Below are 57,671 nucleotides of genomic sequence, written 5' to 3'. Positions count from 1 at the left end.
ACTCCTCCAACAGTATTTCCAGCACTTGCAGCCGCTCTTCGACGTTGAGCTTTTCGCTTCCCATATAGGTCTCAATTCACATAAGCACAAGAGTTCGGGAGACAGTGGCAGGTGGAAGCAGGAGGAGCCGCTGCGTGCCAACTAGACGAAGTCTGCCATGTCAGCCTTCGTTATATTCAAGTATATATTACGAAAAGATGAGCCTCCCTGAATAGGGTGGGTGAAAATGGAGCTGCACTGCTTGCTCATGGTTTGCGAGAAGCAGGCCAGCGTTTCCGGCGGAATTGATGCGATGCATTCAGCGCCCTGCCCTTGTGGTGACGGGGAGGCGATGAGCGTTGAGCGATGAAGCTCGTACTTGGGCTGCAGCACGAAGCTCAATGCCATGAGAGATTCTTTGCACTACGCCACTGCGGGCCACGCAGGATGCCGCTGCGTGCCAGTGCTTGTGCCGCCAGCCTGCCTAGCTGCTGTGGACCAAGGCGACCAGCTTGTCCAGATCGGCTTGACATGCACTTAGAGCATGTTGCTCGATACGCCTATACAGAGCAATCACCAGATGCCCCGTTTCAGTGAGCTCCGTACCACCGCCATGAGAACCTCCCGTTGATGTGATCACCGCCGGCTTATTCAGCGCATGATTGATGCCATCGACCAGCAACCAGGCCCGGCGGTAGGACATGCCCAGGGATTTGGCGGCCGCGGCAATGGATTTGGTTTCGTTAATGGTCTCCAGGAGTTCGATTTTCCCAGGGCCGATGGCAATGATGTCACCGGCCATAACACGCATGCGCAGCTTCACTTGCGGTAAAGCGCGATTGGAGCGTGAAGGTGTATTGGACATGTGGTTTGAAAGCGCAAGATGTGAAGTTACTGAAGGCTCAGCGTAACCACGTCGCCCTGGGCGGAACTATTCCGGCACAGCACGAATTATGACGATGGCTGAAGCCTCAAGTCCGAAGTATCAGCCTAGTCAACAAGCTCGGTTCATATGGTCGGAGTGCCAAAACCGCTGAACATCGAGGCTGAATGCGCGGCAATAGGCCTTCCGCTCTTTTGCGTGAGCCCTGACCGCGGACTTTGTCGTAAATCATTTGCTGTATGCGACGACCGCTCGTGACTGCGCAGCCCCCCGGAGTCGTGGCTCAGCTGAGCGCTGTGAAGCGATGACCGACAGGCCGCAACGTGACCATGAGCAGCTCCAATCGCGGCAAAGCCGTCTTCTGGCACATGACTGCATTGTGTCGATGTGCGACAGCTGCAAAACCTGCCGTTGTTGTCAATCGGCTCTGCGATCTGCCGACTCCATGGCCTCACTCCATATCGGAACCTGTGACGCCGCATACCGGAGCAAATTGCAGGTTCTGCAACCTCGAGCTTGGCAACCGCGCCCCCTGGTGCCTCTTGACTCCAGGTTGTCGAGAACCGGCAGCTACCATGAGCTGCGCACACAGACATTAGCTTTAGCATTGGCATGGCTTGTAAACCCAATCCGCCTGCAATAGGCTTTGATACCTCCTGTCAACATCTGTGAAGTGCGCATGGCGGATCATCACAGCCCAATTCAGGAGGCTCGTCCCTGATGACGCGTGCGATGTCAGCGGCGATGTGTATGGGTCGCGCGCAAGGAGACTCTGATGTCTCATTTCTCGTTCGCTCGTTCAGCCAGCCTCGTCGCGCTGGCAGTGATACCTATGGCATCCTGGGCCATCCACGGCACCGAAGGTGTCGAGTGGGGAGCACCGCCTCCGGTTCTCGCCAAAGGAGCCAAGTTCGCGGTACTCCTAGGTGATCCCAATCAACCTGGCCCCTATGTGGTGCGTCTGTCCGTGCCCGCTGGCTATCGCGTCTTGCCGCATTGGCACAGCCAAGCCGAGAACGTGACCGTCATCTCGGGCACGGTCATGATCGGAATGGGCGACAAGTGGGACTCGAAGGCACTCAAAGTCCAAAAAGCCGGCAGCTTCGGTTCGATTCCGGCCAAAACCAATCACTTCGCCATGTTCAAGGTTCCAACCGTGATCCAGATCCACGGGGAAGGCCCATTCGACCTGAACTACGTCGATCCGGCAGATGATCCGCAGAAGGCGCACAAGTGAACCCAGGTTGCACTACCAGCGTGCTCTCGGCGGAGCCGCTGGCGTGCCCCCTCGCGCAGAGCAAGCGCATCAGGAACAGCTTGGCACATGCCATCGCCCCCGGTCAGCATCGTAGATACAAGGCATTTGACATTCTCATGATGTCAGGGTTGAGACTTGACTCACAACCTTGAAAGGAGCATGCAATGACTGCTTTTCGTGTGACCGACATGACATGCGGTGGCTGCGCGGGGCGCATCAAACGATCAATTGTGGCCATGGATGACAAGGCCTGCATCGAGTTTGAGCTTAAGAAACGAACCGTGCTTATCTCGGGAACCGCATCTGACGCCGAGTTTGCAGAGGCCATCCAGGATGCGGGGTATACGCCTGAGCTAATTGAACCGACCTCCGCCCTTGCAGGCAATGCAGGCCCAAATACTGCTCGATGCAAATGCCGGGCGGCTCATCCCGGTGTTTCATGCTGCGGTGGCGATGATTCGCCCTCGTGAGCGGCTCGGGTAATGAGGAGACCGATTGAGCCAGGGGTCTCGCCAGAGCGATCGGTTCACCCTCCTGAAGTGCTGGTGCATCCACCGTGCTCGTCACTTGCCGGAACTCCCGGCGCTTCATACTGCGATTGCAACCCCGGTGATCTCCGATGGATGAAATGAAAGCGGCCTGAAAGGCCAGGCTTTCATTTTGGGAAGCCGGCGACAGCATGATCTGGGCATGGATAGGAATGCCAGGAGCAGCATTCCGACTCATTGCCCAGTTTTTTCTCAAGGTGCCAGAACCAGATCCTTGGTGGTCACACTGTTGGCGGCTGTCAGCGTCACGGCTGGCGCAGTGGTCTGAGTGGTGTAGCCGGCAGCGCTACCCAAGATGTTGTACTTGCCAGCGGCAGCGGTGTCTGCAGTGAAAACCAAAGGCCCGCTTGCGACGTACGTTGCTTTATTGGGAGCCCCCAATGGAAGAGTCAAGCTGTAGTTTGCATTGGCGGGATCAACCAAAGTCCATGCGACGTCCAGCTTCTGACCTGCACTCAGCACCTGCTGGGCATTGACCTCGGCATCTGTCAAAGGCGTATTGGATGTGTTTGTCACCTTGCCCGCAACAGTCGCCGAAGCAGATGTCGGCAGCGGAATGGGGGCTGTCGATGCGTTGAGCGTGGTGGTACCAGCAGCGATCGAGACAGGAACGCCAGTCACTGCGGCGGTGGTCAGGTTCTGGCCTGCAAGGACGACGGTGTAGTTGATGTTCTCCGGCAGGTAGGCCAGCACGAACTTGCCTGTGGTGGCATTGGGCACGGTGGCGCGCAAATTGTTGTCCGGGTCACGCGTGGACACCACGATGCTGGAGGCCTGAGCAGGATCCACATAGCCCACAATTGCTGTAGTCAACCGCTTGATGACGGCCACCACGGGTTTGAGGTTGTAGTTGCCTGAGTTACCTGCCTTGACAATGGACTTGCAGGCATCGAAGTCCAGAACCATATCGGCGACCTGGCCGCCGGTGACATTAAAGTTGGCCTTCAGCTTGAAGCCGCTTTGTTGGCCGCTGGGAGTGGTCAGAGCGATCTCGTTGGTCGAGCCCGACAGCACCAGTGCATTGGCCAGCGGATTGGCGGATGTCGGGTTGGAAGGATTGTCAGCCAGCACCAAGCGGACTTGCTGGTAGTTGCCAGCCGATAGCGGCAGCGAACCCAATTCCTGCAGCACGCCATTGGTCAAACCGAGCAGGTCAATGCGCTGGGCAGGGATCGTCAACTCGCTCCAGCCAGAATCAGTGGTACCTGCCGTGGCGCTCTGATGCACGCGGATTTTGGTGACTGTGACATAGACATGGTCATAGCCACACGCCGGAGCGTCGGTCATGGCCAGCTTGAGCGTGCCTTGCTGTGGGGTGCTATCGCCACCACCACCGCCACCACCACCGCCGCCACATGCTGCCAGGCCGGCAGCAATCAAACCCAGACCCGTCCAGCACAAGGCCTTGGCAGACCGGAATCCATGCAAGTTGCTCATACCTTACCTTTTTGAAAACAAAGACAGCGCAATGCTAGGAGTGCCCTTGGATACAGTGTTACGACTCGTAGAACCCAGTATTCGAGCCGGTCTATGTGCGGATCCAATCATGCTCTACCTTCGGTAACAAAGCCATTGAAACCTGCCTCCATATGCCACGGTCATCGCCGAAAATAAGGCATGGTCGAGGTGATTCAGGTATGGGAGCCATGAAGGCTCGGATGCCAAGCCTGCATTGCCGCCATTGAGCAATCATTGATAGAGAAGTACAGACAAAAGCCATGCTGCGCAGCAAATTGGGAACACTGCTGGTGGTCAGTGCGGCACTTTCTTGTGCAGCAGGATTTGCCCTGGATGCCCAGGGCAGCATCGCGAACCTTGAGCTCTGGATAGCTTTGGCAATCCTGCTTCTCCTCAGCGGTGCAGTCCTGATCGTCTTGGGACAGAACGACTAGCCCTTTGAGGCCGAACGACGCTGTTGCCAGCATCAATCGCGACCGCCAGTTCCAGGCCCTGAGCAAAAGAAATAGTGACGTCACCGAGATCCTCCCGATCATTCTCAGGACCTCCCTGCAGCTCACGGTGACATGCGTCAGATGGAAAGGATTTCTATGAAAAAAATGCTAGCGCTGGTCGCGACAGCTTTGCTGCTCAGCGGCTGTGTCGTGTATCCGAACGGCTACTACGACGACGGATACAGAAAACCCCACCCTCATGGGTGCCCACCTGGGCAAGCCAAGAAAGGCAGCTGCTAGCACTGAACCTCGCTGTGCTCAGCCCATAAGCACTTGCAGACATGAATCCATCCGATTGACTGTCATTGGCCCATCATGGAGCCACCGTCGACACAGGCTGACTGCCAGCACAGACCGGGATCAGGTGCTCACCAACTAAGGCAAATCTTCTAGATGGCGCAGAGCCATTAGCTGCCATATCGACAGAATGAATGTAGCCAGCATCAGCGCAATCGACATGGGCTGAATGAATGACTCGCTGCCTTGGAAGAAGAAAAACGCGTGAATGCCTACGGTCAAAAGGCCGAGACAGGCCAAGAGCTTGTAGAAAGGCAAGCCGGTTTTCATGTTGGCGACAACCCGGCTGTGCGAGTACATGACCAATCCGATGATTGGAATATTGAGGAGCAGGTTGATTTGATTGCCGCCAGGAATGAGGAACAGCTCCCATTCATGCCAATAGGCAGCGTCAATTTGATGCGTGATCAAGATGGTGGCATTTACCAGAAAGAGAAGGCGAAGGCGGTCTTGCATGGGCATTGACAGTGCGTCTGTCTATTTTGCGGACATAAAGACTACCCTGGCCGGGTTCTTCAAGCAATTCCATCGGGGATCGCCTCGCACGACCAAGAGCGACAGGTCATGAGCGTTTGCGGGCTGCTCGGGCTGGACTTGAGCAAGTGACTTGACGCAGGCTGCTCACCATGCAGTCAACGTGCCCCCCAAAACCAGCCGTTGCCCGCAAACCCGTCAGATCCGGCCACGGAAAGACTGCACAGGCCAAGCACTCACTGCAGCAACCACTCCGCAGGAATTCGATTGTCGATGCCTGCTTGGTATCCACTCTCACCAGTCAAGCATCGCCGGTCCGCTGAATGCGTCAGCTCGGCGCGAATGCAGACAGTCTGTTGCGTCGGCCAACTCCATGCAGATATTGACTCAACGCACGATCAAAACCGGCATCCGTGCCAAGCGCAAGACTTTGCAAGTCACAGACCCGAGCAGTACGGCTTCTGTTGCCGTTAGCCCGTGGGAGCCGATGCAAATACCGAAGCAGCCAAGAGATTCAGCCAAACCCACGATCGCGATTGCATCATCACCCATGACGACGTGAAGATGCCAGGGGATAAGGGTAGCTGATTCTGCGAGCGCTCGGCGCGCCCTGGCCGTGGCTGCCCAGCCGTATCAACCCAACTCTGTCTCCGCCGCCTCTTTGCTCAACCAGGGTTGCACATTCACGAGGTCAAGCATGCTGCCTTGCCCCATTGCCACCAAACGCGCACCAACGACAACAGCACGCGAAGAGCATGCAGAGCCGTCCACTGCCACCAGCCAACGTTCGCCGCTGGTGTTTGCACAACTGCATTCGCCTTTCCACGTCAAAAATCAGCCTGCCAAGGCTATCGCGCCGCTCGAGATCAGGCGCAGGCATCGCTGCATCGCTCATAGAACGCTCCTTGAAGATTTTCGGCCTGAGAGCTTCACGCTAAGCAGCACGGAAATCAGGACAATCGATCCAACAATGAGTAGCGACCAATGCACGGGCATATGAAACCAGGGCATCATCAGCATCTTGCCTCCGATATAGATCAGTACCAGAGCAAGGCCGTACTTGAGCAGGTGAAAGCGTTCGGCCATGTCGGCCAGCAGGAAGTACAGCGCCCTCAAACCCAGTATCGCGAAGATATTGGATGTAAAAACGATAAATGGGTCGGTGGTGACAGCGAAGATGGCCGGAATACTATCCACGGCAAAGACCAGGTCACTCGCTTCAATCATCAGAAGCACCAAGAACATTGGTGTTGCATGAAGCAATCCATCGATGCGTACGAAAAACGACTGGCCGTGAAAGCCTGACGCTATACGCATGTGGCAGCGCAACCAGCGTAGCAGTGGATTCTTTTCCAGATCGGGCTTTTGCTCGGCCATGATCAACATCTTGCCGCCCGTGACCACGAGCAGCAGCCCAAAAACGTAGAGCACCCACTCAAACTCGGAAACGAGCCAGATTCCGCCGAGAATCATTGCTGCCCGCATCGCGATCGCTCCAAGAACCCCATACAACAGCACGCGTCGCTGCAACTCTGGCGGGACAGCGAAGTAGGTGAAGATCATCACGAAGACGAACATGTTGTCTACCGACAATGCCTGCTCGATGAGGTAGCCGGTAAAGAATTCAAGTGCCTTGCGATTGGCAATTTCACGACCTGCGGTAGCGTCCAAATACCACCATAACAACGCGCCGAATGTGATGGCAAGAGCCATCCAGGTGGCAGTCCAGCTTGCGGCCTCCTTGGCCGATACGCGGTGAGCCTTGTTTCCTCCGAGGACAAATAGATCCAGGCCCAGCATGATGAGCACAAAGACAATGAAGCCTATCCACATCGGGCCGGTTGCCAAAGTTTCGATGTTGTGCATGAAATGGCCCCAAGCGTTTGCTTCTTTTGCCTTGAGATACTGCTTGCACCATGGGCCGCTGACATGCCCCGGCCAACCGCAGAGACAAGGCGAAACAACGGTGTAGCAAGGGCAGTGCGAGCGGCTCTCAACGTCGCTGTCGAGCTCTTAACTGGAAGCCATCCATAGAGCCACAATGCCCGCTCCAGCACCGACTCCCGCTGGAATACCAATGCGCTCCAGTTTCGAGGCAGGCTCACCCGGGATCACCTCTACAGGCACGCTGGTTCGCTCCAGCACCTGATTCGTCACTGAATTCTCGATAAGACGCACCAAGGAACTCTTGCGTGTCGTACTCATGACAATCAGGTCGCAATGGAGCCTGCGCGCCACATCCACGATGCAGTCAACCTTGTTGCCGACTTCCGAGTGGACAGCATATGGAATCCCGGCGGCGTCCAGCATTCGTCGAGTGCTCAAGAGTGCCGACTCCGTCTGCTCGTGGTGAAACTCCATCCTGTCACTCCTGCTTGAGTAATCGGTGATGAGTTTCGAGAATGGCGGCTGCACGTTCAGGAGATGAATCTCCAGATCTTCGCTCTTCCTGAACTCGTCGATCACGTGACGTATTGCAAACAACGAATTGGCTGATCCGTCTGACGGGACAAGAACTCTCAGCATGGTGCTTCTCCTTTGAGGTGAGCTGCTTGGTGCAGTGGCTCACCTGAGTGAAACCTCGTTCAAAGACCGCTTGCGCCTTCTGATTCGAAGGTTCTCTGCCGAGCACTTCTCCTGGCCCTGGACAACACCAACGATAGCGATGCAGCAATTTAATAAAAGCAGATAATTCGGAAGCAATAGCTCCGCAAAGCCGAACAATGAGCCCTGGCTTCAGTTACAGGCACCTTTACTATTTTTGGGTTGTCGCCAAAGAAGGAGGCATGGCCCGTGCTGCCGAGCGCCTGGGCATGGCTGTACAAACTGTGAGCACCCAAGTTCGTGAGCTGGAGCGGTCACTGGGCTATGCACTGCTCAAACCTGCAGGGCGAGGCGTTGTCCTGACAGACGCAGGACTTGCCGCCATGCGACAGGCAGAGCAAATCTTCCAGCTAGGGGAACAGTTGCCTGCGGTAGTGCGTGACGCAGTGGGCATGCCGACCATGCGTTTGATCGTCGGTATCGCCGACGAGTTGCCCGAGCTGGCGGTGCGAAGCCTGATGCAACCTGTGATGCAGGAACCCCATCTTCGACTTTTGTGCTTGGTTGACGAATTCGAGGATTTGCTGGGTGACCTGGCTTTGCATCGACTTGATGTCGTTCTTGCCGACCGGGCCGCTCCTCCAAACCCCAACCTCAAGGTCTATAGCCACTCTCTGGGCTCATCCCCATTGGCCTGGTACGCACCTGCATCCTTGTTTGCGGCAGCTCGGCAAGACTTTCCGCAATCTCTGGCCAAAGTTCCCGTACTTCTGCCAACGGCCCATGCGGCAGTGCGCGCAAGGCTTGATCAGTGGTTTGAACGTAAATCCATCAAACCGCATGTCATAGGCGAGTTCGAGGACAGTGCATTGCTCAAGACGTTTGGAGCAGCTGGCATGGGTGTCTTTCCAATGGCCAGCTTGGTTCACGAAGACTTGACGACCCGATATGAGGTGAAACGTTTGGGCGATTGCGAGGGTGTGGAGGAACACTTCTTCGCGATTGGTGCAAGCAGGAAGGTACTACACCCGCTGGTGCAAAAGCTATTTTCGACAAGAGGCTAGATTTCCTCGTGAAGCAAGCGTTCAGCACTATCGGCGAATCGAGGTGTGGTGAAGCTCGCCCCTGCGATCACAAACCGTCTATGGCCGAAATCCCCAAGAGCCATCAAAGCAGACTGTTGTGAAATGTGAAAAAAGCGCTGTGCTGACTTATTCAAGCACAATCTTTACAAGCTCGATATCACCAGTGCAGGTGCTTAGACAATATGAAATCAACTCATTGGTTTGCTATTGATCGTAGTCACTTCTCCAGCATCTCCTATGCAATGCTCTTCGTGGCTGGAGCAATTGCGCTCTCGATGGCGGCGATATGCGCGGCTGCTCTTTATCAAAGTCGGCTGGACACGATGAAGCACGCGGTGGAAACATCGCGTAATGTGGCTCTTCTCGCTGAAAATGATGTGGTTCGAAATCTCGAACTCTATTCGCTGTCATTGCAGGCCGTGATTGATGGATTGAACGATCCCGAAGTGATGGCGGCATCGCCACATCTGCGCGAAGTTGCCTTGTTCGACAAAGCTGCGACTGCATCCTATTTGGGATCAATTCTGATCTTGGATACCGAGGGAAACATTGCCATCGATGCACAAAAAGTCAACCCGGGCAATGTCAACTTATCTGGCCATGATTTCTTCACCGTACATCGAGAAAATTCAGCCAAGGGACTCTATGTGGGAGATCCATACGCATCACCGCTGCATGACGGCGCCCTGAGCATTCCCCTGAGCCGTCGGATTTCCCATGCAGACGGCTCTTTCGCAGGCGTAGTGCTGATCGATGTCCAGCTTGAATATTTCAGAAAACTATTTTCCGGGCTATCGCTGGGTGAGAATGGATCGCTCGCATTGATAAGAAAAGATGGTGCGATGATGATGCGCCAACCCTTTGATGCCAAGGTCATAGGGCGCAATATACGAAACGCAAGCACATTCAAGCGGTTCATTGCTGAACCTGAGGGCAGCTTTTCAGATACCTCCTACCTCGATGGCACTCATCGCCTGTACTACTTCAAGAATCTTCCGAGCTTGCCGTTCATTATCATGGTCGCGAAAGCGCACTCCGATATTTTCACGGCTTGGCGAAAACGTGCACTGATCATTGCCTGTCTGATGGGGGTGCTCACAGCGGCCTTTATCGGCTTGTCCTTTGCTTTCGTGACACAGCTCAAGCGACGAATACATGCCGAGTCGGAGCTGGCTCTGCTAGCTCGTACCGATGGGCTGACGGGCTTGAACAACCGCCGCAGACTCGACGAAATGCTGGATCAGGAATGGCACAGGGCAAGACGAAACCATAGTATTTTTTCATTGCTATTCGTCGACATTGACAGGTTCAAGGTCTACAACGACACATACGGACACCAAGCTGGGGATGACGTCATCGCAACCATAGCCCAATGCATTGGTGACAATATTCGCAGGCCGGGAGATATCGCAGCTCGTTATGGAGGCGAGGAGTTCATCGTTGTTTTGCCGGATACGTCTCTAGAGGGCGCTTCATGCCTTGCAGAAAGCATCCGCGCCGCCGTTTCACAACTCTCTGTTGAGCACTCCGGAAGCGAATTCGGCTACATCACCGTCAGCATTGGTTGTGCGGCATGGGAGCCAGAGCACGATGCAGATGTAGCCTCGGTGATCCGTTCGGCCGACGAGGCGCTGTACAAGGCCAAGACGACAGGTCGCAACAAAGTTGTTGTATTCACCAAAAGTCCGACACAGCGAGCAGCAGACTTTCGGGACACAACGAAAAGCCATAGCCAGTCCCTGATCTGAATCCGTCATGGAGGCGGCACCGGCGCTGATGTTCGATGAACACAAGAAAGAATGACGAAAGGTTGCAACGCCGCTCGACAATGTCTGCGTTGCCCTGGCAGCAGCAAAGGCTGCAACGGATCTTGCCGGGGGCCAGAAGCTGTCTGTCACAAACTTCAGCTTCTGCGCTGCTGAGCTGCATTACGATCAACGCGAAAACTGCCACTACGTTCCCAGCGAACCACTCAACCGACATCGAGTTGAGGAGCAGGCTGCATGTGCATTGGCTGCTCAGGTTCCCGGTCGCCACAGGCAATGTTGAAAGGCCATGCTCAGCCTGATTGCTGGAGCGTGATCTGCGCGCTCAAGGGGTCCAGGCTGAGAGCACTGCTGCCACCGGCCCTGCGGGCATTGTGAGTGCGGCGCCAGCTCCGCATCTAACGGTCAATTCAGCAGGAGTGAAGAGATGTCATATATCGATGGTTTCGTGATCGCTGTCCCCACTGCCAACAAGCAGAAGTTCATAGAGCACGCGCGCAAGCTCGACCCGATATTCATCGAGCTGGGCGCAATCAGGGTGATCGAGGCTTGGGGAGATGACGTCCCCGATGGCAAAGTTACCGACTTCCGCCGCTCGGTTCAGGCCACGGCCGAGGAGACAGTTGCTTTTTCATGGGTCGAATGGCCGGACAAGGCCACGCGCGACGCAGCCATGAAGAAGATGATGGAAGACCCACGCATGGACCCATCCGCCCCCGGCAACCCGCCCATGCCCTTCGACGGCAAGCGCATGATCTTTGGGGGTTTCGAGCAAGTCGTCGAAGTGAAGCCCTGAGGTCTGATATTCAGCTCATTGAGCTGTCAGGTTCAAACCCAGGCGACATCACCCTCTCACCAGTTGCTTGATGCAATGCAGCCTGGTCTCCACCTAGCTGCGCCGGTGATCCCCGCGCCAGCCATGGCTGGCCTGCGTCCAGAGCGCCTGCATGCTGCAGTCGCTCTCATCGCGATGCACAAAGACATCGCCTTTGTGCATCCGGGCATTCTCTCTCCGGCGAGTGATGGGTGTGGCGGGGCGACATGCAGGGGGCTGTGCGTCATGAGCTCCACAAGCCGTAATGGTCAACCGCTACTCATCGCCGTGGGTTGTGCCTGCAATTGCGGCGGTACCGCAGCCCCGGGAATTTGAGTCCGGTGGATTCAGCAAGCAGAAGCAGCCCGCCCTCGCTGGATTGATGCACCGCCTGCCGATACCAGCTATCGCCGCCTCCGGCACAAAGCCGGAGCTGAGCGCTGCCTTGTACTGCGTCCCGTTGGTGCTCGATAGCGGGGCTGGACTGCGGCCGCGACACTGATTGATTCAACAATGCCGCCGCAAGCATCTGCCGGTTGCGCCCTTCGATGACGATGGCACCTGGGCACACATGGACATCCATATGTGCCCAGGGTGCATGTCAATCGTGCTTATTTGGGGGAGAACAGGAAGTTCATCACATCGCCGTCCCTGACGATGTACTCCTTGCCTTCGGCGCGCATCTTGCCGGCATCCTTGGCACCCTGTTCGCCCTTGAAAGCGACGAAGTCTTCAAAGGCAATGGTCTGGGCACGAATGAAACCACGCTCGAAGTCACCGTGAATCACACCCGCGGCCTGGGGAGCCGTAGCGCCGACACGCACAGTCCAGGCACGCACTTCCTTTTCACCGGCGGTGAAATAGGTCTGCAGGCCCAGCAGCTTGAAGCCAGCACGAATCAGGCGATTCAGGCCAGGCTCTTCCAGACCCAGCTCCTGCAGGAACATATCGCGGTCTTCGTCTTCCATCTCGGCCATCTCGGCCTCGATCTTGGCGCAGATGGCGACCACCGGTGCGCCCTGAGCTTCTGCATATTCCTTGAGGCGATCCAGAAAAGGATTGTTTTCAAAGCCGTCTTCGGACACGTTGCCCACAAACATGGCGGGCTTGGCAGTGATCAGGCAGAAAGGCTTGAGCAGGGGCGCATCTTCCTTGGACACCGACACCACACGGGCGGGCTTGCCTTCATTCAGGGCGGCCTGAATGGGAGTCAGCAGTGCCACCAGCTTGGCGGCTTCCTTGTCGTTACCGGACTTGGCGGCCTTGCTGTAGCGATTCAAAGCCTTTTCCACCGTGGCCAGATCGGCCAGGCACAGCTCGGTCTGGATGACTTCGATGTCGGAAATCGGGTCCACCTTGCCCGCCACGTGAATCACGTTGGGATCTTCAAAGCAGCGCACCACGTTGACGATGGCATCGGTTTCGCGGATATGGGCCAGGAACTGGTTGCCCAGTCCTTCGCCCTTGGAAGCACCAGCCACCAGGCCGGCGATGTCCACGAATTCCACGATAGCGGGAACGATGCGCTCGGGCTTGACGACCTCGGAGAGCTGATCCAGACGCGGATCGGGCACTTCCACCACGCCGGTGTTGGGCTCGATAGTGCAGAAGGGATAGTTCTCGGCGGCGATGCCGGCCTTGGTCAGCGCGTTGAAAAGAGTGGACTTGCCCACGTTGGGCAGGCCCACGATGCCGCATTTGAGGCTCATGGAAATTCCTTATGTATCAATGCACTATCGAGCACCACACCCATGTGGCGGAAGTGCCCGATCCGCATCGTCGCGAATCCGGTTCTTTTGAAGCGTGACCCATAGGCACTCTGTTCACCCAGAGTTTCGTCCCGGTTTGGCCACGGAAAGCCCCCGATTGTAATGACCCGGCAATCTCTGCTCATCTGCGGTAGATTGCGCCGCGGTTCCGGCCAGAAAGCAAAAAAGCCTGCGCAAAGACAGGCTTGGGAGAAAAAGTCCGGGAAATGTCGGATCAATCAGCGGTCAACGCCGGCGAACTCTGTCGCATGGGGCCAAACAGTTGCTCCAGCCCGGCGGTCTCCTCCAGCCGTCGGAACTGGGATTGCGGACTGCACAGATATTTGGTCATGCAGGGAGTCCGACAGCTGCGCATCAAGGCGGGCACCTTCTGGGCAAATTCCAGCACCCAGTCTCCGGCCTCACAGCCAATATGGGCATGACCGTCCGGCAGACAGAAATCTCTGTCGGGGGCACGAAAAGTCAGGCGAGCGATCTTTCCAGCAAAAGCACTGCTGCCGGTGAGAACCACGAAATCGCCAGATTTGAATTCAGCCATGCCGCCCTCCCCTCGTTGCTGCTGCCAATGGCCTTATTGGACACTGGTTCTGCTGCATCACTGTTACAGGGATGCCCCAAGTCTTTGAGGGTCAAAGGCCTACACCCTCAATCAAAGCGCAGATTGCCCGCCAGTTGCTGGCCCACAGCCAGCTCTGCTGCAGCATCCGCAACGACCGGCAGACCCAGCACTATGGCATTCATACCAAAAGTAATAGCACCATCCACACGCGGATCCTGGCGATAACTGTAAATTGAATCTCCCACTGCCGTGCCGGATACGGCGGTGTCGGGGTCTATATCGGGAATCGGGCAGCGCGTACAGGGCTTGCAGGGCAGCAGGCTCAGACCGGGCAACTGGGGCAGATCCAGCTGTTCCACACGATCTTCATCATGGGCTTCGATATCGGCAATCACGATATTCGGACGAAAGCGCCGCGCATCGACGGCAGCCTCGCCGGCCTGCGTCAGCCGCTGATTGAGCTCGTCCACGGCCGACTGGCTGAGCAGCAGCAAAGGGTAGCCGTCGGCAAAATGCACTGGAGCGTCGCCATCGCCCACCCAGCGTTCGCTGGCCCGGCGAGGTTGCGAACTATCAAAGCGCACCAGATGGCAGTCCTGCGCCAGAGCCCGACTCAGCCAGCTGCGTGCAGGCGCGGCCCATTCGCCGAGGTCCCAGGCATCGACCGTATCCTTCCAGACCCGCGCACGGCATTTGCTGCCTTGTCCCAGCAAAGGAATCTGCAAGCTGTCCATATCCGGAAAATGCAACAGCAAATACTCATCCGTAATCTCGGGCCGGATCAGCGCCATGCGCGAATGACTGCGCTGGGTCAAGAAATCGCCATTGGCATCGACCACCATCCAGTGCCTGTCCCATTGCAGGCCATGGCGCGAGAGCGCGGCCTTCGGCACGGCAATACCGGCGCAGGATTTGACGGGGTAGATCCACAGTTCGGCAATCCGGCCCTGCACGTCATAGGCGGTGTCGGTCATCACATCTCCTTCGATTACGGATTCATCTTTCATTTTGCCCTCTAGCCCCTGCTTGACCTGCACAGCCCACTATCAACAACATAGTTGGCTGCAGTCGACGACCGCATGGCATGAGGTTTCCTCTATGGACGCAGGCCCTGTCCGCGCCTCCTACAATGCCGGACATGGCGCAAACCTTTGATGTATGTATTCGTGGAGCCGGCATTGTGGGCCGGACCTTGGCTCTTTTGCTGGCGCGTGAGCGTCTGCGTGTCGCGCTGGTGGCGCCGCCACAGCCTCGATCCCCGCAACAAAAGGATGTGCGCGCCTATGCGCTCAATGCCAGTTCCAGGGCCGTGCTGCAGTCGTTGCGCTGCTGGCCTGACGACGAGGATGCCACACCCGTGGTCGGCATGCAGGTGTTTGGCGATCTGGACGGCCAGGTCCAGTTCGATGCAGCTTCTCAGGACGTGCCGGCACTGGCCTGGATCGTCGATGTCCCCGCGCTGGAGCAGCGCCTGGCCGAGGCCGTGCGCTATCAACCCCAGGTGGAAATCGTCAAGGAGCCGGTGGAAGCCGCACTCACCGCCGTCTGCGAAGGCCGCTCCAGCAGCACGCGTACCGAATTCGGCGTGGAGTTCTCCGTCACGCCCTACTCCCAGCACGCCATTGCCACCCGGTTGAGCTGTGAGCTGCCGCATGGCGGCATTGCACGTCAGTGGTTCACGCCGGAAGGGATCCTGGCCTTTCTACCCATGGGCGGTCCCGACGGTCACGAAGTGGCCGTTGTCTGGTCGCTGGAGCAATCGCTGGTGCCTGACTGGCTGGAAAGCGACGAAGAAAGTTTTACCACTCGCCTGCAGTCCATCAGCCAGGATGCGCTGGGCCAGTTGGAGCTGGTGGCCGAGCGCGCCACCTGGCCTCTGCAACAGGCCGTGGCCGACCGCTGGTGCGGACCGCTGGACAGGAACAGTCAACAAAGCTGGGTGCTGGCGGGTGACGCCGCCCACAACGTCCACCCGCTGGCCGGCCAGGGTCTGAACCTGGGCCTGGGCGATGTGCAGACTTTGGCACGCATCCTTCAGGAGCGCGACTACTGGCGCAGCCCCGCCGATCTGAAGCTGCTGCGCCAGTACGAGCGTGAGCGCAAGGCATCTCTGGCCCCCATGGGCCTGGCCATGGACGGGCTGCAGCAGCTGTTTGCCCGTCCCGAAGTGCCTGTGCAGATGCTGCGCAACTGGGGCATGAAAGGCTTTGAGCGCAGCGGCCTGCTCAAGTCCTGGATGGCCAAGCAGGCCATGGGTCTGCTCTGAGAAGACGGCTCAGGGAACCCTTGACTCAGTCCGTACTCCAAGCAACAGCCCTGCCGTCCATGCATAGTGGATGGCAGCCGACCTCATTCTTTCCACGCTGCAGCGCGCTGCAGCCCACGACATCTTCCATGAAACTTGTTGCCTGCCTGCTGGCCACCGCCAGCCTGACCTTCGGCCTGAGCGTGCATGCCCAGGATGCCAACCTCAAGAAGACGCTGACCGAGCGCATTCCCCAGCTCGAGAAAATCGACGAGGTGCGCTCCACCCCCATGAGCGGCCTGTACGAAGTACGCGTGGGCACGGACATCTTCTACACCGATGCCAAGGGCAACTATCTGATTCAAGGCGAGCTCATCGACACCAAGGCGCGCCGCAATCTGACCGAAGACCGCATGACCCAGCTCACGGCCGTGGACTTCAAACAGTTGCCCATCAAGGACGCCATCACCATCGTGCATGGCAAGGGCGAGCGCAAGATGGCCGTGTTTGAAGACCCGAACTGCGGCTACTGCAAGCGCTTCGAAAAAGACCTGCAAAGCGTGGACAACGTCACCATCTACCTCTTCCTCTACCCCATCCTGAGCCCGGACTCGGCCGAGAAGTCGCGCAATATCTGGTGCGCCAAGGATCAGGCCAAGGCCTGGCATGAGCAGATGCTGAACAGCAAGAACGCACCAGCCGCCCAGTGCGACCCCGCCGCCATCCAGCGCAATCTGGCTTTCGGCCGCAAGTACAAGATCACCGGCACGCCCACCGTGATTTTTTCCAACAATGTGCGTGTGCCCGGCGCCATCTCGGCTGCCGAGGTCGAAAAGCACCTCGCCGCCGCCAAGTAATCCCTGTCTTATTGCCGGAGCAGCGTGCATCTGATGAAGTTTCAGGCACGCTGCGATAGGTTCGCATGCTCCGGCCCGCATTTCTGGAGCTGCCATGATCTCTGCCCCCAATGCCTCCGGCATTCGCCCCGACATCCACTTTGCCGTGCAGGCCAGCGCGGTGGAAGCCCATCTTTTCGATGTGGAGCTGCATATCGCCCAGCCTGCGGCACAGCAGTTGCTGTCGCTGCCGGTGTGGATTCCGGGCAGCTATCTGGTGCGCGAGTTCTCCAAGAATCTGCAGGGCTTGAAGGCCACGCAGAACGGTGAGCCCGTGACCGTGCAACAGCTCAGCAAGAATCAATGGAAAATCGCCTGTAACGCTGATTCAGCATGCGTTATCAGCTATCAGGTTTGCGCTTATGACACCTCGGTGCGCACCGCCTGGCTGGATCGCCGGCGTGGCTTCTTCAACGGTACCAGCCTGTGCCTGCGCGTGCATGGTCAGGAAGAGCGCCCCCATGCACTGGAGCTGCTCGGCAGCCCCGCCACGCAGGACTGGCAGGTGGCCACCGGCCTGACGCCCGCGCAAATCGATGCCAACGGCTTCGGCCTCTACACGGCAGCCCATTACGACGAGCTGGTGGACTGCCCCGTGGAGATGGGCCGGTTCTGGCGCGGCAGCTTTGTGGCCGGAGGCGTGCCCCACGAGTTCGTGGTGGCCGGTGCTGCGCCCAGCTTTGATGGCGAGCGCCTGCTCGCCGATACGAAAAAGATCTGCGAGGCCGAGATCGCCTTCTGGCACGCCGACGGCAGCCAGCCGCCCATGGATCGCTATGTCTTCATGCTCAATGTGGTGGATGACAACTATGGCGGCCTCGAGCACCGCAACAGCACGGCACTGATCTGCGGCCGCCGCGATCTGCCGCGCAAGGGTGAGGCCAAGGCCGGCGAGGGCTATAACACCTTGCTGGGCCTGATCAGCCACGAGTACTTCCACACCTGGAACGTCAAGCGCCTGCGCCCGGCCGAACTGGCCAGCTACGACTACGAGCAGGAGAACTACACCGAGCTGCTGTGGTTCTTTGAAGGCTTCACCAGCTACTACGACGATCTGTTCCTGCGCCGTGCCGGACTGCTGGACAACAGCCAGTACCTCAAGCTCGCCACGCGCACCATCAACCAGGTGCTGCAGACGCCGGGCCGCCTGGTGCAGTCCGTGGCCGAGGCCAGCTTCGACGCCTGGGTCAAGTACTACCGCCAGGACGAGAACACCGCCAATCACACGGTCAGCTACTACACCAAGGGCTCGCTGGTCGCTCTGTGCCTCGATCTGGCCCTGCGCGCCAACGGCAAGAGCAGCCTGGACGATGTGATGCGCGGCCTGTGGCGCAGCAGTGAAGGTGGCCCCATCAGCGAAGCCGATGTACTGGCCGTGGTCAGCGAAGTGGGTAACCCTGAGATTGCCGGACAGCTGCAAGCCTGGGTTCATTCCACCGAGGACCTGCCGCTGCGCGAGCTGCTGGCCCGGCATGGCATCAAGAGCAGGGCCGAGCCCGCACAGTTGGCGCAGAAACTGGGTCTGCGCGTCCAGGAAAACCATAGCGTGCAGATCAAGACCGTGCTGCGCGGCGGCGCTGCCGAGCAGGCCGGCATGATGGCTGGAGACGAGTGGCTGGCCGTCGAGGCCGATGGTCAGCGCTGGCGCATCAGCAAACTGGACGATGTGCAGCTGTACGCGGCCGGCTCCAATCAGCTCACGGCCTGGGTAGCACGCGACCAGCAGATCCTGCAGCTGACGCTGAACCCGGGCGGCCTGCTCGCCAAAGCCGCCAGCGAGGATGCAGATAGCGCCAGCCCCATCAGCAATCTGGGGCTGGAAATCAGCGACAAGGCCGCCGCAGAGCGCTGGCTGACGGGCATTGCGGCCTGAGCCCGGCCCCAAAGTGGCGCTGCAGCGCGACAGCTGGCAGCCAGACTCAGCGGTTATTCTTGACAGCAGCCATTCATTCTTTAGCAGGAGACAAACTTGGCCTACGAAACTATCGAAGTCCGCGTGGAAGCGGACAAAGTCGGCGTCATCACGCTGAACCGTCCCAAGCAGCTCAATGCCCTGAACGACCAGCTCATGGACGAACTGGGCGATGCGCTCAGGAAGTTCGATGCCGACAAAAGCATTGGCTGCATGATCATCACCGGCAGCGAACGCGCCTTTGCCGCCGGTGCCGACATCGGTGCCATGGCCAAGTACAGCTTTGCCGACGCCTATGGCGGCGACTACATCACGCGCAACTGGGAAACCATTCGCAGCATCCGCAAGCCCGTGATTGCCGCCGTCAGCGGCTTTGCCCTGGGCGGCGGCTGCGAGCTGGCGATGATGTGCGACTTCATCATCGCTGCCGATAACGCCAAGTTCGGCCAGCCCGAGATCAAGCTGGGCGTGATTCCTGGTGCCGGCGGTACGCAGCGCCTGCCGCGTGCCGTGGGCAAATCCAAGGCCATGGACATGGCTCTGACCGCCCGCATGATGGATGCCATCGAGGCCGAGCGCGCCGGCCTGGTCAGCCGCGTCGTGCCTTTTGACAAGCTGATGGAAGAAGCTCTGGGTGCGGCCATCATCATCAGCGGCTTCTCCCAGCTGGCCGTGATGGCTGCCAAGGAATCCGTGAACCGTGCATTCGAGAGCGGCCTGTCCGATGGCGTGATGTTCGAGCGCCGCCTGTTCCATGCCCTGTTTGCCACCCAGGACCAGAAGGAAGGCATGGACGCGTTTGTGAACAAGCGCCCCGCCAACTTCACCCATCAGTAAGCACCAGATTTTTCGCAAGAAATTTCAGCGAACCACTTGAAGCAGCCATTTTTTGCATATAATCGCTGTCTTCGGTCGTATAGCTCAGTTGGTTAGAGCGCAGCATTCATAATGCTGATGTCGTAGGTTCAAGTCCCACTACGACCACCAAACAGAAAACCGCAGTGCTTGCAAAAGCACTGCGGTTTTTTCTTTCTCCCTGCGACCGCAGCAGGCTGCACACAAAAAATCCCAACTTGGCTGCCAAGGCCATTTCTTCCTATACAATTGCGGGCTGTCGGTCGTATAGCTCAGTTGGTTAGAGCGCAGCATTCATAATGCTGATGTCGCAGGTTCGAGTCCCGCTACGACCACCAAATCCAGGCCCCAGTTGCTCACGCAGCTGGGGCTTTTCGCTTTTTACAGAGGCGACATGGCGCCGCACTGCCCTTTCTGCCCTGCAGAAATCAACGCAGTCCGCGCCGCCATGCTCCAGCCGCTCAAACCTCCCCTTCAAGGACTTTTCGTGCCCGTTGCACCTCAAGGATGCTGCACGCACGCTGCGTGCCCGCGCGCTGGTCTTGCGCCCAGCGAGGGCCTGCTTTTTTCTGCAAAAGCCGGCCTGCAGGCACCCCAAGTCCGTCTTCGCTCAAGGACTCTCCCGTGACCACACAAACCACAGGCGCCGTGGCAGGCATAGCCGCGCCCGCCGCTCCAACAGAAGTCAACGGATACAGCTGGAAAGCACTCATGGGCTCGGCCGTCGGCTACGCCATGGACGGCTTTGACCTGCTGATTCTGGGCTTCATGCTCTCGGCCATCTCCAAGGACCTGAACCTCACACCCGGCCAGGCCGGCTCTCTCGTGACCTGGACCTTGATCGGCGCCGTCTTCGGCGGCATCGTCTTCGGCATGCTCAGCGACAAATACGGCCGCATCCGCGTGCTGACCTGGACGATCGTGCTGTTTGCCGTCTTTACCGGCCTGTGCGCTTTTGCACAAGGCTATTGGGACTTGCTGATCTATCGCACCATCGCCGGCATCGGCCTGGGCGGCGAGTTCGGCATCGGCATGGCACTGGCCGCCGAGGCCTGGCCCGCACGCCATCGCGCACGCGTCTCGTCCTATGTGGCTCTGGGTTGGCAACTGGGCGTGCTGGGCGCAGCCATGCTGACCCCGCTGCTGCTGCCCTCCATCGGCTGGCGCGGCATGTTTCTGGTCGGCGTGATTCCTGCTGTCGTGGCCTGGGTCATCCGCAACAAGCTGCATGAGCCCGAAGTGTTCGTGGCACGCAGCAAGAAGGAGCAGCCCTCGGCCATTCAATGCCTGAAGCTGCTGATGAAGGACAAGGCCACGCGCAAGATCAGCCTGGGCGTGATCGTGCTGACCTCGGTACAGAACTTCGGCTACTACGGCATCATGATCTGGATGCCCAGCTTTCTGTCCAAGCAGATGGGCTTCAGCCTGACCAAGTCGTCCATGTGGACGGCCGTCACCATCATCGGCATGTCGCTGGGTATCTGGGTCTTCGGCCAGCTGGCCGACCGCATCGGCCGCAAGCCCACTTTCCTGATCTTCCAGCTCGGCTCCGTGATCTCGGTGCTGGCCTATTCCCAGCTCACCGATGCCACGGCCATGCTGTGGGTGGGAGCCATCATGGGTCTGTGCGTCAACGGCATGATGGGCGGCTATGGCGCCGTCATCAGCGAAGCCTATCCCACCGAGGCCCGCGCCACGGCACAGAACGTGCTGTTCAACATCGGCCGCGCCGTCGGCGGCCTGGGCCCGGTCGTCATCGGTGCGCTGGCCATGGCCTACTCTTTCCAGGTGGCCATTGCGCTGCTGGCCGCCATCTATGTGCTGGACATGCTGGCCACGGTCTTTCTGATTCCCGAGCTCAAGGGCAAGGAACTTCATTAAAGATAGCTGCCATCGCAGACCCATCAAGCGCCAGAGCCTTATAGCCTGGCGCTTTTTTATTGCCGCTGAGTCATCCCAAGGCAACAAGCCTCCGCTGGGGCGCCCGACGCAGGGGCAGCGGCCACACGAAGCGGGCATGTGTGGGGGCCGAGCACCTTATCTGCGCTGCCCGAACACTTCGCTGACCAATTCCCGCAGCCACTGGTTCGCGGGCTCCTGCGCAAAGCGCCAGCTCCAGTGCAAAGAGACATCGAAAGCACTCTCTGGCAGATCGGCCTGCAGCACCACATATCCGCCCTGTGCTTCAAAGGTCTCGGCAATCTCGGCGGGCATGATGACGGCCAGATCCGTCTGATGCACGATGGAAGGCACGGCCATGAAGTGGGCCGCCGACAGCCGCACCTGATCCTGCAACTCGAGCTTGCGCAGAATGCGCAGCGTCTCGGAATGCGAGCGCACGGCCACATAGTCGAGCCCGCGCAAATGTTCAGCGCTCAGCCTCTCGGCCTTCAAATCCTTGAGCACCGGATGCCCCTGACGCAGCAACAGGGCGTAGTGATCGGACAGCAGCACCTTCTGCTGCGTGCCCGTCACACCAGGCAGAAAGCCGATGGCGATATCCAGCGAGCCGCGATCCAGGGCATCGGCAATCTCGCCCATGGGCATGGGCAGGGTTTCCAGCTGCACATGGGGCGCCCTGCCTCTCAAGGCCTGCATCAGCGGTGGCAGGAAACGCGCCTCGCCAATATCGCTGAGGTGAATGCGAAAGCACTGATTCGCCTGCAAGGGATCAAAACTGTGTGCCTCTGCCAAGGCCACCTCCAGCGTTGCCAGCGCAGTTCTTACCGCCTGAGCCAGCCGCTCGGCACGCGGCGTGGGGCGTACGCCCCCGTGCATGCGCTCGAACAGCGGATCACCCAGCAAATGGCGCAGCCGCGTCACCGCCTGACTGGCTGCGGGCTGGGAAAGACCCAGCTCCTGCGAAGCGCGGCTGACGCTGCCGTGGCGGAACACCGCATCGAAAACACGCAAGAGATTGAGATCCAGACCTGATATATCCATTAAACGAATATCTCTTAGATGATTTATTCAATTGCTGGAAATTATCTCCAAAGGCAGGATTGATGCCAACAGTGCCAAGGCCTGATGCCAGCCCGATCCAAGGAGAATTTTTTGCCCGCCAACACCGCCCCCAATGCCCAGGCCGCCGAGGTCTTCACCGTGCGCCACGCCGTCATCAACATGCTGCGCGAGCTGGGCATGACGCGCATCTTCGGCAACCCGGGCTCCACCGAGCTGCCCTTGTTTCGCGACTATCCCGAAGACTTCTCATACATCCTCGGCCTGCAGGAAACCGTGGTCGTGGGCATGGCAGACGGCTATGCCCAGGCCACGCGCAATGCCAGCTTCGTGAACCTGCATTCGGCCGCCGGCGTGGGCCACGCCATGGCCAATATCTTCACGGCCTTCAAGAACCGCACGCCCATGGTCATCACGGCCGGCCAGCAGACGCGCTCGCTGCTGCAGTTCGACCCCTTCCTGCATTCCAACCAGGCCGCCGAGCTGCCCAAGCCCTATGTGAAGTGGAGCTGCGAGCCCGCGCGTGCCGAGGACGTGCCCCAGGCCCTGGCGCGGGCCTACTACATTGCCATGCAGGAGCCGCGCGGCCCGGTCTTCGTCTCCATTCCCGCCGATGACTGGGATGTGCCCTGCGAGCCCATCACGCTGCGCAAAGTCGGCTTCGAGACCCGACCCGACCCACGCCTGCTGGACAGCATAGGCCAGGCGCTGGAGAGTGCGCGCACACCGGCCTTCGTGGTCGGAGCGGCCGTGGACCGCAGCCAGGCCTTCGAGGCCGTCCAGGCCCTGGCCGAACGCCACCAGGCGCGCGTCTATGTGGCGCCCATGAGCGGACGCTGCGGCTTCCCCGAGGACCATGCGCTGTTCGGAGGCTTCCTGCCCGCCATGCGCGAGCGCATCGTGGACAGGCTTTCGGGCCATGACGTGGTCTTCGTCATCGGCGCACCTGCCTTCACCTACCACGTCGAAGGCCACGGCCCCTTCATCGCCGAAGGCACGCAACTCTTCCAGCTCATCGAGGACCCCGCCATCGCCGCCTGGGCCCCTGTTGGCGACGCGGCCGTGGGCAATATCCGCATGGGCGTGCAGGAGCTGCTGGCCCGCCCCCTGACGCATCCGCGCCCCGCGCTCCAGCCCCGGCCCGCCATACCGGCGCCGGCGGCACCCGAGCCAGGCGAGCTGATGAGCGATGCCTTCCTCATGCACACACTGGCCCAGGTGCGATCGCGCGACAGCATCATCGTCGAGGAGGCGCCTGGCTCGCGCTCCATCATCCAGGCCCATCTGCCCATCTACGCTGCCGAGACCTTCTTCACCATGTGCAGCGGCGGGCTGGGCCACAGCCTGCCTGCTTCCGTAGGCATCGCGCTGGCCAAGCCCGACAAGAAAGTCATAGGCGTCATCGGCGACGGCTCGGCCATGTACGCCATCCAGGCCCTGTGGAGCGCAGCCCATCTGAAGCTGCCGGTCACCTACATCATTGTCAAGAACCGCCGCTACGCTGCCCTGCAGGATTTCTCCAGGGTGTTCGGCTACCGCGAGGGCGAGAAGGTCGAGGGAACGGACCTGCCCGACATCGACTTCGTGGCCTTGGCCAAGGGCCAGGGCTGCGACGGCGTGCGCGTCACCGAAGCCGCCCAACTGCCCCAGGTTCTGCGGGACGCCCTGCGCAGCCCGCGCGCCACTCTGGTCGAAGTCGAGGTCGCCTGACCCGGCCCCGAGCTCTCGGAGACAAGACATGCACAACACACAAGAGTCGCGAGCGGCCACCGTCGGCATCCTGGGAGCGGGGGCCATGGGCACCCTGTTCGGCACCCGGCTGGCCCGGGCCGGCATCCCCGTCACGCTGGTGGATGTCAACGCGCAGCTGCTCCAGGCCATACGCGAGCACGGCGTGCACTGCGAGACCGACCAAGGTCCGCTGCACGCCGGCGTTCAGGCCCTGCAGGCCCATGAGCTGACGCAACCGCCCGCGCGCTGGCTGATCTTCACCAAGGCCGCCCATACCCAGGCCGCGCTGCAAAGCATTGCCCACCTGATAGGGCCCGGGACCCTGCTGCTCAGCCTGCAAAACGGCATAGGACATATCGAGACCCTGCACGGATTTGCCGATTCCCAGCAGATCGCCGTGGGTGTGACGACATGGCCGGCCCGGTTGCTGGCTCCCGGAAAAGTGAGTTCGCTGGGCAGCGGCAAGATCCGCTTCATGCCGCGCACCGGGCAGGTGGACGCCAGGTTCCAGGACTTCTGTGACGACCTCAACTGCGCCGGACTGCATTGCGAGATCGATCCCGAGGTCGAGACCGCCATCTGGGAGAAGCTGGCCTTCAATGCAGCCTTCAACGGCCTGTGCGGCATCACTCGCCAGACTGTTGACGGACTGGCCAGCCCTCTGGGCCGCAGCCTGATCCACGAAGTCCTGGACGAGGTCGTTGCCGTAGCTGCGGCCAATGGCATCGCCGTGGACGCCCTGCGCATCCGGGCCACGGTGGAGGACGCCCTGAACCATCATGTGGGACACCAGCCATCGCTGCTGCAGGACCTGCTGGCGGGGCGCCCCACCGAGACCGACTCCATCCACGGCGCGGTGGTGCGCGCGGGCGAGCGGCATGGCATTGCCACGCCCATGACACGCACCCTGCACCGGCTCATCAGCATGGCACAGCAGCGCACGCCATAGGCCCCGGACTCGGCGAAAACGCATCGAAGGCTCGGGAAAGACAGCCAAACAAAGAGAAAGACAGCATGGCCCGGGCCCACGGATTCAACAACAAGGAGACAACATGCGCAGAACCTTTCTCAAAGCCGGAGCTGCTTGCGGTGTACAGCTCATGCTGGGTGCGGCCCACGCCCAGCAGGCATCAGCCAGGCCCGTGGAGTGGGTGGTCGGCTTTGCCGCAGGCGGCGGCTCGGATGCTGTGGCTCGCGGCGTAGCCGAGGCCTGGGCCAAGCCCCTCCATCGCAACATCGTGGTGATCAACAAGCCGGGGGCCGGCACCAACATCGCCGCAGAATATGCGGCGCGCTCGCGCGACTATGGCAACCTGGTCTTCACCGCCGACTTCGCCACCCTGGCCGCCAACCCGCATCTGTTCCCCAAGCTAGCCTACAACGCCGAACAGGACTTCGTCCCCATCAGCCTGCTGGCGCGCTTTCCGCTGCTGCTGGTCGTCAACAACGAATTGCCGGTGCGCAGCTTCCAGGAGTTCGCAGCCTGGGCCAAGGCCAACCCCGACAAGCTCAGCTATGGATCTCCCGGGCTGGGCACCCCGCATCACCTGGCCACCGAACTGCTGGCCCAGAAGATGGGCGTGAAGATGACCCACGCGCCCTACCGCGGCGCCGGCCCGGCCATGCTGGATGTGATCGGCGGCCAGATTCCCTTCATGCTGGTGGACAGCGCCGCAGGCCTGCCCCACATCAACACGGGCAAGGTCCGCGCCATCGGCGTGGCCAGCGCGCAGCGGCTCAAAAGCCTGCCTCGCACGCCCACGCTCATCGAGCAGGGCGTGGCCGGCTTCGAGGCATTCGCCTGGCAGGGCCTGGTCGCCCCCAGGGGCACGGATGACGCCACCATACAGATGTGGTCCAGGACGCTACAGGAAACCCTGAAGACGCCGGCCGTGCAGGCCCGCTTCGAATCACTGGCCCTGGAGCCCCTGCCCAGCACTCCCGAGCAGATGCGCGAGTTCTGGCTCTCCGAGAAGAAGCGCTGGGGAGAGGTCATCAAGACCGCAGGCATCAAGCTGGACTGATCGATATCAATGACAAGCAGGAAAACGCATATGGAGACTCCCATCACTCAACGCCCTTCTGCGCACAGGCAGTTGCGCGCCCTGATCACCAAGGGCTGGGCCAGCCTGGGCATGGCGCTTTGCCTGGCACCGGCGGCCCAGGCACAGACATGGCCGGATCGCCCCATCCGCCTGATCGTGAACTTCGCCCCTGGCGGCGCCGCCGATGTGATGGGGCGCGCGATCTCTCCCACCATGAGCCAGGTGCTGGGCCAGTCCGTGGTGGTGGACAACAAGCCCGGAGCCAACGGCAATATCGGCATCAGCGAAACCGTGCGCTCTGCCAAGGACGGCTATACGCTGCTGCTGAGCAGCGGCGGCGGCATCAGCATCAATCCGCTGATCTACAGCAAGCTGCCGTTCAACCCTGAAAAGGACTTGATCCCCGTGGCGGCCGTGGCACGCGTGCATGTGTTTCTGGAAACCAACCCCAGCCTTCCCGTGAGCAATGTGCAGGACTTCATCAAGCACCTGCAGGCCAATCCGGGCAAGCTGTCCTACGGCTCGCCAGGCCCGGGCAGCTCGCCTCATCTGGCCGGTGAGATGTTCAAGCGCGCGGCCAAGGTCGATGCCAGCCATATTCCCTACAAGGGTGCCGGTCCGGCCTTGACCGATGTGCTCAGCGGTCAGCTGCAATACTGGTTCGATCCGGGCCCGGGACTCAAGCAGGTCGAGGCCGGCAAGCTCAAGCTGCTGGCCATAGGCAGCCCGCACCGCTCGCCTCTGTACCCCAAGGTACCCACGCTGGCCGAAAGCGGCCTGCCGGGCTTCGATGCCGACACACTGTTCGGCGTCTACGCGCCGGCCGGCACGCCCGCACCCGTGGTGGATGCCGTGCGCGCCAGCGTGATCAAGGCACTGGAGCAAAAAAGCGTGGTCGATGTGATCCAGGGTCTGGGCGCCACGCCCGAGCCGCGCATGAGCCGCCAGGACTTCGTGGACCACCATGCCAAGGAACGCGCCCGCTTTGCACCGCTGATCAAGGAAATCGGCTTGAAAGTGGACTAAGAAATTTCAGTTCAACGTGGGAGTCCGGTTGCCCGAAAACTCCCTTTTGACCGCCCGTCTGAAAGGACCGGCGGTCTTTTTTTGGTTTGTGCAAACAAGAATGCTCAACAGGCGTACCTACCGACAAAACACCGAGTCAGATCCGAATTTGCGCAAGTCGTGCTTCAGTGGGAGGCCACCGCCACCACTACCGCAGACTCGGCCACCTCCAGCCAGACATTGTCATTGGCCACCAGCCCGCTCATGGCCGGCGCAAAGCCCACGATCTGAGCACCCCAGCTCAAGCGACAGATGGCTTCGTCGGAAGCCAGGCTCTCTTCCGTCACCGTGGCCGCGCCATAGGTCGCGCGCTGCACCACGGCAGGCCAGATATTGATGGGCTGCGTGGACCCTACAGGCCGCTCCTGCCCCAGCCAGACCTTGACGGCCGTGGCCTTGCACAGTGCCAGCACCTGCACGCCGGGTGCCAGACCCAGCAGCTCATAGCTTTCGGGCGTGATACGCGCGGCAATCGTCCAGTCCGAGCCTGCATCGCTTGCGGCACGCAGCCAGACACGGATCTGCCCTCCTATGGACTCGACCTTGAGCACACTGCAGGGCCACTGATTGCGCATGCTGGTCATCAGGCCCAGATTGGGTTGCCCGCCACCCGGCGTGCCGGCCTGCATGCGCTGCAGCAACTCGCTGCGCAAGCGCATCATGGCCTCGGCCGCATGCAGCAATTCCTCGCCCGCCGGCGTGATCTGTGCACCACCGCCCCCGGCGCCGCCCACGCTGCGCTCAACCAGCGGCACGCCAGCCAGATTGGTCAGGGTATCGATGGCCTGCCAGGCCGCCTTGTAGCTCACGCCCACATCGCGTGCGGCCTGAGAGATGGAGCCGCTTTGCGCAATCCCGCGCAGGATGGCAATGCGACGGTCGGCCATGTCATAGCCCAGCGCCTGGGAAACCGAGTCGGACGACAGTGCGCCACCCGGCACTACCTCGTCGCCGGCCATATCCAATTGTTCTTGTTCGAAATTTTCTGTGTCTGACATAGACCGCCATCATGCCCTGACAGCCAATTTCCTCGCTCGACCTCAGTTGTTCATTCACGTTACACTCGCTATTCCATTAATGAATAGCGAAATTTCAATGACTCAGATCACTGCCCGCTCCACCGGTTTTTCCTTTCAACTGGCTCGCTCTGCGGCCGTGATCGGCACAGTCGTGCTGGGCCTGTGGTCTGCGCAGGCGCAGGCCGCTGAAGTGGCGGTCGCCGTGGCAGCCAACTTCACCGCGCCCATGAAGAAGATTGCGGCCGAGTTCGAGAAGGATACCGGCCACAAGGCCGAGCTGTCGTTTGGCGCCACCGGCAAGTTCTACGCCCAGATCAACAACGGCGCACCCTTCGGCATTCTGCTGGCCGCCGACGACACCACACCCGAGAAGCTGGCCAAGGAAGGCAAGGGCGTGACCGATTCGCGCTTCACCTACGCCATCGGTACGCTGGTGCTGTGGAGCCCCAAGGCCGGCTATGTGGACGACAAGGGCGATGTGCTCAAGAGCGGCGACTACAAGCACATCGCGATTGCCAATCCCAAGCTGGCCCCTTACGGAACAGCTGCCATGGAAGTGCTGAACAAGCTGGGCCTGAGCGCACAGGTACAGCCCAAGGTGGTGATGGGCGAGAACATCGCCCAGACCTACCAGTTCGCGGCCACCGGCAATGCGCAGCTGGGTTTTGTGGCGCTGTCCCAGGTCATGGAGAACGGCAAGATCCGCGAGGGTTCGGCCTGGCAGGTGCCCGGCAACATGCATGAACCCATTCGCCAGGACGCCATTGTGCTCAACAGCGCCAAGGACAACGAAGCCGCTGCGGCTTTGATGAAGTACCTGCGCAGCCCCAAGGCACATGACATCATCCGCTCCTATGGTTATAGCTTCTGACGCTTGACCGGCAAATCCTGGAGCTCAGACCAATCCGCTCTACCCTTGGCGCTGCTCGGCTAAGCTGGGCGCTCCAAGGGTCTTTTTTTACGACTTGCGCAAATTCGGATCGGACATGGTGCTTTGCCGATAGAGATGTTCGTTGTGCATGCTTGTTTGCGCAAGTCCTGTTTTTGATTCCATGCAACTGAATGCCGAAGACTACGCAGCCATCTGGCTCACGCTCAAGCTCGCAGGCGTGACTACCGTGCTGCTCATGCTGTTGTGCACACCGCTGGCCTGGTGGCTGGCCCATACCCGTTCGCGCTGGCGTGGCCCGATCGGTGCCGTGGTGGCGCTGCCGCTGGTACTGCCGCCCACCGTCATCGGCTTTTATCTGCTGGTCACCATGGGCCCCAATGGACCCATAGGCAAGCTCACGCAGGCCATGGGCCTGGGCAATCTGCCGTTCACCTTTGCCGGCCTCGTGGTCGGCTCGCTGATCTACTCCATGCCATTCACCGTGCAGCCGCTGCAGCGTGCCTTCGAGGCATTGGGCCCGCGCCCCATGGAGGCAGCCGCCAGCCTGGGCGCCAGTCCGCTGGACCGCTTCCTGACCGTGGCCCTGCCGCTGGCGCGTCCCGGATTCATCACCGCCGCCGTGCTGACCTTTGCCCACACCGTGGGCGAATTCGGCGTGGTGCTGATGCTGGGCGGCAACATCCCCGGCGTCACGCGCGTGGTCTCGGTACAGATTTACGATCATGTGGAAGCCATGGAGTACGGCCACGCCCATATGCTGGCGGCCGGCATGGTGGTGTTCTCCTTCATCGTGCTGCTGGCTTTGAACTGGCTGCAACCCAAAGCGGAGCGCCGCGCATGACAGCCACCAATTTCATCACCGCACAGCTCAGGCTGAGCCGGCCGGACTTTGAACTCGATGTGGATCTGCAACTGCCCGGCCAGGGGGTCACGGCCCTGTTCGGGCCTTCGGGCTGCGGCAAGACCAGCTGTCTGCGCAGCCTCGCCGGGCTGGAGCGGGCGCAAGGTCGCGTAACCGTCAACCAGACCGTATGGCAGGACGACGCCAGCCGGCAATGGCTGCCAACGCACCAGCGCGCACTCGGTTATGTATTTCAGGAAGCCAGCCTGTTTCCGCATCTGTCGGTGCAGCGCAATATCGATTACGGTCTCAAGCGCACGCCGCAGGAGCGCCGCAAGGTCTCCAAGGAGCGGGCCGTGGAGCTGCTGGGCATCAGCCATCTGATGGATCGCATGCCCGCCACGCTTTCGGGCGGCGAACGCCAGCGCGTGGCGATTGCAAGAGCGCTGGCCACCAGCCCCGAAGTGCTGCTCATGGACGAGCCCCTGGCCGCGCTCGACGCCCAGCGCAAGGCCGAGGTTCTGCCCTATCTGGAGCAGTTGCAGCGGCATCTGCGGATTCCCGTGATCTATGTGAGCCACTCCATGGACGAGGTTGCGCGCCTGGCCCAGCATATGGTGCTGCTCGGCGCGGGCAAGGTGCTGGCGCAGGGCTCCGTCACCGAACTGCTCTCCAGCCTTGATCTGCCGCTGGCCCATGGCGACGTGGCCTCCAGCGTGGTCCATGCCACGGTGCAGGCCCATGACGCTGCCGACCATCTGAGCACGCTGATCTTCGACGGCGGACAACTGCAGCTCGTCATGGCCAGACCGCGCGAGCCGGGCAGCACGGTGCCGCTGCGCGTGCAGGCACGCGATGTCAGCCTGAGTCTGCTCAGGCCCGAGGGCAGCAGCATTCTCAACATCCTTCCGGTGCAGGTGCTGGGCCTGCGCGAGGACGGGCCGGGGCAGGTCATGGTCTCGCTGCAGGCGGGTGGCACCCGGCTGCTGGCCAGAATCACCCGGCACTCGGCCAAGGCCTTGCAACTGCAGGCCGGCATGCCGGTGTATGCACAGATCAAAGGGATGGCACTGCTGGACTAAATACTTGATGCATATCAAGAATTTTCCAGCTCATACCCGAGGTCTGCGCTAGCCTTTGCTGGACAAACATTCGCTTACTGAATAGATTCGCCATCCTTTGACTTTTATCTAAAAGTCATATGACAAAAAGCTTGAGGGCTTTTGTCGCGTTTCCTCGCTTTGCGAGCCTGGCTGTGCGAGCCGGCTCAATTGCTTGCCATTGGCATCCCTCAACATTCGACGTGGCCCGTGAGGTCCGGCAATGCGTGAGCAATCGTCAAGGTCGAGGCCCCGAGTCCGGGCTGTTCCCCCGGCTCACGGGTAGCTGCATCTGCGCATGCGGCCACCTGCAAACCTAACGCCCTCCATGGTCATGGGAGCGCGGTTGAAGAAAACAACACATGATGAATCACGGCAGAAGACGTTTCTTCAAGCTGTGCGGTGCCGGTGTCACCGGCGCCACTGCTGCATCCCTGGGCTTTGCCCCCTCCGTGGCCATGGCCACATTGCCCCGCCAGTACAAGCTGCTGCGCGCCAAGGAAACCCGCAACAACTGTACCTACTGCTCGGTGGGCTGCGGCATGCTGATGTACAGCCTGGGTGACGGCGCCAAGAACGCCAAGTCCCGGATCTTCCACATCGAGGGCGACCCAGACCACCCCGTCAGCCGCGGCTCGCTGTGCCCCAAGGGGGCCGGTGCCCTGGACTACATCCACTCCGACCAGCGCCTGAAATACCCCGAGGTGCGTGAGGCCGGCAGCAACGAGTGGAAGCGCATCAGCTGGGACGAAGCCAACGAACGCATCGCGCGCCTGCTCAAGGACGATCGCGACGCCAACTTCATCGAAAAAAACGACCAGGGCCAGCGCGTCAACCGCTGGCTCAGCACCGGCATGCTGGCCTCGTCGGCCGCCTCCAACGAAACCGGCATCCTGGACTTCCGCTTCGGCCGCGCGCTGGGCATGGTGGGCTTCGACTGCCAGGCCCGTCTGTGCCACGGCCCCACGGTGTCGGCCCTGGCGCCCTCCTTCGGTCGCGGCGCGATGACCAACCACTGGGTGGACATCAAGAACGCCAACGTGATCCTGGTCATGGGCGGCAACCCCGCCGAAGCCCACCCCGTGGGCTTCAAGTGGGCCATCGAAGCCAAGATCCACAACAAGGCCCACCTCATGGTGGTGGACCCGCGCTTCAACCGCACGGCCTCGGTAGCCGACTTCTACGCCCCCATCCGGGCAGGCTCGGACGCCGCCTTTCTCATGGGCGTGGTCAACTATCTGCTGCAGCACGACAAGATCCAGCACGAATACGTCAAGGCCTATACCAATGCCAGCCTGATCGTGCGCGAGGACTATGGCTTCGACGAAGGCCTGTTCAGCGGCTACGACGCCGACAAAAAAGCCTACGACAAATCCAGCTGGACCTATGAGCGCAACGACCAAGGCCATGCGCTGACCGACGAAAGCCTGCAGCACCCGCGCTGCGTGCTGAACCTGCTGAAAAAGCATGTGGAGCGCTACACGCCCGAGATGGTGCAGACCATCACCGGCACCCAGGTCGCCGACTTTCTGCATGTCTGCGAGCAACTGGCCAGCACCTGCGTGCCGGACCGCACAGCCACCTTCCTCTATGCCCTGGGCTGGACCCACCACACGGCCGGCGCGCAAATCATCCGCGGCGCGGCCATGATCCAGCTGCTGCTGGGCAATATCGGCATGGCCGGCGGCGGCGTTAACGCGCTGCGCGGCCACTCCAACATCCAGGGCTATACCGACCTGGGCCTGCTCTCGACGCGCCTGCCCGGCTACCTGAACCTGCCCGAGGACAGGCAGCAGACCATAGAGCAGTACCTGGCGGACGCCACGCCCAAGGCCGACCTGCCCGGCCAGGTCAACTACTGGAAGAACACGCCCAAGTTCTTCGTCAGCCTGATGAAGGATCTGTACGGCGAGCACGCCACGCGCGAGAACAGCTGGGGCTACGACTGGCTGCCCAAGTGGGACCACAGCTACGACATGCTGGCCTATTTCGATCTGATGTATCGCGGCAAGGTCAACGGCTACATCGCCCAGGGCTTCAACCCCGTGGCCGCCATGCCCGACTCGGGCAAGATCCGCGACGCCCTGTCCAAGCTGAAGTTCCTCGTCATCATCGATCCGCTGCAGACCGAGACCTCCACCTTCTGGAAGAACCACGGCGAGTTCAACGATGTGGACCCCGCAAAGATCCAGACCACGGTGTTCCGCCTGCCCTCGTCCTGCTTTGCCGAGGAAAACGGCGCCATCGTCAACTCTGGCCGCTGGCTGCAATGGCACTGGGCCGCGCAGGAGCCGCCCTTCGAGGCGCGCCACGACGGTCGCATCCTGGGCGGCATCTTCATGAAGCTGCGCGAGCTGTACGCCAAGGAAGGCGGCACCTGCCCCGAGCCCTTGATGAATATGCGCTGGGACTACCACGACCCTCACGACCCCCATCCCGAGGAAGTGGCCAAGGAAGCCAACGGCTACGCACTGGCCGACCTGTTCGACGACAGCGGCAAGCTGATCGCCAAAAAGGGCGAGCTGCTCTCCGACTTCGGCATGCTGCGCGACGACGGCACGACCTCCAGCTACTGCTGGATCTTTGCCGGCTCGTGGACCGAGGCCGGCAACCAGATGGCCCGCCGCGACAACACCGACACCGGCCTGGGCAACACGCCGGGCTGGGCCTGGGCCTGGCCGGCCAACCGCCGCCTGCTCTACAACCGCGCCTCGGCCGATCCGGCCGGCAGGCCCTGGGACCCCAAGCGCCAGATCCTGCACTGGGATGGCAGGAAATGGGGCGGCTCCGACGTGCCCGACTATCCGCTGACCGCCGCACCCAACAGCGGTGTGAGCCCCTTCATCATGCAGCCCGAGGGCCTGGGACGCCTGTTCTCCGCCAAGGGCATGAACGATGGCCCCTTCCCCGAGCACTACGAGCCCACCGAAAGCCCGATTGCAGCCAATCCGCTGCACCCCAAGGTCAGCAAGAGCCCCGTGGCGCGCGTGTTCGCCGACGACGCGGCGCGCATGGGCTCGCGCGAGCAGTTCCCTTATGTGGCCACGACCTACTCCATCACCGAGATGTTCCGCCACTGGACCAAGCACTCGCGCCTGAACGCCATCGTGCAACCCGAGCAGTTCATCGAGCTGTCCGAGAAGCTGGCCGACAAGAAAGGCATCAAGGCCGGCGACATGATCCGGGTCTCCAGCAAGCGCGGACACATCAAGGGCAAGGCCGTGGTGACCAAGCGCGTGATGACGCTGCAGGTCGATGGCCAGGAGATCGAGCAGATCGGCATCCCCTGCCACTGGGGCTACGAAGGCACGACGCGCAAGGGCTATCTGGCCAATACGCTGAGCCCCGGCATCGGCGATGCCAATGCCCAGACCCCCGAGTTCAAGGCCTTTCTGGTCAACATCGAAAAGGCATAAGGCGAGCACCCATGACCATGCAATCCCAAGATATCGTGCGGCGCTCGGCCACCAGCGAGCTCACGCCCGCCGCCCACGCCCGCGACCACAAGGCCGAGGTCGCCAAACTCATCGACGTCAGCATCTGCATTGGCTGCAAGGCCTGCCAGGTGGCCTGCAGCGAGTGGAACGATCTGCGCGACGATGTGGGCGAGAACTTCGGCGTCTACGACAACCCGCGCGATCTCTCGCCCGAGAGCTGGACGCTGATGCGCTTTGACGAGTACGTCAACGAGCAGGGCAAGCTGGAGTGGCTGATCCGCAAGGACGGCTGCATGCACTGCGAAGACCCCGGCTGCCTCAAGGCCTGCCCCCAACCCGGTGCCATCGTGCAGTACGCCAACGGCATCGTGGACTTCCAGTCGGAGCAATGCATAGGCTGCGGCTACTGCGTGGCCGGCTGCCCCTTCAACATCCCGCGCATCAGCAAAAAGGACAATAAGGCCTACAAGTGCACGCTGTGTTCGGACCGCGTGGCCGTGGGCCAGGAGCCGGCCTGCGTCAAGACCTGCCCCACGGGCGCCATCGCGTTCGGCAGCAAGGACGACATGCTGGTCAAGGCCGAAGGCCGCGTGCAGGAAATGAAGACCCGCGGCTTTGACCAGGCCGGCATCTACGACCCGCAAGGCGTGGACGGCACCCATGTGATGTATGTGCTGCACCATGCCGACCAGCCCGAGCTCTATCACAAGCTGCCCAGGGACCCCAAGATCAGCGCCGTGGTCGAGGGCTGGAAGGGCTGGTTCAAGCCGCTGGCGGCCCTGGGCTTCGTGGCCACGCTGGCCGGTGCCGCGGCCCACTATATGGCCGCCGGCCCCAACGAGATCGACGAAGACGATGCGGGCGAGGACCGCGCCAAGAAAGGAGAAACGGCATGAACAAAGACCGCATGATCTTGCGCACCCCGCTGCCCGATCGCCTCTGCCACTGGGCCATGGTGGTGTGTTTCTTCCTGGTCGCCATGTCGGGCCTATCCTGGGTGTTTCCCAGCCTGAACTGGCTCAACAGCGTCTTCGGCACACCGCAGCTAGCGCGGCTGCTGCACCCCTTCTTCGGCATCGTGGTGTTTGTGGCACTGGTCTATCTGTTCGTTCGCTTTGTGAAATACAACCTGTTCGTCAAGGAAGACCGCATCTGGGTGGAGAACGTGAAGTCAGTGGTCGCGGGAGACCACAGCCGGCGGCTGCGCATCGGCAAGTACAACGCCGGCCAGAAGCTGCTGTTCTGGGGCATCATGAGCCTGATCTGCGTGCTGCTGCTCACGGGCCTGGTGATCTGGCGCGCCTACTTCGCCCATCTGTTCCCGATTCCCGTGCTGCGCGTCGCGCTGGCGCTGCACGCTCTGGCGGGCGTGGGCCTGATCTTGCTGATCCTTGGCCATATCTATCTGGCCTTCTGGGTCAAGGGATCGATACGCGGCATGGTCACCGGCTATGTCAGCCATGCCTGGGCCCGCGCCCATCATGACCGCTGGCATGAGGAGATCAGCGCCAAACCTGCGACAGCAGGCAAGGCCAAGACAGGGAGCACACGATGAGCATCCATCTGGTTCCCGAATCCGAACGCTCGCCCGGTGTGGGCCATATCGCCCCCCTGCGGCTGCCCGCCGCCAGACTGCCCTATGCCGCTCGCGCCAGCCGCCTGCAGCATCTGGCCCAGGGCCATGCCATGGCCGAGTATCTGCTGTGGGCCGCCGAACTGGCCGGTGCCCAGCAGGCCACGGCCGAGGCCCTGCCCCTGCCCGAGCAGGAAGCAGCCGGCCTGGGCACGGCCCTGCAACAGCGCCCGCAAGCACCTCTGCATTCGGCCCTGTGGCCGCGTTCGGCCCACTGGCTGGCCCTGCTCGACGAGCTGCTGAACCGCATGGCGCAGCAACCCCGCATGCAGACTGCCGCCATCGGCCAGGCCTTGGCGCGCTTGCAGCAGGCCGATGCAGCCCGGCGCCAAGCCTGGGCCGACGCCCTGCTGACGGCGCTGCGCAGCGAAGCCCTGGCCGAGGACGCGGTCCTGCCCGAAGCCGGCGTGGCCCAGCTGCTGTGGAGCGCGCTGTCGCTGTACTGGCGCCAGCTGGCCAGCCAGCTGCCCGCTGCCGGCCGGGCCGAACCGGGCGAGCCGCGCCATCTCTGCCCCGTCTGCGGCCATGTGCCCACGGGCAGCCTGGTGCTCGGCGGCGCCCAGGCCGGCGTGCGCTATCTGCAATGCAGCCTGTGCGAATGCCAGTGGCATGTGGTGCGCAGCAAGTGCAGCAACTGCGACAGCACGCATGCACTGGACTACTGGTGCCTGGAAGACGAAAAAGCGCCCATCAAGGCCGAGGGCTGCAACGAATGCCAGACCTATCTCAAGGCCTTCTACCAGCAAGCGGACCACCAGCTGGAACTGGTGGCCGACGACCTGGCCAGTCTGGCCCTGGATGCCGAGATGGAGGAAAAAGAGCTTGCGCGCAGCGGCATCAACCCGCTGATGCTGCCGCTGCTGGCCTAGGTCCGCTGTGCAAAGCCCCGAGCCGGAGTCCGCCCCTTGCCGGCAAGGGATGCGCCTGCTGACTATCATCAGCCCATGACCGAGTCCGCCTGCCCCATCCCTGCCCAGCCGATAGCACCGCTGCACACCCATGCCGTGAGCTTCTTCAACGCCGGGCAGCAGGAGCGGCAGGAGCGCGTGCTGGCGGCCGAGGTGCCGATCGCGCTGGTCTTCAACGGCATCTCGCATGCGGTGATGATGGGCTCGCCCACCGATGTGGAGGACTTTGCGCTGGGCTTTGCGCTGACCGAGGGCATCATCGACAGCGCCGCTGACTGCTACGGCATCGAAGCCCGCCCTGTGTCTGCCGCTGCGGCCGGCCTGCCCGAAGGCATGGACGGCATGGAAGTGCAGCTCGACATCGCCTCGCGCTGCTTTGCCCGGCTCAAGGACAAACGCCGCAGCATGACGGGCCGCACGGGTTGCGGCGTCTGCGGAGTCGAGAGCTTTGCGGCGCTGGATCTGTCGTTTGATGCCCTGCCGCCCCAGGACTGGCTGGAGCAGGTCGACGCAGCCACCGTGCTCAAGGCGATTGACGCCCTGCCGCCACACCAGATTCTCAATGCCGAGGCCGGCGCCATCCATGCCGCAGGCTGGGCCACGCTGGCCGGCGACATCACGGATGTGCTCGAAGACGTGGGCCGCCACAATGCGCTGGACAAGCTGGTCGGCCGGCTGGCCCGCACAGGCCGCCTCGGCGAGCCCGGCTTTGTGCTGCTGTCCAGCCGCGGCAGCCATGAACTGGTGCGCAAATGCGCCAAGGTCGGCATCGCGGCGCTGGCCACGATTTCCGCGCCCACCTCCATGGGCGTGCGCATGGCCGAGCTGACGGGCCTGCGCTTCTGGGGGCTGTGCCGTCCGCCCAAGGCCGTGCTCTATGCTGCGGGCGGCAAAGCCTGAGCAAGCCCTGCTGCCAAGCGCCAGCCTCTAGAATCACGGCATTGCGGCCATGACTCCAGCTCTGACCGCCCCACGATCAGCCCCTGGATATACACCATGAACCGCTGCACCACCGACCTCATCAGCCGCCGCTTCGTGGCCTGCGCCCTGCTGGCCGCTGCCGCCAGCGCCGGCCTGCCGGCCCTGGCCCAGGGCCTGCCCTCGGACGACACGCGCAACTTTCCGCCCACGGCGCAGTTCGGCGAACTGACGGTCACCAACTTCCCCGAAGTGGCCATCAACGGCACGACCATTCGCACCACGCCAGGCTTTCGCCTGTTCAGCCGCGAACGCAGCCTGGTCTTTGCCAGCAACTATGCAGGCCAGAAGCTGCTGGTGGGCTATGTGATCGAGCCGCAGACGCAGGGTCTGCACACGGCCTGGATTCTGACCCCGGCCGAAATCGAGAAATACAAGCCGATCCAGCCGCGCACCCTGCTGCAGCGCGTGTTCGGCAGCTGAGTCCGGCCCGCGCCGGCCGCTATTAATTGACGAGCTGCTTGCGCTTTTTCAGCAAGCTTTTCGAACTGTTTCCATATCCAAATCGAGTGATGGCAAGCGCTAGCCGCTATCACTTTGTGCTTGCAGACTCTGCAAGCCCACCTGACAAGAGCGCCCCATGAGCAAGAAAGTCTTTATCAAAACCTTTGGCTGCCAGATGAACGAGTACGACTCGGACAAGATGGCCGATGTGCTGGGTGCGGCCCAGGGTTACGAGCCCACACAGAACGTGGACGAGGCCGATCTGATTCTGTTCAACACCTGCTCGGTGCGCGAGAAGGCCCAGGAAAAAGTATTCAGCGATCTGGGCCGCATCCGCCATCTCAAGGAAAAAGGCGTGCTGATCGGCGTGGGCGGCTGCGTGGCCAGCCAGGAAGGCGCCGAGATCATCAAACGCGCTCCGTTCGTGGACGTGGTCTTCGGCCCCCAGACCCTGCATCGCCTGCCCGAGCTGCTCAATCAGCGCGCGGCCAAGGCCAAGCCCCAGGTCGATATCTCCTTCCCCGAAATCGAGAAGTTCGACCACCTGCCGCCGGCGCGCGTGGAAGGCGCTTCGGCCTTTGTCTCCATCATGGAAGGCTGCTCCAAATATTGCAGCTACTGCGTCGTGCCCTATACGCGCGGCGAAGAAGTCAGCCGCCCCTTCGAGGACGTGCTGGTGGAAGTCGCGGGCCTGGCCGAGCAAGGCGTGAAGGAAATCACGCTGCTGGGCCAGAACGTCAACGCCTACCTGGGCAAGATGGGCGACAGCAGCGAGATGGCCGACTTCGCGCTGCTGCTGGAATATGTGGCCGAGATTCCCGGCATCGAACGCATCCGCTACACCACCAGCCATCCCAACGAGTTCACGCCGCGCCTGATCGAGGCCTACGCCAAGATTCCGCAACTGGTCAGCCATCTGCATCTGCCCGTGCAGCATGGCAGCGACAAGATCCTCATGGCCATGAAGCGCGGCTACACGGCCATGGAATACAAGAGCACCATCCGCAAGCTGCGTGCCATCCGCCCCGATCTGGCCATGAGCAGCGACTTCATCGTGGGCTTCCCCGGCGAGACCGAGGAGGACTTCCAGAAGATGATGAAGCTCATCCACGATGTGCGCTTCGACAACTCGTTCAGCTTCATCTTCAGCCCCCGCCCCGGCACGCCTGCTGCCAATCTGCACGACGACACGCCGCACGAAGTCAAGCTGCGCCGCCTGCAGGAGCTGCAGGCCGTGATCAACACCAACATCAAGGAGATCAGCGAAGAGCGTGTCGGCACGGTGCAACGCCTGCTGGTCGAAGGCGTGAGCAAGCGCGACGGCAGCGAGCTGATGGGCCGCACCTATTGCAACCGCGTGGTCAACTTCCCCGGCAACGAGCGTTTGATCGGACAGATGGTGGATGTGAAGATTACCGAAGCCAAGGCTTACACCTTGCGCGGCGAAGTCCTGGTCAAGGATTGACAGCCCGACAGTCCCCGGCCTCATCCACACAAAGCCTGCCGGCAATGCCAAGGCAGGCTTTTTTCATGACTGGTTATAAATTCTGTAACAAATGGTGATGCCTTGCCGGATGGCACACACCTCTTCAATCCGCCGCTAGGATGGTGGCCTATTGGGGCCAAGCTGCCTCGGATTGAACTCTGGACACCATGAACCAAACTGCCGCACTGCAGGGCGATGCCATCTACGCCCTGCTGGATCAAGCCCATGAGCTACTGAACGACTACAACGACGACAAGCCCGGCAGCATCAGCCGTCAGGAGCGCATCGCCGCTGCGGTGGAATTGATGGGGCAGCAGAACTTTGCCCCTGCCACCGTGCAGGAGCTCGAGCGCGTTCACGACTTCTGGCTCTACCTCGATCAGCCCGAAGCGGCTAACAAGCTGCTGCAGCAGCATCGCGGCACTGCCCTGGCCGCTGCCGACGAACTGAGTCCCGCAGAAGCCGCGCTGCGCCTGAGCCTCAGCGACATCCAGAGCCGCATGGGCTTTGACCAGCCCTCCGCGCAAGCCTTGCTGGGTTCGACGGCACAGGCCATTGCCCGGCTGCCCGAGGATGTGGACAGCGACAACTACTGGCATGGCTGGCACTGGATGGCCTCTCAGCTCCAGGCCTGGGAAGCTGCGGCCACGGGCCTTGAGCTGCAACGCACCCAGGAGCGTCGCAACCCCGACCTGGCCGAAGATGCGGCCTATCTCGATGCCATCCTCTGCGTTCGCAAGGCGGAAATGGCCCACAAAAGCGGCCACACCAGCGAGTCAGCCAGCCTCGTGCAGAACGCCATCAATATATTGCGCGATGCCGCGCCCGATCAGCAGGTGGACTTTGACCGCTGGATGACGCTGGCCGACCATGTGCTGCCGCTGGCCCCGCAAAGCCTGCCAGCCCTGCTCATGGCCTGTGAGCAACAGCTCGCCCGTCTGGAGAACCCGCCACCATCGCAAGCCGTCAAGGCGCATCGCCAGGTCAAGATCGTGCGGCTGCAGGCCCAGGCCTGCGCTCAGGCCGGTCAGCTGGAGGCAGCTCTGCAGCTGGCCCCTCAGGGACACTTCGGACTGACGGATGACTCGGGCGATCCCTTCACCGCCTCCTGGCTGGGCTGGCTGGAGCAGACCGGGCGCCTGAAGCAAGCCGCCGATCTGGCGCTTCAGAGCGTGCTCCACGCTCGTCCCGTCTCGGCCGTGGCCGCCTTCGAGCTCGCCAAGAAGCAGTTCAGCAACGACCCGGAAAACGCCATCACCTGGGCCCTGGTTCTGGCCATTGGCCAGACCGACGAGGACATGCGCCAGCTGCTCGCGCAAGAAGAGAGGCCGCTGCATCCGGCGGATTTCTATCTGAACATGGTGCGCGCAGCCCAGCCGGCGCATCCGGTGCTGGCTCTGCTCGACGGCCTGCGTCTGGCACGCAAGCGCCAGATGGAGCAGGCTCTGCCGCTGCTGGAAATTGGCGTGGGCCAGCACCCCGAGATGGCCGACAGCGACAAGCTGCCCGCGCTCTGGGCTGCCCGCTTTGCCGCGCTGCCGCTGGAAGAAGCGCTGGCTCGGCCTTTTCCCCAGGGCCATGGCGCGCACTGGTGCTACGCCGCCGGCGTGGTCCTTGACGATGCAGACGATCTGGCACCGCTGATGGGTGGCAAGAAGAAAGTGCCTGCGCAGGAGGTGCGCGAGCCTCTGGTCGTCCGCTACTACGAGGAGGGTCTCGCCCGCTTCGAGCATTTCTGGGCGACTGGCCAGGGCCGCTTCAAGGATGGCGACCTGCATGTGTACTCCATGCTCTGCAACAACCTGGCCATCAAGTACCGCTTCATGGACCGCTACGACGAGGCCGCCGAGCTGCACCACAAGGGACTGGGCAGCAGCCCGTTTGCCGAGCATCACAACGGCCTGCTGTGGTGTGCCGTGGGCAAGGATGACGACGCGCAGACCGTGGTCGAGGCCGAGCGCCTGTGGCATTTCGCCCAGGAGCATGGCTACAGCCGCCATGAACCCACGCGTTACTTCTCCACCGTCGCCCTGTCGCTCTACAAGCTCAACCGCGATGACGAGATCAGCATCTGGATGGAGCGTCTGGACCAATGGTTCCACGACCTGGATGAAGACGAGCAGCGCGACGTGCGCCGCAACTACCTGGCGTCCCTGATGTCCATGCTGGACTTTTTCTCCAGCACACGCCCCGAGCTGGTGCTGCCGCGCCTGCGCGCGCATCAGCAAGAAGTCATTGCGCTGCAGGACTGCTATCCGCTGCGCCGCCTGGCCTGTGCGCTGGAAGCCTACCCCGAGCTGCTGGAGGAATCCGTGGCACTGCACAAGCAGGCCAACAGCTATCTGGACAAGGACGACGACGAGGACGAGCGGCGCATGTCGCAGTCCGGCATAGAGCGTGCCGAGCGCAAGCTGACCGAGCGCGACGCCCAGGCCGGCGCTGCGGCATCGGGTCGCAAACCATGGTGGAAATTCTGGTGAATCAGGTCGTCGAAAAAGCCGCTGCCGCCAGTGCCTACAAGGCGCGCGATGTCGTCAACGCCCCGGCCATCAAGCAGCGCATCAAGGAGCGCAGCGCAGAGCGCGGCGACGCAGCCGATGTCGCGGTCTGGCTGGGCAACCACTTCTACCGCCATGTGGTGGGCAATCTGCAGGCCGACGAGCCTGCCGTGCTGCGCATTGCCGACGTCCGGCAGTTGCAGGAGCTGGCCGGCCGTCAGCAGCCGCCGGCCTGGGCGCTGGAGCGGCTGGAGCGCAGGCAGGCCGGCTTCGAGCTGCCCGAGCTCTGGTGGGTGCAGCCCGACAGCGCGGCCCTGCTGGCACTGGAGACACGGCTGGTGGAATTTCTCTCCACCCGCAAGGGCACCTCTCTCGAAGGCAAGCTGCAGCGCGTGAACTGCCCACAGGCGCTGGCGCGCTGGACGCTGGAGCATCTGGCTTTCGAGAAAAAACAGAACAGCGGCCGGGTCGAGCACAGCCAGAGCGCCGTGCACGGGCTGCTGCGTGGCCAGCACGGTACCTTTGTGGAGTTTGACGGCACAAGTGCGCAGATGCGCCAGGAAATGGCCTATGAAAGCCAGATGATGGGCCACTGCGTGGGCCAGTTTGCCAACCGCAAGTCCTTCACCGGCGGCTATGGAGAACATTACGCCGAGGGTCTCGAGTCGGGGCGCATGCGGCTGTTCAGCTACCGCACGGGCACTGCACAGCCCCGCATCACCGTCAATGCCTATGTGCAAAAGGACGGCAAGCTTCAGATCGAGCAGATCAAGGGCAAGCAGAACCGACCGCCGATTGCGCGCTATATGCCCGATGTGGTGACTCTGCTCAACCATCTGCCGCTCAATGACGAGGTGCCCGAGGACGCGCTGTCCATGGGCATTGTGCGCCGCCCGCCCGAGCTGCTGAAGTCCCATCCAGGGCTGGCGCCCTGGTGCTCGGTGCAGGAGCTGCAGACCGACGACGAGCAACTGTGGCTGATGCAGCAGCACCCCGCCCTGCTGCCCCGGCTCAATCTGCAGTCACCACTGATGCAGTGGATGGTGGCGGCACGCAAGGACTCGCTGGACAGCGAAGTCATTGAACGCATGCCCAAATCCGCCGCACTGAAACAGAGCTTGCTGATGGCCAAAAAGCGTCCCGGTCGCCCAGGAGTTCGCACATGAGCGGATGGACGATCTTTTTTCTCATCGTGGCCCTGATCTACTGGGTGCTGCGCGGCGGCTTCAAGCGCCTCAAGGAGGCCAAGCAGCGCGGCGACATCATCAGCTACCAGGCGGGCAGCCAGGAGCGCAACTGGGCCCTGGCCCTGGCCCACCCCATGGCCTACCACGCCATGCAAGGCGGCTTTGCCAGCGATCTGCATGGCGCTGACGATGCGCTGGCCAGACAGCTGCGCCCCATGATCCTGCACCATCTTGGCCTGCGCACCGACCTCAGCGACGAACAGGTGCGCCAGCAACTGCCCGACGCACTGCGCCAGCGCTGGTTCATGCTGGATCTGCAGCGCCTGCAGCGCAGCGACGACGTGCGCGCCGCAATGGCGTTTGCCTGCGCGCGCGTGACCTTTTTTGTGCGCAGCGCCAGGCTGCTGGAATGGACGGACGAAGCCCTGCATTGGGATATCCTTCAGCTCAACGCCCAGCGCGCCCAGCAATGCTTCGACAGCTGGCTTGCTTTCGGCCAGGCCTATGCCCAGGGCCGCGCTCAATGGCTGGCACAAGGCCGCAGCGATGTGCTGGGCAAGGCTTTCACGACCGAGGAAGTGGCGCAATGGGTGACGCAGGAGCAGCACCCCTGGCATGCGATGAGCTGGAATCTGCCGCTGACCGGCGATGAGGCAAAGCCCGCCTCCGAGCCTGCGGCATAAGTGCAGGCCCCCCGCAAAAACCGAGGGACTGCCAGGCAGTCCCTTTTTACATCCGCAGCGCAGGCGTTCAGGCAAAGATGCTTCGGGCTTCCGTGAATCGCTTGGCGAAGTACACATTGTCCATGCGTACCCGCTGCACCGTTCCGCCGCTGGACGGCGCGTGCACAAACTGTCCGTTGCCCACAAAAATTCCCATATGGGAATAGCGCCCGCCCAGAGTGTTGAAGAACACAAAGTCGCCGCGCATCAGATCGCGTCCGTCCACCGGGTTGCTGGCCTGCGCCCATTGCGATGTGGTGCGGGGCAGGCGCATTTCCGTGATGCCCCCCACGGCCCACTGAATCAGGCCGCTGCAGTCAAAACCGCCTTCAGGCGAGTTGCCGCCATAGGTGTAAGGCGTGTTGACCACCAGCATGGTGCGCGCCAGCAGCGACTCGCGCAGCTCTGCATCCAGACTCAGGGCATTGGCCGGGCGCACGGAAGATCCGCCTTGCGCAGCAGGCCGGGGCTTGTCTTTGGTGGTGGAACACCCTGCCAGCACCGCAAGCAGCGAACCCGCCAGCATCAGCGCGCCGCGGCGCTCCAGACATTGAGGCAGAGGTTGCCGCTGACCCGCCTCCACGAAAGTCCTGTCTTGTAGCTTCATGGAAAGGCATGTTCTCAGAAAGCCGCCCATACAGCCACCTTCTACCCGCAATTACTGCGCTTCTTTACAAAAAAGTGAGCTGCTCTCGCTCGTCATTCCTTTGATTTAGATGCATTTTTCATCCAAACCCATGAACAACAAGCGCAAGCAGCTCACTTTATATAGATCGCTGATCTCAAACCAAGCACACCCCAACTCAGGGACAGCGAGGCTGTTGTCCCCCTTGGGGACGCCCGGCCAGGGGAAGCCGCGCAGCGGCTCAGGGGGATCAAATATCAGAACGGCAGCTTGGGCATGCCGCCGCCGCCCATCATGCCCTTCATGGCCTTCATGCCGCCCATCTTCTTCATCATCTTCATCAGACCCCCGCCCTTGAACTTCTTCATCATGGTCTGCATCTGCTCGAACTCCTTGAGCAGGCGGTTGACTTCCTGCACCTGCACGCCGGCGCCGTCGGCAATACGCTTTTTGCGCGTGGCCTTGATCAGGGCGGGGTTCTTGCGCTCCTTGAAGGTCATGGAGCAGATGATGCCTTCCTTGCGCTTGATCTCGCGCTCGGCCTTGTCCATATCGACCTGACCGGCCTTGCCGGCCAGCTCGGCGGGCAGCTTGTCCATCAGGGTCGAGAGACCGCCCATCTGCTTCATCTGCTGCAGCTGGGCCAGAAAGTCGTTGAGGTCGAAGCCGTCACCGCTCTTGAGCTTCTCGGCCATCTTCTGCGCGGCTTCCATGTCCACGCCCTTGGTGACCTGCTCGACCAGGGCCACGATGTCGCCCATGCCCAGCACGCGCTGTGCGTGGCGGTCGGCATCGAAGACTTCCAGGCCGTCGATCTTTTCCGAGACACCGGCGAACTTGATGGGCGCGCCCGTGATCTGGCGCACCGACAGCGCAGCACCGCCGCGCGAATCGCCATCGAGCTTGGTCAGCACGATACCGGTCAGCGGCAGCGCTTCCTTGAAGGCCTTGGCCGTGTTGACCGCATCCTGGCCCTGCATGGCATCGACCACGAACAGGGTTTCGACGGGCTTGAGCGTGGCGTGCAAATCCTTGATTTCGGCCATCAGCAGCTCGTCAATGGCCAGACGGCCGGCCGTATCCACCAGCAGCACATCGAAGAAATGCTTTTTGGCGTAGTCGATCGCGGCCACGGCGATATCGTGAGGCTTCTGGTCCGGCGTGGAGGGAAACCACTCGGCGCCAGCCTGGGCCGTCACGGTCTTGAGCTGCTCGATGGCCGCAGGGCGATACACGTCACCCGAGACCGTGAGCACCTTTTTCTTGCGCTTTTCGATCAGATGCTTGGCCAGCTTGGCCGTGGTGGTGGTCTTGCCGGCCCCTTGCAGACCCGCCATCAGAATGACGGCGGGAGGCTGGGCATTGAGGTTGATGTCGGCCACGCCTTCGCCCATGGTCGCCGCCAACTCCTTGTTGACGATGGACACCAACACCTGGCCGGGCTGCAGCGAGCTGATGACTTCCTGGCCCAGCGCCTTTTCCTTGACGCGGGCAATGAAGTCGCGCACCACGGGCAGGGCCACGTCGGCCTCCAGCAAGGCCATGCGCACTTCGCGCAGCATGTCCTGCACATTGGACTCGGTGATGCGGGCCTGGCCGCGCATCTCTTTGACAAGGCGCGAGAGTTTATCGGTGAGTGCGGAGGCCATAAGCAAAAAGCATTCGAAAGTTATGGATGGACGGGAGTCGTGCGCGAGCGCGCAGCACGACTCTCCGGGCAGCTTGCGAACCCAGCTCAGGCGAGGCGAAGCTGCATGAACAGGCATTTTACCCGCTGCCCTTGATTGACGATGCCCCGCAGGCTTGTCCGTGATCTGCCTCAGGCGTGCAAGGTCGCTGCGCCCTGCCCCACAGCTCCCTCGAAAAAGAGACCAGGCCGGTCCTGAATAGACCTGAATGGACCTGAATGGACCTGAATCGAGCTCTGCTGCAAGTCCTTGCTCGTGGCGCAGGACTGGCCGGCTGGGCGGGAAGACTGGAGGCATCGCCCGGCTGGAGAAAATCCTTGAAGAACGGGCTCGAAAGTCGACGATCTGCTCGCAAGCGCTCAAACCCACGCTCATGACCGGGTTCAGGCAGTGCTTTATGCACAAAATTGCCGGACGGCAGCGGCCTGCAAAAGATGAGTGCGGGCCAGCGGCACTATCATAGAAAGCATGCTCTCCCAACCGCTCACCGCAGCTGGCCCCATTGGCTGGATCCTGGCCATGGCCGCAGCCATTGCCTACGCCATTCCTGCACTTGCCACCCAGCACCTGCAAGAAGCCGGTGCCCGTCGCTGCCTGCGCCTGGCCTGGGCACTGCATGCCCTGCTGCTGGGCTGGGGTCTGCTTGGCGAGCTGCCGCACTTCGGCTTTGCTCCTGCACTCTCTATCACTGCCTGGCTGGTGCTGACCGTCTATGTGGTGGAGCAGCAGCTCTATCCGCAGCTGCGCTCGCGCTGGCCTCTGTCCATGCTGGGCAGCGTGGCCGTGCTTCTGGCCGTGGTGTTCCCCGGCACACCGCTGCACGTCAACGCTTCGCCCTGGCTGCCGCTGCATCTGGCTCTGGGTATTGCTTCCTACGGCCTGTTTGCCGCAGCCGTCGTTCATGGTGCGCTGATGAGCCATGCCGAGCGGCAGATGCGCCAGGGCGGCGACCATGACAGCGGACTGCCGCTGCTGACGCTGGAGCGGCTGACCTTCCGTTTTGTCGGAGCAGGCTTTGTGCTGCTGACCGCCACACTGGCCGCAGGCTGGCTGTTTGGCGAGCAGCTCTACGGCAAGGCATGGGTGTGGAATCACAAATCCATTTTCTCCCTGCTGTCCTGGCTGGCATTTGCCGTGCTGCTGTTCGGCCGCAAGCGATTCGGCTGGCGCGGCCAGAGCGCCGTACGTGTTCTTTATATCGGCGCCATCTTTTTGCTGCTGGCCTATGCCGGCTCGCGGTTTGTGATTGAAGTCCTGCTGGAGCGCGCAGCATGAAGTATTTGCTGGTCCTGCTGGTCGTGGTGGTGGCTGTCGGAATCTGGCGCAGCAAACGCCGCGCAGAAGTGGCCGAGCAGACCAGGCCTGCCAGCACCCCCAAGCAGGCACAGACCATGGTAGCTTGCGCTCACTGCGGCCTTCACCTGCCGCAAGCAGATGCCGTGAGCGACGCCTCGGGCAAGATCTTCTGCAGCGCAGAACACCGCCGCCTGGCCCAGCAAGACACTGCCCGCCACTGACCGCATGGTGAACTCCGCCTCGCCCTGGCAGCACACCGCCATCCCGCTCGATGAAGCCATCAGCCGGCGCGCGGACGCCAGTCTCAATGCCCCGTTCGTGCGCCTGTGGCAGGCCTTCCTCAGCGGCCGCGTGCTTCTGGCGCTGGCCCTGGTGCTGCTGCAGACGCTGAATCTGCAGCTGCAGAACATCAGCTCTCCCCTGGCCTGGCTGATCTGCGTCACCTATCTGACGCTGACCGTCGTGCTGCGCCTGGCTGCCGGACGTCATTTGCCTGCGCCTCGCGCAGCCCTGCAATGGCTGCCCGTGATCGGCGTCGACATTGCGGCGATCTTTCTGCTGCAGATCTTTCAGGTCGGCTCGCTCAACTACACCGCGCTGCTGGCCATTCCCGTCCTTATCTCCTCGGCACTGGGCGGACTGATGCTGGCCTTTGGCACCACGGCCAGCATCACGCTGCTGACGCTGGCCTACACCTTCTGGCAATACCATGGCGGGCTCAACGACGGCGCCCAGTCTTACTACCAGACGGCTTTTTCCTGCGCCGGCTATTTCTGCGTGGCCTATCTCACGCACGAGCTGGCCAAGCGTGTCCGGCGCGAGCGTTCCCAGGCCCTGTTCAACCGCTTGCGCACCCAGACCCAGGAGCAGGTCAACAGTCTGGTGATCAACCACTTCTCCGACGGCGTGCTGGTGGTCGACTCGAGCTTGCTGGTTCTGCAGGCCAACCCAGCTGCCTTGCAGCTGCTGGGCCTGCCCATAGATCACCCCCAGCCTTTTTCCCTGCAGGCCCACAGCTGGTGGGAGCCGCTGGCGCATTCAACACAAGCCAGCTTTGCCCATGCCCGCCCGCTGTCCGCCACGATTCACCTGCAGGCTCATGAACGACACGGCGCCACGGGCATGCATGTGCGCACACGCATCACCGAAGTTTCGGCACCCTATCTGGACGAGGGTCCGCAGGCGCAAGCCAGCCACTCGCTTTGCGTCATGTTTCTTCACGACCTGCGCGAAATGGAAGCGCAGCTGCGCACCGAAAAGCTGGCTTCCATGGGCCGTATGTCGGCTGCCGTGGCCCACGAAATACGCAACCCGCTGGCCGCCATCACCCAGGCCAATGCGCTGCTGGCCGAAGACCTGGCGAGCCAGCCCGGTCCCCAACAGCTATGCCGGATCGTGGGGCAGAACGCCGACCGACTGGCCCGCATCGCCGAAGAAATCCTCAACCTGGCGCGCGTGCAACAGGGCGCAGAAACCCATCAGGGCCAGTCGCTGCCGCTGGACACCCTGCTGGCCCAGATCAGCCATGAATGGCGCATACAGGCCGCTCCGCCGCGCCAGCTTCTGCTGCGGCTCAATGCAACGGCCCGCCATATCCTGTTCGATGAAGAGCATCTGCGCCGCGTGCTGATCAACTTGCTGGACAATGCCCAGCGCCACCGCAGCCATGCCGGCAATGAAGCGGGCCTGCAGTTGATCAGCGGCCACGGGCCCTTGAACGGTCAGATCCAGGGTCTCGCACCGCAGGACGACACCTGCTGGTTCATGGTCTGGAGTGATGGAGCGCCGCTGGAGTCCAGCGTCGAGCGCCATCTGTTCGAGCCGTTCTTCTCCTCTCAAAGCCGCTCCAGCGGCCTCGGACTCTATATATGCCGCGAGCTGTGCCAGCGCTACGATGCCTCCATCAGCTATCAACGCCTGGCTCGCAGCACACCGCAAGGCGAGGTGAACGGCAATGCCTTTATCGTGACTCTGCGCAGCGGCCCTTCATCCCTCGCGAGCCACTCCCTGTTTGACTCGATCATGGTGTAAGCCCAGTGACATCATCGCCTCACTCATCCGCAGCGGCCAGCATTCTCGTGGTCGATGATGAACCGGATCTGCGCACGCTCTACGAGCTGACCTTGTTGCGGGAAGGCTACCGCGTGGAAACCGCGGGCTCGGTCCAGGAAGGCATGACTCAGTTGCAAGGCCGCAATTTCGATGTCTTGATTACCGATATGCGCCTGCCCGACGGGATCGGCATGGAGCTGCTGCTGCAGCTGCGCGATCAGTCGCGCAGCGAGCGCTGCATCGTCATGACGGCCTACGGCTCTGCCGAAAACGCCGTCGAGGCCCTGCGCGCGGGCGCGTTCGACTATCTGACCAAGCCCGTGGACCTGCGCCAGTTCCGTCAGGTCGTGGCTTCGGCCGTGCAAGGCATTGGCGCAGTGCCCAAGCCCGGCAACCCGCAGGCCAGCGACAGCTCGGCCGCCAGTGGCACTGGTGCGGGAACGCCAGCTGGCGCCCTGGAGGCTCTGGTTGGCAAATCTCAGGCCATGCAACTGGTCAAGCAGCGCATTGCCAAGGTCGCCAAAGGCATGGCTCCCGTGCTGATCCACGGTGAATCCGGCACGGGCAAGGAACTGGTGGCACGCGCCCTGCACGGCTGCAGCCAGCGGGCCGGCGGCCCCATGGTCGCAGTCAACTGCGGCGCCATTCCGGAAAGCCTGCTCGAAGCCGAGTTCTTCGGTGCCCGCAAGGGCTCCTACACCGGTGCCACGCAGGACAGGCCCGGCTACTTCCAGGCCGCGCAGGGCGGCACCTTGTTTCTCGATGAAATCGGCGACCTGCCCCTGGCCATGCAGGCCAAGCTGCTGCGCGCCATTCAGGAGCGCAAGATTCGTCCGCTGGGCAGCACCCAGGAAGAAGCCGTCGATGTGCGCATCGTCAGCGCCACCCACCGCGACCTGGTAGCGGAAGTGCAGGCAGGCAATTTCCGCCAGGACCTGTTCTATCGCCTCAATGTCATCGAAATCGAGCTGCCCGCGCTGCGCGAGCGCCGTGAAGACCTGGGCCAGCTATGCCAGGCCCTGCTGCAAAAGCTGGCCCGCGAGTCCGGACTGGCTACGCCGGAGCTGGACGACATCAGCCTGAGCCAGATAGCCCGGCTCCCGCTGCCTGGCAATGTGCGCGAGCTGGAGAACGTGCTGCACCGCGCCATTGCACTGGGCGAGGAAGGCCCGCTGCGTCTGCCCGAATCCGGCGTGCCGGCCGAGTGCGCTGGTGTGGTGGCAGCGGCTTCCTCGGGCGCTTGGGCATCGAGCGCACCGCCGCCGCACGCTCAGCACGCAGGCAGTCCGGCCACGCTGCCGGAGGATCTGCAAGGCTGGCTTGATGAGCAGGAGCGCAGCATCCTGGTCAGAGCCCTGCAGGACAACGGCTTCAACCGCACAGCCACGGCGGCCAGACTGGGCATCAGCCTGCGCCAGATTCGCTACCGCATCGACCGTCTGGGCATAGACCTGCCGGCCGAAGGCAGCAAACACCAGAGCGACAATGTCTGATTCCACGCCTCTTTCCTCCCCCCTGGCCCTGCCCTGGCAGGCCGGCTGGTATGGTGCGGCGCGTCAGCTGAGATCTCCCAATTTCGGCCCTCGCCCCGCGGATGCGCAGATCGACCTCGTCGTCATCCACTCCATCAGCCTGCCTCCTGGCCAGTACGGCACAGGCGCGGTGCAGCAACTGTTCACCAATCAGCTGGACTGGGACGCCCACCCCTATTACCAGGGCATTCGCGGCCTCGAAGTCTCGTCGCATTTCTTTATCACGCGCCAGGGCGAGATCTGGCAGTTCGTCAGTTGCGACGACCGCGCATGGCATGCCGGCGTGAGCCAGTGGCGCGGGCGCGAGCGCTGCAACGACGACTCCATCGGCATCGAACTCGAAGGCCTGGAAGGCCTGAGCTTTGAAGCTCCGCAGTACCAGGCCCTGCAGCAGCTTTGCATGGCCATCGCGGCGCACTATCCGGTGCGCTACATCGCCGGGCACGAGCACATCGCACCCGGACGCAAGCAGGACCCCGGACCCGGTTTCGACTGGCAGCGGCTGCAGCAGCAACTGGCCAGCGCAGACAGCACCCGAAGCTGGGAATTCCCTCCCGGTGCTGCAGCCTCAGGCGCGGCCTGAAATCTTCATAGCACCTACCGCCTTTCAGTACTCGATTTCATGCATATTTGCAGCTGAAATCCTGTGCTAGCAATCGCTATGCGCTCCTCATTTTGAGAATCCCAAGCATCCATCGTTGCGGGGCTTCGAAACGGCATGTCAATGGCGCGCGCGCAACAACTGTCGCCTGCATCAAACACGCAAATTTTTTACATATTTCCGGCCCGATCTGCCGCCGCGCGCAACCGCGCCGCAGGCCTTTATTCATGCGGGATGAAGTCATTTTTGCGGCTGTCAAGCGGCGCTCGAAATGCCAGATTCAGTAGTTTCATCAGGTCGCTCGGATTTAAGCGCGATACACTACCGGTAGTGTTTTGAAGAGCCTCAGACCCCATATCTAGTGTTTACAAGTTGTGCACACCCTGTGCAAACCATGTGTAAACCGAGGCGCCGAATCGTGTTTTTGATGGCCTGCCCACAGTGCAGGCCTTTGTCTGCCTATCCACATACTGACTCAGAGGAACTTATGCAAGAAGCGTTGAACTCACTGCCTTCTGCCGCACCTGCCGGTGCAGCCAATTCTTCCTCCCCCAATGACAGCTATCAGATCATCCGCCGCAGCGGCGATGTGGTGGCTTTCGCGCCCCAGAAGATTGCCGTGGCCCTGACCAAGGCCTTCCTGGCTGTGCGCGGCGCACAGGGCGCGGCATCTGCCAGCGTGCGCGACACCGTCAACGAACTGACCGAAGGCGTGGTGCGCGCACTGGTGCGCTCGCGCCCCGATGGCGGCACCTTCCATATCGAAGATGTGCAGGACCAGGTCGAGCTGGGCCTGATGCGCGCCGGTCACCAGGACGTGGCCCGTGCCTATGTGCTGTACCGCGAGCGCCGCAACCAGGAACGTGCCGAGCAGAAGAAGGCCGCCGAAGTGGCCGCCGCTGCCGCCGCCAAGCCCGTGCTGCATGTGACCGACAACGGCCAGCGCGTGCCCCTGGACCAGGAGCGCCTGGAGGCTCTGATCGTCGCTTCCTGCCGCAATCTGAATGCCGACATCCAGTCCGCGCCCATCGTGGCCGAGACCCTGCGCAATCTGTACGACGGCGTGCCTCTGGCCGAGGTCTACAAGGCGTCCATCCTGGCCGCCCGTACGCTGATCGAAAAAGACCCCGACTACACCTACGTCACCGCCCGCCTGCTGCTGCACACCATCGTGCGCGAAGTCATGGGCCGCGACGTGCAGCCCGCAGAAATGCAGGCGGCCTATGCCGACTACTTCCCGGGCTTTGTGCAAAAGGGCGTGGACAACGAGCTGCTCAACCCCGAGCTGCTGAACTACGACCTGCCCCGTCTGGCCAAGGCTCTGAAAGCCGAGCGCGACGAACAGTTCGACTACCTGGGCCTGCAGACCCTGTACGACCGCTACTTCCTGCACGTGCGCAAGACCCGCATCGAGCTGCCCCAGTCCTTCTTCATGCGCGTGGCCATGGGCCTGGCGCTGAACGAGCCCGACCGCAACGCCCGTGCCATCGAGTTCTACGAGCTGCTGTCGTCCTTCGACTTCATGTCGTCCACCCCGACGCTGTTCAACAGCGGCACGCTGCGCTCGCAGCTGTCGTCCTGCTACCTGACCACCGTGCCCGACGACCTGGACGGCATCTACGAATCCATCAAGGAAAACGCCCTGCTGTCCAAGTTTGCCGGCGGCCTGGGCAATGACTGGACCCGTGTGCGTGCCCTGGGCTCGCGCATCAAGGGCACCAACGGCGAATCGCAAGGCGTGGTTCCCTTCCTCAAGGTGGTCAACGACACGGCCGTGGCCGTGAACCAGGGCGGCAAGCGCAAGGGCGCGGTCTGCACCTATCTGGAATCCTGGCACCTGGACATCGAAGAATTCCTGGAGCTGCGCAAGAACACCGGCGACGACCGCCGCCGCACCCACGACATGAACACGGCGAACTGGATTCCCGACCTGTTCATGAAGCGCGTGATGGAAAAAGGCCAGTGGACCCTGTTCTCGCCCGCTGACGCTCCCGATCTGCACGACCTGTACGGCGAAGCCTTCGAGAAGGCCTACACCGCCTATGAAGCCAAGACCGACAGCGGCGAGCTCAAGCTGTTCAAGCGCGTGCCTGCCGTGGATCTGTGGCGCAAGATGCTCTCGATGCTGTTCGAGACCGGCCATCCCTGGATCACCTTCAAGGACCCCTGCAACATCCGCTCGCCCCAGCAGCACGTGGGTGTGGTGCACTCGTCCAATCTGTGCACCGAGATCACGCTCAACACCAGCGACACCGAAACTGCGGTCTGCAACCTGGGTTCCGTGAACCTGGTCCAGCACATCAAGGACGGCAAGATCGACCACGACAAGCTGCGCAAGACCGTGAACACGGCCATGCGCATGCTGGACAACGTGATCGACATCAACTACTACGCCGTGCAAAAGGCCAAGGACTCCAATCTGCGCCACCGCCCCGTGGGCATGGGCCTGATGGGTTTCCAGGACGCGCTGTATGAAATGCGCACCGCCTACGCCAGCCAGGGCGCCGTCGAGTTCGCCGACGAAGCCATGGAAGCCATCTGCTACTACGCTTACTGGGCGTCGACCGAGCTGTCCAAGGAACGCGGCACCTACTCCACCTTCAAGGGCTCGCTGTGGGATCAGGGCATCCTGCCCCCCGACACCCTGAAGCTGCTGGAAAAGGCCCGCGGCGGCTATGTGGAAGTGGATCGCTCCGCCAAGCTGGACTGGGATGCACTGCGCGCCAAGATCGCCCAGGACGGCATGCGCAACTCCAACTGCGTGGCCATTGCGCCCACAGCCACCATCTCCAACATCGTGGGTGTGGATGCCTCGATCGAGCCTTCGTTCGGCAACCTGTCCGTGAAGTCCAATCTGTCTGGCGAATTCACCGTCATCAACCAGTACCTGGTGCGCGACCTCAAGCGCCTGGGCCTGTGGGACGACGTGATGGTCATGGACCTCAAGCATTTCGACGGCTCGCTGCGCGCCATCGACCGCGTGCCGCAAGAGATCAAGAACCTCTACGCCACCGCGTTCGAAGTCTCGCCCGAATGGCTGGTGGAAGCCGCCTCGCGCCGCCAGAAGTGGATTGACCAGGCCCAGAGCCTGAACATCTACATGGCCGGTGCATCGGGCAAGAAGCTGCACGACACCTACATGCTGGCCTGGCTGCGCGGTCTGAAGACCACCTACTATCTGCGCACCACCAGCGCGACCAATATCGAGAAGTCCACCGTGCAAAGCCGTGTGCTGAACGCAGTGTCCTCCGGTGCTCCTGCCGCTTCGGCTGCACCTGCGGCCAAGCCTGCGGTGAGCGCACTGGAAGCTGCTGCTGCTGCTGCCCGTGCCCAGGCACCCGCCACGGACATCAAGTTCTGCGCGATCGACGACCCAGGCTGCGAGGCCTGCCAGTAATTGACTGGCTCCCCCTGAGGCGCTTGGCCTAGGCGGCCCCCGCGCCTTCCCCCTCTCTGGCGCTGAGCGCCGGAGGGGGACGACACCCTCGGTGCGCGGCGGCGCTTCCTCGGTGTCTCTCGCTTTAGAGTGCACCAGTATTTGAGTGGTGCCACTCCATCAATAAATGACTGAAAAGCTGGATGTCGATTGCATTGCACCCAGCCTTTTCCCCCTCAAGGAATAAATATGCTGAGCTTTGACGACGACACCTTTGCCTCTTCCGCCACCAGCGCAGAAGCCGGCGCGTCCACCAGCACCCACAAGCGTGTGAATGCCGCCGACAAGCGCATCATCAACGCCAAGACCGACGTGAACCAGCTGGTCCCCTTCAAATACAAGTGGGCCTGGGAAAAGTATCTGGCCACCTGCGCCAACCACTGGATGCCGCAGGAAGTGAACATGACGCGCGACATCGCTCTGTGGAAGGACCCCAACGGCCTGACCGAAGACGAGCGCCGCATCGTCAAGCGCAATCTGGGCTTCTTTGTGACGGCCGACTCGCTGGCCGCCAACAACATCGTGCTGGGCACCTACCGCCACATCACGGCGCCCGAGTGCCGCCAGTTCCTGCTGCGCCAGGCTTTCGAGGAAGCCATCCACACCCATGCCTACCAGTACATCGTGGAATCGCTGGGCCTGGATGAATCGGAAATCTTCAACGCCTACAACGAAGTCCAATCCATCCGCGACAAGGACGAGTTCCTGATCCCCTTCATCGAAGCGATCATGGACCCCAACTTCCACACCGGCACGCCCGAGACCGACCAGACTCTGCTGAAGTCGCTGATCGTTTTTGCCTGCCTGATGGAAGGTCTGTTCTTCTACGTGGGCTTCACGCAGATCCTGGCCCTGGGCCGCCAGAACAAGATGACGGGCGCCGCCGAGCAGTACCAGTACATCCTGCGCGACGAGTCCATGCACTGCAACTTCGGCATCGATCTGATCAACCAGCTCAAGCTCGAGAATCCCCATCTGTGGACGGCCGAGTTCAAGCAGGAAATCACGGAGCTGTTCCAGAAGGCCGTGGAGCTCGAATATCGCTACGCCGAAGACACCATGCCACGCGGCGTGCTGGGCATGAATGCATCCATGTTCAAGGGCTATCTGCGCTACATCGCCAACCGTCGCGCCACGCAGATCGGTCTGGAGGAACTGTTCCCCGGTGAAGAAAATCCCTTCCCCTGGATGAGCGAAATGATCGATTTGAAGAAAGAACGTAACTTCTTTGAGACACGAGTGATCGAGTATCAGACCGGAGGCGCACTTTCTTGGGATTAATTGCTTCTAAGCAGGCACAATGCGAGTCATGACTTGCTTCACTTCATTGCTACAAAAAACTGAGATTTTTGGCGTGAAGCAAATTTGTGTTCCTAGCGATGCGTAACTCCACATCGCTTTGAATCGTCCGGCACCGCGAGGAACCGGACGTCTTATGCAAATCAACGAAGGAGAAAATGATGGCAACTGCGAAGAAGACGGCCGCCAAGGCCACAACCGAGAAAAAGACACCTGCCAAGAAGGCGGCCGCGCCCAAGGCTGAAGCTGTGAAGAAGGCAGCTGCAACCAAGACCGCAGCCCCCAAGGCCGCTGCTCCTGCAAAGGCTGCACCCAAGAAGGCTGCAACCGCTGCCAAGGCTGCTGCTCCTGCAAAGGCT

The 57,671-nt window shown here is 61.6% G+C and carries 50 protein-coding genes and 2 tRNA genes; 38 read left to right on the top strand and 14 right to left on the bottom strand.

Annotated features, from left to right (window positions below):
* Nucleotides 1–141: 141 nt before the first annotated feature.
* The gene (locus JAO85_RS14850) at nucleotides 142–387 is read right to left on the bottom strand and encodes a hypothetical protein (RefSeq protein WP_177340921.1); all 246 of its coding nucleotides are present in this window, start codon (nucleotides 385–387) and stop codon (nucleotides 142–144) included.
* 76 nt (nucleotides 388–463) lie between these two features.
* Nucleotides 464–781 (bottom strand): winged helix-turn-helix domain-containing protein, encoded by a 318-nt coding sequence (locus JAO85_RS14845; RefSeq protein ID WP_202788463.1) that lies wholly within the window; start codon nucleotides 779–781, stop codon nucleotides 464–466.
* Nucleotides 782–1,637: 856 nt separating this feature from the next.
* Between JAO85_RS14845 and JAO85_RS14840 the strand changes: the two genes are divergently transcribed.
* Together JAO85_RS14840 and JAO85_RS14835 are read left to right on the top strand one after the other, a co-directional pair.
* Nucleotides 1,638–2,099 carry a cupin domain-containing protein gene (locus JAO85_RS14840; RefSeq protein WP_039049792.1) on the top strand — a complete coding sequence of 154 codons (462 nt, stop codon included), beginning with the start codon at nucleotides 1,638–1,640 and terminating at the stop codon, nucleotides 2,097–2,099.
* A 185-nt stretch (nucleotides 2,100–2,284) separates the two neighbouring features.
* Nucleotides 2,285–2,590 (top strand): heavy-metal-associated domain-containing protein, encoded by a 306-nt coding sequence (locus JAO85_RS14835; protein WP_080771273.1) that lies wholly within the window; start codon nucleotides 2,285–2,287, stop codon nucleotides 2,588–2,590.
* A gap of 270 nt (nucleotides 2,591–2,860) precedes the next feature.
* Here JAO85_RS14835 and JAO85_RS14830 read toward each other — a convergent pair whose 3' ends face one another.
* Nucleotides 2,861–4,105 carry a DUF4382 domain-containing protein gene (locus tag JAO85_RS14830; RefSeq protein ID WP_202788407.1) on the bottom strand — a complete coding sequence of 415 codons (1,245 nt, stop codon included), beginning with the start codon at nucleotides 4,103–4,105 and terminating at the stop codon, nucleotides 2,861–2,863.
* Nucleotides 4,106–4,386: 281 nt separating this feature from the next.
* On the opposite strand from JAO85_RS14830, the gene JAO85_RS14825 reads away from it, so the two are divergent.
* Complete coding sequence (locus tag JAO85_RS14825) at nucleotides 4,387–4,560, top strand: hypothetical protein (RefSeq protein WP_012839764.1); 174 nt, start codon at nucleotides 4,387–4,389, stop codon at nucleotides 4,558–4,560.
* A gap of 435 nt (nucleotides 4,561–4,995) precedes the next feature.
* Here JAO85_RS14825 and JAO85_RS14820 read toward each other — a convergent pair whose 3' ends face one another.
* The 4 genes from JAO85_RS14820 to JAO85_RS14805 form a co-directional block, all read right to left on the bottom strand.
* Entirely contained in the window at nucleotides 4,996–5,379 is a 384-nt protein-coding gene (locus JAO85_RS14820) for a DUF6713 family protein (protein WP_202788406.1), read from the bottom strand.
* A 399-nt stretch (nucleotides 5,380–5,778) separates the two neighbouring features.
* The gene (locus JAO85_RS25635; protein ID WP_237734853.1) at nucleotides 5,779–5,943 is read right to left on the bottom strand and encodes a universal stress protein; all 165 of its coding nucleotides are present in this window, start codon (nucleotides 5,941–5,943) and stop codon (nucleotides 5,779–5,781) included.
* A gap of 339 nt (nucleotides 5,944–6,282) precedes the next feature.
* A complete protein-coding gene (locus JAO85_RS14810; RefSeq protein WP_039049794.1) occupies nucleotides 6,283–7,257 on the bottom strand; it encodes a TerC family protein in 975 nt (324 codons plus the stop codon).
* Between the two features lie 147 nt (nucleotides 7,258–7,404).
* Nucleotides 7,405–7,917: a universal stress protein gene (locus JAO85_RS14805; RefSeq protein ID WP_202788405.1), complete on the bottom strand. Its 513-nt coding sequence runs from the start codon at nucleotides 7,915–7,917 to the stop codon at nucleotides 7,405–7,407.
* 197 nt (nucleotides 7,918–8,114) lie between these two features.
* On the opposite strand from JAO85_RS14805, the gene JAO85_RS14800 reads away from it, so the two are divergent.
* From JAO85_RS14800 to JAO85_RS14790, 3 genes are all read left to right on the top strand, one after another.
* Nucleotides 8,115–8,999, top strand: a complete 885-nt coding sequence (locus JAO85_RS14800; RefSeq protein ID WP_202788404.1) for a LysR family transcriptional regulator — start codon at nucleotides 8,115–8,117, stop codon at nucleotides 8,997–8,999.
* 203 nt (nucleotides 9,000–9,202) lie between these two features.
* Nucleotides 9,203–10,768, top strand: a complete 1,566-nt coding sequence (locus JAO85_RS14795) for a GGDEF domain-containing protein (RefSeq protein WP_202788403.1) — start codon at nucleotides 9,203–9,205, stop codon at nucleotides 10,766–10,768.
* Nucleotides 10,769–11,213: 445 nt separating this feature from the next.
* Nucleotides 11,214–11,582, top strand: coding sequence for a DUF1428 domain-containing protein (locus tag JAO85_RS14790; protein WP_003071059.1), 369 nt, complete (start codon nucleotides 11,214–11,216; stop codon nucleotides 11,580–11,582).
* A gap of 629 nt (nucleotides 11,583–12,211) precedes the next feature.
* Here JAO85_RS14790 and ychF read toward each other — a convergent pair.
* The 3 genes from ychF to JAO85_RS14775 form a co-directional block, all read right to left on the bottom strand.
* Complete coding sequence (gene ychF / locus JAO85_RS14785; protein ID WP_003071057.1) at nucleotides 12,212–13,309, bottom strand: redox-regulated ATPase YchF; 1,098 nt, start codon at nucleotides 13,307–13,309, stop codon at nucleotides 12,212–12,214.
* Nucleotides 13,310–13,583: 274 nt separating this feature from the next.
* Nucleotides 13,584–13,907, bottom strand: coding sequence for a hypothetical protein (locus JAO85_RS14780; protein WP_039049797.1), 324 nt, complete (start codon nucleotides 13,905–13,907; stop codon nucleotides 13,584–13,586).
* Nucleotides 13,908–14,014: 107 nt separating this feature from the next.
* A complete protein-coding gene (locus JAO85_RS14775) occupies nucleotides 14,015–14,902 on the bottom strand; it encodes an MOSC domain-containing protein (RefSeq protein WP_202788462.1) in 888 nt (295 codons plus the stop codon).
* A gap of 164 nt (nucleotides 14,903–15,066) precedes the next feature.
* On the opposite strand from JAO85_RS14775, the gene JAO85_RS14770 reads away from it, so the two are divergent.
* The 7 genes from JAO85_RS14770 to JAO85_RS14740 all read left to right on the top strand — a co-directional run bounded on the left by JAO85_RS14770 (nucleotide 15,067) and on the right by JAO85_RS14740 (nucleotide 21,717).
* Entirely contained in the window at nucleotides 15,067–16,194 is a 1,128-nt protein-coding gene (locus JAO85_RS14770; RefSeq protein WP_202788401.1) for an FAD-dependent monooxygenase, read from the top strand.
* 128 nt (nucleotides 16,195–16,322) lie between these two features.
* The gene (locus tag JAO85_RS14765) at nucleotides 16,323–17,030 is read left to right on the top strand and encodes a DsbC family protein (RefSeq protein WP_003071046.1); all 708 of its coding nucleotides are present in this window, start codon (nucleotides 16,323–16,325) and stop codon (nucleotides 17,028–17,030) included.
* A gap of 94 nt (nucleotides 17,031–17,124) precedes the next feature.
* Complete coding sequence (locus tag JAO85_RS14760) at nucleotides 17,125–18,942, top strand: M61 family metallopeptidase (RefSeq protein ID WP_202788400.1); 1,818 nt, start codon at nucleotides 17,125–17,127, stop codon at nucleotides 18,940–18,942.
* A 96-nt stretch (nucleotides 18,943–19,038) separates the two neighbouring features.
* A complete protein-coding gene (locus JAO85_RS14755; protein ID WP_034357777.1) occupies nucleotides 19,039–19,818 on the top strand; it encodes an enoyl-CoA hydratase in 780 nt (259 codons plus the stop codon).
* Between the two features lie 73 nt (nucleotides 19,819–19,891).
* Nucleotides 19,892–19,968, top strand: a tRNA-Met gene (locus JAO85_RS14750).
* A 129-nt stretch (nucleotides 19,969–20,097) separates the two neighbouring features.
* Nucleotides 20,098–20,174: transfer RNA gene (locus JAO85_RS14745), tRNA-Met, on the top strand.
* A gap of 373 nt (nucleotides 20,175–20,547) precedes the next feature.
* Nucleotides 20,548–21,717, top strand: coding sequence for an MFS transporter (locus JAO85_RS14740; RefSeq protein ID WP_237734864.1), 1,170 nt, complete (start codon nucleotides 20,548–20,550; stop codon nucleotides 21,715–21,717).
* 156 nt (nucleotides 21,718–21,873) lie between these two features.
* Here JAO85_RS14740 and JAO85_RS14735 read toward each other — a convergent pair whose 3' ends face one another.
* Nucleotides 21,874–22,779 (bottom strand): LysR family transcriptional regulator, encoded by a 906-nt coding sequence (locus JAO85_RS14735; protein WP_202788398.1) that lies wholly within the window; start codon nucleotides 22,777–22,779, stop codon nucleotides 21,874–21,876.
* Nucleotides 22,780–22,890: 111 nt separating this feature from the next.
* Between JAO85_RS14735 and mdlC the strand changes: the two genes are divergently transcribed.
* From mdlC to JAO85_RS14715, 4 genes are all read left to right on the top strand, one after another.
* Entirely contained in the window at nucleotides 22,891–24,507 is a 1,617-nt protein-coding gene (gene mdlC, locus JAO85_RS14730) for a benzoylformate decarboxylase (RefSeq protein ID WP_039049828.1), read from the top strand.
* A gap of 28 nt (nucleotides 24,508–24,535) precedes the next feature.
* Entirely contained in the window at nucleotides 24,536–25,477 is a 942-nt protein-coding gene (locus JAO85_RS14725) for a ketopantoate reductase family protein (RefSeq protein ID WP_041744332.1), read from the top strand.
* A gap of 103 nt (nucleotides 25,478–25,580) precedes the next feature.
* Entirely contained in the window at nucleotides 25,581–26,552 is a 972-nt protein-coding gene (locus JAO85_RS14720) for a tripartite tricarboxylate transporter substrate binding protein (protein ID WP_202788397.1), read from the top strand.
* A gap of 30 nt (nucleotides 26,553–26,582) precedes the next feature.
* Nucleotides 26,583–27,599, top strand: a complete 1,017-nt coding sequence (locus tag JAO85_RS14715) for a tripartite tricarboxylate transporter substrate binding protein (RefSeq protein WP_012839795.1) — start codon at nucleotides 26,583–26,585, stop codon at nucleotides 27,597–27,599.
* Nucleotides 27,600–27,763: 164 nt separating this feature from the next.
* Here JAO85_RS14715 and JAO85_RS14710 read toward each other — a convergent pair whose 3' ends face one another.
* Nucleotides 27,764–28,636 (bottom strand): TOBE domain-containing protein, encoded by an 873-nt coding sequence (locus JAO85_RS14710; RefSeq protein WP_237734852.1) that lies wholly within the window; start codon nucleotides 28,634–28,636, stop codon nucleotides 27,764–27,766.
* A gap of 97 nt (nucleotides 28,637–28,733) precedes the next feature.
* Between JAO85_RS14710 and modA the strand changes: the two genes are divergently transcribed.
* The 13 genes from modA to JAO85_RS14645 all read left to right on the top strand — a co-directional run bounded on the left by modA (nucleotide 28,734) and on the right by JAO85_RS14645 (nucleotide 44,744).
* The gene (modA, locus tag JAO85_RS14705; protein WP_003075262.1) at nucleotides 28,734–29,528 is read left to right on the top strand and encodes a molybdate ABC transporter substrate-binding protein; all 795 of its coding nucleotides are present in this window, start codon (nucleotides 28,734–28,736) and stop codon (nucleotides 29,526–29,528) included.
* 181 nt (nucleotides 29,529–29,709) lie between these two features.
* On the top strand, nucleotides 29,710–30,390 hold the full coding sequence (gene modB, locus JAO85_RS14700) for a molybdate ABC transporter permease subunit (protein WP_003075261.1): 681 nt from the start codon (nucleotides 29,710–29,712) through the stop codon (nucleotides 30,388–30,390).
* A complete protein-coding gene (modC, locus tag JAO85_RS14695; protein WP_039049807.1) occupies nucleotides 30,387–31,472 on the top strand; it encodes a molybdenum ABC transporter ATP-binding protein in 1,086 nt (361 codons plus the stop codon). Before modB ends, modC begins: the two co-directional genes overlap by 4 nt.
* Nucleotides 31,473–31,855: 383 nt before the next feature.
* Nucleotides 31,856–34,906 carry a formate dehydrogenase-N subunit alpha gene (fdnG, locus tag JAO85_RS14690; protein ID WP_255539024.1) on the top strand — a complete coding sequence of 1,017 codons (3,051 nt, stop codon included), beginning with the start codon at nucleotides 31,856–31,858 and terminating at the stop codon, nucleotides 34,904–34,906.
* 11 nt (nucleotides 34,907–34,917) lie between these two features.
* Nucleotides 34,918–35,823, top strand: a complete 906-nt coding sequence (gene fdxH, locus JAO85_RS14685; RefSeq protein WP_202788395.1) for a formate dehydrogenase subunit beta — start codon at nucleotides 34,918–34,920, stop codon at nucleotides 35,821–35,823.
* Entirely contained in the window at nucleotides 35,820–36,482 is a 663-nt protein-coding gene (locus JAO85_RS14680; RefSeq protein WP_054075733.1) for a formate dehydrogenase subunit gamma, read from the top strand. Before fdxH ends, JAO85_RS14680 begins: the two co-directional genes overlap by 4 nt.
* Entirely contained in the window at nucleotides 36,479–37,429 is a 951-nt protein-coding gene (fdhE, locus tag JAO85_RS14675) for a formate dehydrogenase accessory protein FdhE (protein ID WP_054075732.1), read from the top strand. Before JAO85_RS14680 ends, fdhE begins: the two co-directional genes overlap by 4 nt.
* Before the next feature lie 75 nt (nucleotides 37,430–37,504).
* A complete protein-coding gene (fdhD, locus tag JAO85_RS14670) occupies nucleotides 37,505–38,368 on the top strand; it encodes a formate dehydrogenase accessory sulfurtransferase FdhD (RefSeq protein WP_202788393.1) in 864 nt (287 codons plus the stop codon).
* A gap of 96 nt (nucleotides 38,369–38,464) precedes the next feature.
* The gene (locus JAO85_RS14665) at nucleotides 38,465–38,869 is read left to right on the top strand and encodes a hypothetical protein (RefSeq protein ID WP_054075730.1); all 405 of its coding nucleotides are present in this window, start codon (nucleotides 38,465–38,467) and stop codon (nucleotides 38,867–38,869) included.
* Between the two features lie 157 nt (nucleotides 38,870–39,026).
* A complete protein-coding gene (gene miaB / locus JAO85_RS14660) occupies nucleotides 39,027–40,355 on the top strand; it encodes a tRNA (N6-isopentenyl adenosine(37)-C2)-methylthiotransferase MiaB (protein WP_003071003.1) in 1,329 nt (442 codons plus the stop codon).
* 188 nt (nucleotides 40,356–40,543) lie between these two features.
* The gene (locus JAO85_RS14655; protein ID WP_202788392.1) at nucleotides 40,544–42,856 is read left to right on the top strand and encodes a hypothetical protein; all 2,313 of its coding nucleotides are present in this window, start codon (nucleotides 40,544–40,546) and stop codon (nucleotides 42,854–42,856) included.
* Entirely contained in the window at nucleotides 42,838–44,040 is a 1,203-nt protein-coding gene (locus tag JAO85_RS14650; protein WP_202788391.1) for a hypothetical protein, read from the top strand. The genes JAO85_RS14655 and JAO85_RS14650 overlap by 19 nt, the downstream gene beginning before the upstream one ends.
* Nucleotides 44,037–44,744 carry a DUF1266 domain-containing protein gene (locus JAO85_RS14645; RefSeq protein WP_202788390.1) on the top strand — a complete coding sequence of 236 codons (708 nt, stop codon included), beginning with the start codon at nucleotides 44,037–44,039 and terminating at the stop codon, nucleotides 44,742–44,744. The genes JAO85_RS14650 and JAO85_RS14645 overlap by 4 nt, the downstream gene beginning before the upstream one ends.
* Nucleotides 44,745–44,811: 67 nt before the next feature.
* Here JAO85_RS14645 and JAO85_RS14640 read toward each other — a convergent pair whose 3' ends face one another.
* Nucleotides 44,812–45,390: a C40 family peptidase gene (locus JAO85_RS14640; protein WP_034357801.1), complete on the bottom strand. Its 579-nt coding sequence runs from the start codon at nucleotides 45,388–45,390 to the stop codon at nucleotides 44,812–44,814.
* Nucleotides 45,391–45,665: 275 nt separating this feature from the next.
* The gene (gene ffh / locus JAO85_RS14635) at nucleotides 45,666–47,057 is read right to left on the bottom strand and encodes a signal recognition particle protein (protein ID WP_003070990.1); all 1,392 of its coding nucleotides are present in this window, start codon (nucleotides 47,055–47,057) and stop codon (nucleotides 45,666–45,668) included.
* Between the two features lie 507 nt (nucleotides 47,058–47,564).
* Between ffh and JAO85_RS14630 the strand changes: the two genes are divergently transcribed.
* From JAO85_RS14630 to JAO85_RS14595, 8 genes are all read left to right on the top strand, one after another.
* Nucleotides 47,565–48,371 (top strand): inner membrane protein YpjD, encoded by an 807-nt coding sequence (locus JAO85_RS14630; RefSeq protein WP_034357803.1) that lies wholly within the window; start codon nucleotides 47,565–47,567, stop codon nucleotides 48,369–48,371.
* Nucleotides 48,368–48,613, top strand: a complete 246-nt coding sequence (locus JAO85_RS14625) for a PP0621 family protein (protein WP_057093520.1) — start codon at nucleotides 48,368–48,370, stop codon at nucleotides 48,611–48,613. The genes JAO85_RS14630 and JAO85_RS14625 overlap by 4 nt, the downstream gene beginning before the upstream one ends.
* 4 nt (nucleotides 48,614–48,617) lie before the next feature.
* Nucleotides 48,618–50,423 (top strand): PAS domain-containing sensor histidine kinase, encoded by a 1,806-nt coding sequence (locus tag JAO85_RS14620; protein WP_012839806.1) that lies wholly within the window; start codon nucleotides 48,618–48,620, stop codon nucleotides 50,421–50,423.
* 47 nt (nucleotides 50,424–50,470) lie between these two features.
* Complete coding sequence (locus tag JAO85_RS14615) at nucleotides 50,471–51,937, top strand: sigma-54 dependent transcriptional regulator (RefSeq protein WP_012839807.1); 1,467 nt, start codon at nucleotides 50,471–50,473, stop codon at nucleotides 51,935–51,937.
* Complete coding sequence (gene ampD, locus JAO85_RS14610) at nucleotides 51,930–52,559, top strand: 1,6-anhydro-N-acetylmuramyl-L-alanine amidase AmpD (RefSeq protein WP_202788389.1); 630 nt, start codon at nucleotides 51,930–51,932, stop codon at nucleotides 52,557–52,559. The genes JAO85_RS14615 and ampD overlap by 8 nt, the downstream gene beginning before the upstream one ends.
* 505 nt (nucleotides 52,560–53,064) lie before the next feature.
* Nucleotides 53,065–55,974: a ribonucleoside-diphosphate reductase subunit alpha gene (locus JAO85_RS14605; protein WP_034381329.1), complete on the top strand. Its 2,910-nt coding sequence runs from the start codon at nucleotides 53,065–53,067 to the stop codon at nucleotides 55,972–55,974.
* A gap of 228 nt (nucleotides 55,975–56,202) precedes the next feature.
* Complete coding sequence (locus JAO85_RS14600) at nucleotides 56,203–57,294, top strand: ribonucleotide-diphosphate reductase subunit beta (protein ID WP_003070968.1); 1,092 nt, start codon at nucleotides 56,203–56,205, stop codon at nucleotides 57,292–57,294.
* Between the two features lie 179 nt (nucleotides 57,295–57,473).
* Nucleotides 57,474–57,671: hypothetical protein (locus tag JAO85_RS14595; protein ID WP_202788388.1), on the top strand; the 198-nt coding region annotated here is incomplete at its 3' end.

This window comes from Comamonas sp. NyZ500 (assembly GCF_016772095.1).
GTDB classification, from domain to species: domain Bacteria; phylum Pseudomonadota; class Gammaproteobacteria; order Burkholderiales; family Burkholderiaceae_C; genus Comamonas; species Comamonas thiooxydans.
The sequence above is the reverse complement of the archived record's forward strand: the minus strand, read 5'-3'. Positions and strand labels throughout refer to the sequence as shown.

Coding starts and splice junctions, on each gene's coding strand:
- JAO85_RS14770 (WP_202788401.1), top strand. CDS start 15,067: ATGGCGCAAACCTTTGATGTATGTATTCGTGGAGCCGGCATTGTGGGC.
- JAO85_RS14780 (WP_039049797.1), bottom strand. CDS start 13,907: ATGGCTGAATTCAAATCTGGCGATTTCGTGGTTCTCACCGGCAGCAGT.
- ffh (WP_003070990.1), bottom strand. CDS start 47,057: ATGGCCTCCGCACTCACCGATAAACTCTCGCGCCTTGTCAAAGAGATG.
- JAO85_RS14840 (WP_039049792.1), top strand. CDS start 1,638: ATGTCTCATTTCTCGTTCGCTCGTTCAGCCAGCCTCGTCGCGCTGGCA.
- JAO85_RS14630 (WP_034357803.1), top strand. CDS start 47,565: ATGCTCTCCCAACCGCTCACCGCAGCTGGCCCCATTGGCTGGATCCTG.
- JAO85_RS14810 (WP_039049794.1), bottom strand. CDS start 7,257: ATGCACAACATCGAAACTTTGGCAACCGGCCCGATGTGGATAGGCTTC.
- JAO85_RS14850 (WP_177340921.1), bottom strand. CDS start 387: ATGGCATTGAGCTTCGTGCTGCAGCCCAAGTACGAGCTTCATCGCTCA.
- JAO85_RS14620 (WP_012839806.1), top strand. CDS start 48,618: ATGGTGAACTCCGCCTCGCCCTGGCAGCACACCGCCATCCCGCTCGAT.
- JAO85_RS14715 (WP_012839795.1), top strand. CDS start 26,583: ATGGAGACTCCCATCACTCAACGCCCTTCTGCGCACAGGCAGTTGCGC.
- JAO85_RS14725 (WP_041744332.1), top strand. CDS start 24,536: ATGCACAACACACAAGAGTCGCGAGCGGCCACCGTCGGCATCCTGGGA.
- modA (WP_003075262.1), top strand. CDS start 28,734: ATGACTCAGATCACTGCCCGCTCCACCGGTTTTTCCTTTCAACTGGCT.
- JAO85_RS14710 (WP_237734852.1), bottom strand. CDS start 28,636: ATGTCAGACACAGAAAATTTCGAACAAGAACAATTGGATATGGCCGGC.
- JAO85_RS14805 (WP_202788405.1), bottom strand. CDS start 7,917: ATGCTGAGAGTTCTTGTCCCGTCAGACGGATCAGCCAATTCGTTGTTT.
- JAO85_RS14735 (WP_202788398.1), bottom strand. CDS start 22,779: ATGGATATATCAGGTCTGGATCTCAATCTCTTGCGTGTTTTCGATGCG.
- JAO85_RS14665 (WP_054075730.1), top strand. CDS start 38,465: ATGAACCGCTGCACCACCGACCTCATCAGCCGCCGCTTCGTGGCCTGC.
- JAO85_RS14640 (WP_034357801.1), bottom strand. CDS start 45,390: ATGAAGCTACAAGACAGGACTTTCGTGGAGGCGGGTCAGCGGCAACCT.
- JAO85_RS14800 (WP_202788404.1), top strand. CDS start 8,115: ATGAGCCCTGGCTTCAGTTACAGGCACCTTTACTATTTTTGGGTTGTC.
- JAO85_RS14760 (WP_202788400.1), top strand. CDS start 17,125: ATGATCTCTGCCCCCAATGCCTCCGGCATTCGCCCCGACATCCACTTT.
- JAO85_RS14845 (WP_202788463.1), bottom strand. CDS start 781: ATGGCCGGTGACATCATTGCCATCGGCCCTGGGAAAATCGAACTCCTG.
- JAO85_RS14625 (WP_057093520.1), top strand. CDS start 48,368: ATGAAGTATTTGCTGGTCCTGCTGGTCGTGGTGGTGGCTGTCGGAATC.
- fdhD (WP_202788393.1), top strand. CDS start 37,505: ATGACCGAGTCCGCCTGCCCCATCCCTGCCCAGCCGATAGCACCGCTG.
- JAO85_RS14600 (WP_003070968.1), top strand. CDS start 56,203: ATGCTGAGCTTTGACGACGACACCTTTGCCTCTTCCGCCACCAGCGCA.
- JAO85_RS14720 (WP_202788397.1), top strand. CDS start 25,581: ATGCGCAGAACCTTTCTCAAAGCCGGAGCTGCTTGCGGTGTACAGCTC.
- ampD (WP_202788389.1), top strand. CDS start 51,930: ATGTCTGATTCCACGCCTCTTTCCTCCCCCCTGGCCCTGCCCTGGCAG.
- JAO85_RS14655 (WP_202788392.1), top strand. CDS start 40,544: ATGAACCAAACTGCCGCACTGCAGGGCGATGCCATCTACGCCCTGCTG.
- fdnG (WP_255539024.1), top strand. CDS start 31,856: ATGAATCACGGCAGAAGACGTTTCTTCAAGCTGTGCGGTGCCGGTGTC.
- JAO85_RS14820 (WP_202788406.1), bottom strand. CDS start 5,379: ATGCCCATGCAAGACCGCCTTCGCCTTCTCTTTCTGGTAAATGCCACC.
- JAO85_RS14830 (WP_202788407.1), bottom strand. CDS start 4,105: ATGAGCAACTTGCATGGATTCCGGTCTGCCAAGGCCTTGTGCTGGACG.
- JAO85_RS14825 (WP_012839764.1), top strand. CDS start 4,387: ATGCTGCGCAGCAAATTGGGAACACTGCTGGTGGTCAGTGCGGCACTT.
- JAO85_RS14650 (WP_202788391.1), top strand. CDS start 42,838: ATGGTGGAAATTCTGGTGAATCAGGTCGTCGAAAAAGCCGCTGCCGCC.
- JAO85_RS14680 (WP_054075733.1), top strand. CDS start 35,820: ATGAACAAAGACCGCATGATCTTGCGCACCCCGCTGCCCGATCGCCTC.
- JAO85_RS14790 (WP_003071059.1), top strand. CDS start 11,214: ATGTCATATATCGATGGTTTCGTGATCGCTGTCCCCACTGCCAACAAG.
- JAO85_RS14835 (WP_080771273.1), top strand. CDS start 2,285: ATGACTGCTTTTCGTGTGACCGACATGACATGCGGTGGCTGCGCGGGG.
- modC (WP_039049807.1), top strand. CDS start 30,387: ATGACAGCCACCAATTTCATCACCGCACAGCTCAGGCTGAGCCGGCCG.
- JAO85_RS14740 (WP_237734864.1), top strand. CDS start 20,548: ATGGGCTCGGCCGTCGGCTACGCCATGGACGGCTTTGACCTGCTGATT.
- JAO85_RS14645 (WP_202788390.1), top strand. CDS start 44,037: ATGAGCGGATGGACGATCTTTTTTCTCATCGTGGCCCTGATCTACTGG.
- fdhE (WP_054075732.1), top strand. CDS start 36,479: ATGAGCATCCATCTGGTTCCCGAATCCGAACGCTCGCCCGGTGTGGGC.
- fdxH (WP_202788395.1), top strand. CDS start 34,918: ATGACCATGCAATCCCAAGATATCGTGCGGCGCTCGGCCACCAGCGAG.
- JAO85_RS14775 (WP_202788462.1), bottom strand. CDS start 14,902: ATGACCGACACCGCCTATGACGTGCAGGGCCGGATTGCCGAACTGTGG.
- JAO85_RS14605 (WP_034381329.1), top strand. CDS start 53,065: ATGCAAGAAGCGTTGAACTCACTGCCTTCTGCCGCACCTGCCGGTGCA.
- JAO85_RS14765 (WP_003071046.1), top strand. CDS start 16,323: ATGAAACTTGTTGCCTGCCTGCTGGCCACCGCCAGCCTGACCTTCGGC.
- JAO85_RS25635 (WP_237734853.1), bottom strand. CDS start 5,943: ATGGGTGATGATGCAATCGCGATCGTGGGTTTGGCTGAATCTCTTGGC.
- ychF (WP_003071057.1), bottom strand. CDS start 13,309: ATGAGCCTCAAATGCGGCATCGTGGGCCTGCCCAACGTGGGCAAGTCC.
- miaB (WP_003071003.1), top strand. CDS start 39,027: ATGAGCAAGAAAGTCTTTATCAAAACCTTTGGCTGCCAGATGAACGAG.
- modB (WP_003075261.1), top strand. CDS start 29,710: ATGCAACTGAATGCCGAAGACTACGCAGCCATCTGGCTCACGCTCAAG.
- JAO85_RS14795 (WP_202788403.1), top strand. CDS start 9,203: ATGAAATCAACTCATTGGTTTGCTATTGATCGTAGTCACTTCTCCAGC.